The organism is Mycolicibacterium sarraceniae (assembly GCF_010731875.1).
Taxonomy (GTDB): domain Bacteria; phylum Actinomycetota; class Actinomycetes; order Mycobacteriales; family Mycobacteriaceae; genus Mycobacterium; species Mycobacterium sarraceniae.
This window is the reverse complement of the sequence record NZ_AP022595.1, coordinates 4,209,737-4,266,705: the sequence shown is the minus strand read 5'-3', so window position 1 is coordinate 4,266,705 and position 56,969 is coordinate 4,209,737. Positions and strand designations below refer to the sequence as shown.

The following is a 56,969-nucleotide window of genomic DNA, read 5'->3' as shown; positions in this document are numbered from 1 at the left end:
CCGAGGCGATCGGCCAGTTCGACTTGTTCGGCGGCGGTGACGACAGCGATACCAACGATTCGGCGTTCACCATCCGCGTTCCCGACGAGGAATGGGACGATAAGCACAAGCTCGCGCTCGAACGGGAGATGTTGGGGCTGTACGTTTCCGGGCACCCACTCAACGGGGTGGCGCACCTGCTTAACGCTCAGGTGGACACCCAGATCCCGAACATCCTCGCCGGCGATATCGCCAACGACACCCAGGTGCGGGTCGGCGGTATCCTCGCCGGCGTCAACCGGCGGGTCAACAAGAATGGAATGCCCTGGGCCTCAGCGCAGTTGGAAGATCTCACCGGTGGTATTGAGGTGATGTTCTTCCCGCAGACGTACACGATGTTCGGGGCTGAGATCGCCGACGACGCGGTGGTGCTTGTCGGCGGTAAGGTCCGCATCCAGGACGACCGGATCTCGCTGATCGCCAATGATCTTGTGGTGCCCGACTTTTCCAATGCGCAGGCGGACCGGCCGGTGGCGGTGAGCCTGCCCACCCGGCAGTGCACCATCGACAAGGTCACCGCGCTCAAGCAGGTGCTGGCCCGTCATCCCGGCACCTCGCAGGTGCACCTGCGGCTGATCAGTGGTGATCGCATCACCACGCTGGAACTCGATCAATCGCTGCGGGTGACCCCGTCCTCGGCGCTGATGGGGGATCTGAAGGCGCTGCTGGGCCCTGGCTGCCTAGGCGGCTAGGTCTACCCGCACGATCGCGCTTTCCGGCCAGACGTTCGGGTTGCGCAGTCGCGCGCCGCGGTGCTGCTCGACGACGACGCACCGGGACTGCCGGCGAGCCGGGCGCTGGCGCAGGCCAAGCTCGCCGAGATCGATACGCAGATGGCGACTTTGGCGCGGGCCCGCGGCCAACGCGGCGGCGGTGGCGGCCGACCTGGCGACCCTGAAACGAATTTTGGAGCGTTAGCGGCGCGGCCGGCGCAGGCCGAACACCAGCCAGATCACGGTGGAAGTACCGGCGGCCAGCAACACGGCCGGTGCGGGATCCATGGTGACCAGGGCGACCACGACGAACACGATCAGGCCGAGCGCCAGGGCCACGACCTTGTAGCGCGGCCACGGCACACCCGCGATCTGCACCAGATCCAAGCTTGTCATGGATCGACTATACCGCGATTTCGTGGACCCGAAACCATTTATTCGGGCTATGTGGTTCTCGGGTGTTCGGGTAGTGCTACCAGCGCGAACACCGCGCCGGCACCGTCTCAAGAACAGCGTCCAGCGCCGCTCAGCCAGCAGCCATGGCGGAAAGTGTTGGCTGACAACTGTGTAGCGCTGCTCGATAGTCAGGCTCAGGTAGTCGCTGGCGCTCTTGAGGATCGCGGGCTGAGCGTTCGTTGCTGCTGGACTCATGGAGCGTCTTTCGATGCCGCCGGCGCGAGGTGGCTTTCGGTCGGGGGTCGTGCCGTGGCGTCCCAAGCCCGCTGCAGCCTTGTGGCCGAATCCGTGTGGTCTTCGGTGCGGAGAAGGCCGCCTGGTGGGAGCGGGCAGTGCAGGCGTGGCCCGATTACGCCGAATACCAGCAGAAAACCGACCGCCAGATCCCAGTGTTCGTGCTCACCCCGATTCTCTGATTCAGGCCCTGCGGTGGCACCATTGAGTGGTGTCCGCCGACCTGAGCCAGCCCCGATTGTCAGCGCCGCTTTCAGCGGCCGACATCGATGAGGCTGCGCGGCGAATTTCCGGCATGGTCAGCCAGAGCCCGCTGCAGTACAGCGACCGGCTCTCGCAGGCCACCGGCACCGAGGTCTACCTCAAGCGCGAGGACCTGCAGAGTGTGCGGTCCTATAAGGTCCGCGGTGCCTACAACTTGTTGCGTCAACTCTCTGAGGCCGAACTGGCGGCCGGGGTGGTGTGTTCATCGGCCGGTAACCACGCCCAGGGGTTTGCGCTGGCCTGCCGCACGATGGGCGTGCACGGGCGGGTCTATGTGCCGGCCAAGACTCCCAAGCAGAAGCGTGATCGCATCCGCTACCACGGTGGCGAGTTCATCGAGCTGATCGTCGGCGGCAGCACCTACGACCTGGCCGCCGAGGCCGCGCTGGAGGACGTCGCGCGCACCGGCGCTACCCTGGTCCCGCCGTTCGACGACGCCCGCACTATGGCCGGGCAGGGCACCATCGCCGTGGAGATCCTCGAACAGCTCGACGGCGAGCCGGACCTGGTCGTTGTACCGGTCGGTGGCGGCGGGTGTATCGCCGGGATCACCACGTACCTGGTCGAGCGGACGACGAACACCGCGGTGCTCGGCGTCGAGCCCGCCGGTGCGGCTTCGATGATCGCGGCGCTGGCCGCCGGCGGACCGGTCACCCTGGAGCACGTCGACCAGTTTGTCGACGGGGCGGCCGTCAATCAGATCGGTGCGCGGCCCTATCAGGCGCTGGCCGCGGCCGGGAGCATGGTGTCGGTGACCACGGTCGACGAGGGTGCGGTCTGCACGGCGATGCTGGACCTCTATCAGAACGAGGGCATCATCGCCGAGCCTGCGGGCGCACTGTCGGTGGCGGGTCTGCTGGAAGCCGATGTCGCCCCCGGGTCGACGGTGGTGTGCCTGATCTCCGGTGGCAACAACGATGTGTCGCGCTATGGCGAGGTGCTCGAGCGGTCACTGGTGCATCTAGGCCTCAAGCACTACTTCCTGGTCGATTTTCCGCAGGAGCCCGGCGCGCTGCGCCGATTCCTCGACGAGATACTCGGGCCAGGAGATGACATCACGCTGTTCGAATACGTCAAGCGCAACAACCGGGAAACCGGTGCGGCGCTGGTCGGCGTCGAACTCGGTGCGGCCACCGGCCTGGACGGGCTGCGGGCGCGGATGGCCGCGTCCGGCATTCACGTCGAGCCGCTGGAGCCCGGCTCACCGGCCTACCGCTACCTGACCTAGTCCATCTCCGCGACCCCGTGCAGTCGCGCCGAACCGACCAACAGCCGTGCGCCGAAGAGCTCCACTGTGCTTTTCTGGATATCGGGCTCGACGGGTGTCGTGTACACGTAGTCGGCATCGGTGCCGTCAGGCCGGTTCGCCGCCGAGTCGCTCGGGTCGGCCCGGATGTCGACGGCGCCCGTCTCGGCCAGCCGGCTAGCCGTTGGCACCGGTCAGCGTGACCAGCACGGAATGGCCGGGAAGCACCGAACCGCTCGTGCCGCCCGAACCGACAGTGGGATTACCCCACTGCAGCAACACCTCGCCCGAAACCGGTACGTCCACCGTTTGCTCGCCGAGGTTGCATGCGATCGCAACTCGGCCGCGGCGCATCACGATCCAGCGCTCGTCCTCGTCGTAGTCGACCACCAGGTGGCCCAGCCACGGGTCGGCCATGTCCGGCTCGGTGTCGCGCAACGCGATCAGTCCGCGGTAGAACGCCAGCAGCCGGGCATGCTCCCCGTCGCCGAGCTCGTCCCAGTCCAGCTTGGACCGCAGGAACGTCTGCGGGTCCTGCGGATCGGGGACATCATCGGCATCCCAGCCGTGGTTGGCGAACTCGGCCTTGCGACCTTCGGCCGTCGCGATCGCCAGCTCGGGCTCGGGATGAGAGCTGAAGAACTGGAACGGATGTGAGGACCCCCACTCCTCGCCCATGAAAAGCATTGCGGTGTAAGGCGATCCGAGGGCCAGCGCGGCCTTGACGGCCAACTGTCCGAAGTCCAGATACTGTGACGGCCGATCCCCAAGTGCTCGATTGCCGACCTGATCGTGATCGGTGGTGTACGCCATCAGGCGGGTGGCCGGGATCAGCGATGTGTCCAATGGCCTGCCGTGTCGGCGATGCCGGAACGACGAGTACGTGCCTGCGTGGAAGTAGCCGTTCTGCAGGGTGCTGGCGAGCGTGGCCATCGAGCCGAAATCGGCGTAGTAGCCCTGTCGTTCGCCGGAGACGGCGGTGTGGATGGCGTGATGGATATCGTCGTCCCATTGGGCGGTCAAGCCGTATCCGCCGCGATCGCGCGGGGTGATCAGCCGGGGATCGTTGAGGTCGCTCTCGGCGATCAGCGACAGCGGACGGCCCAGAACCGCTGACAGCGCAGCGGTTTCGGTTGCGATCTCCTCCAGAATGTGGATCGCCGTGTTGTCGACGAGGGCGTGCACGGCATCGAGCCGCAGACCGTCGATGTGAAAGTCGCGCATCCAGCGCAGGGCACACTCGATGATGTAGCGGCGCACCTCGTCGGCGTCCGGTCCGGCCAGGTTGACGCCCTCGCCCCACGGGTTGCTCACCGCGGACAGGTAGGGCCCGAACTTGGGCAGGTAGTTGCCCGACGGGCCGAAGTGGTTGAACACCGCGTCGATCAGCACGCCGAGTCCGCGGCGATGACAAGCCCGCACCAGGCGCACCAAACCGTCGGGGCCACCGTAGGGTTCGTGCACCGCGTACCACAGCACCCCGTCGTAACCCCAGCCATGAGTCCCGTTGAAGGCATTGACCGGCATCAGCTCGACGAAATCGACACCCAGGCCCACCAGGTAGTCCAGCTTGTCGATGGCCGCGTCGAAGGTGCCCTCGGCGGTGAACGTGCCGGTGTGCAATTCGTAGATCACCGCGCCCTCGATCGAGCGGCCGCTCCACTGCTGATCCGAGCACTGCACCGCCGAGGCATCCCAGCGCTGGGACCGCTCGTGGACACCGTCGGGCTGACGAGCCGACCGCGGATCGGGCAGGACGGCCGGATCGTCGTCCAGGACAAAGCCGTACCGCGCATCGGGTGCGCAGTCGACATCGGCACGCCACCAGCCGTCATCGCCGGCAGTCATATCGTGCAGCTGCCCGTCGACGTCAAGGCGCACCAGTTTGGGCACCGGCGCCCATACCGCGAATTCAGGCATCTGACCTCTCCAGCAGGACCACGGGAAGTTCACCGAACAAAACACCGGCGGGCGTCAGCCCGCTGAAGCGCGCACCGGTCAGGCGATCGGTCCAAAGACCTTCCGGCAACGGCAGCATCGTGTCACCCCAGCCCGAGTGACGCAGCCGGACGGTCCAGCGGGTGACCGCGACCAGCACGTCGGAGCCGCGGCTGAAGGCCACCACATGGTGGGCGGCGCTACCGGTGGTGAGCACCGGCCGGTATGCACCGGACAAGAAATCCTGTGGTCGATCCCGCCGGGCCTGCAGTGCGGCCCGCACGACCCGAATCTTGGGATGGGACAGACGTTCCAGCTCGCCCCCGCGTGTGGAGTAGTCGATCGGCCTGCGGTTGTCGGGGTCGACGAGACTGTTTTCCCACAGTTCGGTGCCCTGGTAGATGTCGGGAATGCCCGGGACGGTCAATGCGAGGAGCTTTTGGCCCAGCGCGTCGCCGCGTGCATGGGGTTCGAGCTGGACCACCAGCCCGGTGAGTTCGGTAGCGACCGGGCCGTCCAGCACCGCATCTAGCCACGCGTGCACGGCATCCTCGAATTCGGTGTCCGGGTCGTTCCACGAGGTGTGCCAGGCGGCTTCGCGGATCGCCTTCTCGGCGTAGGCGTGCAACCGGGCCCGCAATTCCTCGGTGACCTGCCCGTCGGCCGGCCACACCCCGAAGATGTTCTGCAACAGGAACAGTGCGGTCAGCGGATCGGGAGCCGGTGTGGTGGTTTGCCAGCTCGCAACGAACTCGCCCCACAACGACGGCACCTGGGACAGCACGCCGATCCGAGCGCGTACATCCTCACCGCGTTTGGTGTCGTGGGTGGACAGTGTGGTCATCGATGTCGGCCACAGCGTGCCCCGGACCGCGGCGCTGCGATGGAATTCGGCGGTGCTGATACCGAAATGATCGGGTTCGCCGCCGACCTCGTTGAGCGACACCAGACGCGGATCTCGGTAGAAGTAGCAGTCCTCCACCGCTTTTGCCGTCATCGCCCCGCACAACTGTTGCAGGCGCGCAGCCGGTTCGGCCCGCACCAGTGCCGCCGACACCAGTTCCAGGGGCGCGGCCAGCGCCGGCTGCTCGACAACCGTCTGCGCGATCGCGGCCGACAACAGGGCGGATAGGTTCTGGTAATCCGACCGGTACACTCCGACGTTCGTCAGCAGGGCCACCACCGCGTCGGACAGCTGTGGATGGTCGGCTCCGACGGCGGCCACGATCGAGCGCTGCAGCCGGGCCAGCTCACTGGCCAACGTGATCGTTGCCGCGCCGATCTTCAACTGGCGCAACAGCTCCGGTGAATCCTCGTCGTCGAACCCGTTGGCCTCGACGAGCTCGGTCAGGGCCTGGGCGCCGGTCGGGTCGACGAAGACACCGCCCACCTCACGCAGGACGTCGTATCCGGTGGTGCCGTCGACCGGCAGCGACGGGTCCAACGGCTCGCCTACGCTGAGGATCTTCTCGATCACGATCCAGGCCTGCGGCCCGACCAGCTCACGAAGCCGGTGCAGGTATCCGGTCGGATCGGTCAGGCCATCTGGGTGGTCGATGCGCAGTCCGTCTACCAGTCCGTCGCGGAACCAGCGGGCGATTTCGCTGTGCGAGGTCTCGAACACCGCCTGGTCCTCCTGGCGCAGGCCGGCCAATGACGTGATGGAGAAGAACCTGCGGTACCCGCACACTCCGTTGCGCCAGCCGATCAACTCGTAGTGCTGGCGAGCGTGGACCTCCGCCCCGGTGCCGTCGCCGGTGCCAGGCGCGATCGGGAAAGCGAGGTCACCGAGCCGCAGCGTCTCGCCGTCCGTCGTCAGGTCCGCGACGTCCTCGTCAGATCCCAAGACCGGCAGAAGAATCCGGCCATCAGGATCCGCTGACCAGTCGATGTCGAAGAACGTGGCATACGGCGACTGGCGACCGTTGCGCAACACATCCCACCACCAGGGATTGCGCTCGGGCTGGTCCACCCCGACATGGTTGGGGACGATATCGACGATCAATCCCAGTCCGCGCGCCTTGGCCGCGGCCGCCAGCCGGGCCAGACCGTCGGGGCCCCCCAACTCGTCGGACACCGTGGTGGGGTCGGTGACGTCGTAACCGTGTGCCGACCCCGGTGCGGCGGTCAGGATGGGGGACAGGTAGAGGTGGCTGACGCCGAGTCCGTGGAGATAGTCGAGGAGCTTCTCGGCGTCGGCGAAGGTGAACGGATCACCAGCCGAGGGACCGCGTAGCTGTAGGCGATAGGTGGACAGCACCGGGTATGCCATAGCTGCCTGTTCCCGCTAGCCGGTCTTTTGAAGCACCAGAACCGATCGGCCTGGCACGGCGATCGTTTCGCCTGCCTTCACCACTGCGTCGGTGGCGCCGGTGGCATCCGAGGTGTCCAGAACGGCCGTCCACGCGTGCGCATAATCGCTGTCCGGGGTGACGAAGTCGATCGGCTTGCTGTGGGCGTTGAAACACAGCAGGAATGAGTCGTCGACGACGCGTTCACCGCGTGAGTTGGGTTCGGGAATGGCTTCACCGTTGAGGAAGACCCCGACGAACTTGAAGCCCGAGCCCCAGTCGTCATGGGTCATCTCCTGACCGGCTGGGGTCAGCCAGGCGATATCGCGGACCTGATCGCCGGTGCGGATCGGTTCGCCGTCGAAGAAGCGGCGGCGCCGAAAGACGGGGTGCGCCTTGCGAAGTGCAGTCACCTTTTTGGTGAACGTGAGCAGATCGGCGTTGGTCTCGCGCAGGCTCCAGTCCATCCAGGACAGCGGTGAATCCTGGCAGTAGGCGTTGTTGTTGCCCTGCTGGGTGCGGCCGATCTCGTCGCCGTGCGCGATCATCGGCGTGCCCTGCGACAGCAGCAGGGTGGCCAGGACGTTGCGCATCTGCTTTCCGCGCAGCGCGATGATCTCTGGATCGTCGGTCGGACCTTCCACCCCGCAGTTCCAGGACCGGTTGTGGCTTTCGCCGTCGCGGTTGTCCTCGCCGTTGGCCGCGTTGTGTTTCTCGTTGTAGGACACCAGGTCGTTTAGTGTGAAGCCGTCATGGCAGGTGACGAAATTGATACTGGCACCGGGCCGGCGGCCGGTGGCTTCGTAGAGATCCGATGACCCGGTCAGGCGCGACGCGAACTCTCCGAGGGTGGCCGGCTCGCCGCGCCAGTAATCCCGCACCGTGTCGCGGTACTTGCCGTTCCACTCGGTCCACAAGCTGGGGAAGTTGCCGACCTGATAGCCGCCCTCGCCGACGTCCCACGGCTCGGCGATCAACTTCACCTGGCTGATCACCGGATCCTGCTGGACGATGTCGAAGAAGGCGCTCAAACGGTCGACTTCGTAGAATTCGCGGGCCAGGGTCGAGGCCAGGTCGAACCGGAACCCGTCGACGTGCATCTCGAGAACCCAGTACCGCAATGAGTCCATGATCAGTTGCAGGGTGTGGGGATGGCGCGGGTTGAGGCTGTTGCCGGTACCGGTGAAGTCCCGGTAGAGCCGCAGGTCGTTGTCCATCAGCCGGTAATAGGCGGCGTTGTCGATACCGCGGAGGTTGATCGTGGGCCCCAGGTGATTGCCTTCGGCGGTGTGGTTGTAGACGACGTCGAGGATCACCTCGATATTGGCGTCGTGGAAGGAGCGCACCATTGTCTTGAATTCGGCCACCGCGCCGCCCGCGTTCCGGTTGGCCGCGTACTGGTAATGCGGAGCAAGGAAGCCGAAAGTGTTGTAGCCCCAGTAGTTCCGCAGCCCCAGATCGAGCAGCCGGTGATCGTGCATGAACTGGTGCACCGGCATCAGTTCGATGGCGGTGACGTTGAGGGCCTTGAGGTGATCGATCACTGCCGGGTGGCCGAGTCCGGCGTAGGTGCCGCGCAGTTCCTCAGGGATCCCGGGGTGGTTTTGGGTCATGCCCTTGACGTGGGCCTCGTAGATGATCGTCTCGCTGTATGGCGTGCGGGGGGCGTGATCGGAGCCCCACTGGAAGAACGGGTTGATCACCACACTGGTCATCGTGTGACCCAGCGAGTCGATCATCGGTGGGATTCCACCCGAGGCCAGGTCCTCGGCGGCCAGATCGTAGGAGTACAGCGCCTGGCTGAAGTCGAAGTCGCCGTGGAAGGACTTGCCGTAGGGGTCGAGCAGCAGCTTGCTGGGGTCACACCGGTGGCCGGCGGCGGGGTCCCAGGGGCCGTGCACGCGGAAGCCGTAGCGCTGCCCGGGGGTGACGGTCGGCAGATAGGCATGCCAGACGAAACCGTCGACTTCGTCGAGCTCAATCCGGGTTTCGGTGCCGTCTTTGGCGATTAGGCAGAGTTCGACGGAGGCCGCCACCTCGGAGAACAACGAGAAATTCGTACCCGCGCCGTCATAGGTGGCGCCGAGCGGGTAGGCGGTACCTGGCCACACCGTGGTCAGTGTGGGTTCGCTCGACGACATGTCTCGACCTTATCGACGTGGTGGACGGGATGCGCGGGATGTCACCACCACGCGGTCGCCGCGCCCAGCTGTCGGCCCAGTTCCGGGATCAACGTGCGCATGTACGTCGCGGAGATGTGATGAGAATCGTGGTAGATCAGCACATTTCCCTCGACCGCGCGACACACGTCCGCACGGCACACCGCGTCACTGAGGTCGAGGACCCGCATCAGCGGGAAGATCGGCAGGAAATCCAGGGTCTGGTTGCGGTCGGAAAGCACCTCGGAGCGGCCGATCCCGCACGACACCGCATCGCCGCCCTTGGCCAGACAATCCGTCGGGAAGAAGGGCGCGCCGTTGCGCACCAACCACGGTGTGTCGCGCATCGCGAGGATCGGAATGTTGTTGTCCGACAGGGTTTGCCAGACTCCGATATAGGTCGACGGCATGACATCGCCTGGCTTGATATTCCACGGCCGGGTTGAGGTGGTGAACACGAAGCTGGGGCGGTCGGCGATCAGCTTGGCCATCACCTTCTCGTTCCACTCGTGACAGTTCGGGTAGGGCCGGTTGTCGCCCATCACCAGCGGCGATTCTTCGGTGGTCAGCGGACAACCCATCTTCAGATAGGTGACGACTTTGAAATGGTGCAGCTTGGCCAGCGCATCCAGGGCGGTGATCCAGTGCTCGGCGTGCGACCCGCCGGCCAGCGCGATTGTCTTGGCAGCCAGCTTGTCGCCGTAGGTGCAGTTGATGACGTCGGTGTTGTCGAAATCACTGATACAGCCGTCGTTGGTCGACTCGGGCAGATCGTTGGATGCCTCCAGCACCGTGGGCCGCATCGGCAGCTTCGGTACCCGGGCGTGCTGAGTCAGGGCCCGGGCCCCCGGATAGCTGTCGGTCGACAGCGTGACGAGTTCCTTACCGTTGGCGCGCTGCACGGTGACGTGCTCGCGCCAGGTGAAGGACGTCGCTGTCAGGGCCACCCCCAACAGGGCCACCGCGGTTCCCAGCGCGATCGTGGGCCTGCGCAGTCGGGTCCGCCACGCGATGGTGACCGGTTGCGTTGTCACCGACGCTGCCGACCGGCGGCCCGAACGCAGCGGTTCCTCGACGAAGCGCATCGTCAGATAGGCCAGCCCACCCGAGATCGCCAGGATCGCCGCGCCGTCGACGAAACCGGCCCGGCTGGCGTCGCTGTAGGCCAGCCAGAAGATCAGCAGTGGCCAATGCCAGAGGTACAGCGAGTAGGCCATCGCGCCGAGGGTTATGAGCGGCCGTGTGGACAACAGCCGGCTCGGCAGCGGGAGCCGGTGCTGGGTCGACGGACTGGCCTGCCGGTTCGCGGCCGCGAGGATCATCAGCGCGGTCGCGCCGACCGGCACCAGCGCCCACGGGCCGGGGAACTCCCGCACCCCGTCGATGAAGGTGCCGCACGTGACGATCGTGACCAGTCCGGCCGTGGCCAGCACGGTGCGCAGCCACATCGGCCAGCGAACGTATGGCACCACCGCGCCGACGAGGGTGCCCAGCAGTAGCTCCCACGCGCGAGCGAAGCTGTTGTAGTAGGCGGCCGTCTGATTGGACACGTGTAGCACAGCGGCAAAGCTGAAAGATGCCACCGCGAGCACGGCGAGCAAAGCCACTAGCGTCACGCGCAGCCGCGCACCGAGACGCCGCCGCGCAAGACAGGCAAAGCCAAAGATAAGGGCAAGCATCGCGAGGTAGAACTGTCCCTGAACAGACATTGACCAGGCGTGCTGCAGCGGACTGACCGCTTCACCGGCGCGGAGATAGTCCGACGCGGTCGCCGACAGCTCCCAGTTCTGGAAGTAGCCCAGGCTCGCCAAGCTTTGATCAGCAAACGTTTCCCAGCGCGTCTGCGGTTGCACCAGGATCGTCAATACGGCGCCCGCGGCAAGCACGACGACGAGTGCGGGCAGCAGTCGCCGAACCAGCCGCAGGATCTCTGGCCAGGGCGACAGGGACGCCTGCGGGTGCAGTGCGGTGCGCAATAGTGAACCGCCGAAGAAGAAGCCGGACAGCACCAGGAAGACATCGACGCCGCCAGAGACCCGCCCGAACCACACGTGGAATACCGCCACGAGGGCGATCGCGATGCCACGAAGCCCGTCGAGATCGTGACGGTAGAACCCCGATTTCCGCTCCGATACTGCGGATGCGGGCGTGGGGGTGACGGTCAGCATGATCGGACATCAATCTACCCAACCCGGGTATGTCTCTCATCTCCAGCGAACCGCTAGACCGCCAGCGTGTCGCCGTCGAGCAAACGGCGGCGGAAGCCGGCCACAGCCTGCACTAGGCTCACACAGCGTGTCTGCGTTGACCCCTGAGCAGATCAGCGTGATCGACGCCGCGCATATCTGGCATCCATACAGCACGATCGGCGCCGAGGCGATCCCCCCGGTGGTAGCTGTCGGCGCCGACGGCGCGTGGCTGACGCTGGTGCGCGACGGCACCGAGATCCGGGTTCTCGATGCGATGGCGTCCTGGTGGACGGCGGTGCACGGACATGGGCATCCTGTGCTCGACGCCGCGGTCACCCGTCAGCTGTCGGTGATGAACCACGTGATGTTCGGCGGACTCACCCATGAGCCGGCGGCGCGGCTGGCGCAGCTTCTCGTCGACATCACCCCGCGGGCTCTGGATACCGTGTTCTTCTCCGACTCCGGCTCGGTGGCGGTCGAAGTCGCGGTCAAGATGGCGCTGCAGTACTGGCGCAGTGCGGGCCGGTTCGGCAAGCGCCGGCTGATGACCTGGCGTGGTGGGTATCACGGCGACACGTTCACCCCGATGAGCATCTGCGACCCCGACGGCGGCATGCATTCGCTGTGGACCGACGTGTTGTTCCCGCAACTGTTCGCCCCGTCGGTGCCGACTGCCTACGACCCCGACTACATCGCGGCGTTCGAGGCGCAGCTGCTCGCGCACGCCGACGAGGTCGCCGCGGTGATCGTCGAACCCGTCGTCCAGGGCGCCGGTGGCATGCGCTTCCACGACCCCCGCTATCTGAGCGATCTGCGCGCGATGTGCGACCGGGCCGGTGTGCTGCTGATCTTCGACGAGATCGCCACCGGATTCGGCCGCACCGGCGAGCTGTTCGCCGCCGATCATGCCGGGGTCAGTCCGGACATCATGTGCCTCGGAAAGGCGTTGACCGGTGGATACGTCACTCTCGCGGCGACACTGTGCACGCTGGAGATCGCCCGCACGATCAGTGCCAGCGAGGCTGGGGCCCTGATGCACGGCCCGACGTTCATGGCCAATGCGCTGGCGTGCGCGGTGTCGGTGGCCTCGGTGGAGCTGCTGCTCGCCCAGGACTGGCGCGCCCGGGTCGCCGAGATAGCGGCCGGGCTGGCCGACGGGCTGGGGCCGGCCCAGAACCTGCCCGGTGTCGCTGACGTGCGGGTACTCGGCGCGATCGGGGTGATCGAGACGCGGGAGCCGGTCGATCTGGCGGTCGCGACCCCGGTCGCCCTCGACAACGGCGTCTGGCTGCGGCCGTTCCGGAACCTGATCTACGCGATGCCGCCGTTCATCTGCACGCCTGACGAGATAGCCCAGGTCGCCTCGGCGATGGTGGCCGTCGCCCGTGCACTAACCTGAACGGTGTTCAAGACTGTTCCTGAGGAGGTGCGATGACCCGGGTGGGCCTTTCACCGCTGGCCTGGCTCGACACCGTCGAGCAGCAGCGCCGGCTGGCCGGCTTGCGCCGTTCGCTGCGCACGCGTCCCGCGGTCGCCACCGAACTGGACCTGGCGTCCAACGACTATCTGGGTCTGTCCCAGCACCCCGCGGTCATCGAGGGCGGCGTGGCCGCGCTGCGCACCTGGGGAGCGGGGTCCACTGGCTCCCGGCTGGTCACCGGCAACACCGAGCTGCACGAAGAATTCGAAACCGCTTTGGCCGAATTCGTCGGTGCGCAAGCAGCTTTGGTGTTCTCTTCGGGTTATACCGCCAACATCGGCGCAGGAGTGGCGCTGTCTGGTCCGGGCTCCCTGGTGGTGTCCGATGCGCTCTCGCACGCCTCACTGGTCGACGCCTGCCGGCTGTCCCGCGCTCGTGTGGTCGTCGCCGCGCACTGTGACCTCGACGCGGTGGAGTCCGCGCTGGCCGATCGCGACGAGGAACGCGCGCTCGTCATCACCGAGTCGGTGTTCAGCACCGACGGCGCGCTGGCGCCGCTACGTCAACTGCATGAGGTGTGCCGCAGGCATCAGGCCATTCTGCTGGTCGACGAGGCGCACGGGCTCGGAGTGCGTGGTGCCGGCGGCCGCGGCCTCGTCCACGAGGCCGGGCTGGCCGGTGCGCCCGATGTGGTCATCACCACCACCATGTCGAAGTCACTCGGCAGTCAGGGTGGGGTGGTGCTCGGCCAGGCCGCGGTACGCGATCATCTCATCGACGCCGCCCGCACGATGATCTTCGATACCGGACTGGCGCCTGCACCCGTCGGCGCCGCACTGGCCGCGCTGGGGGTGCTGGCCGCCGAGCCGTGGCGGGCTGGTGCCGTCATCGAGCGGGCCCGGCAGCTCGCCGAGATGTGCGATGTCCCCGAAACGCCGGAATCGGCCGTGGTTTCGGTCATCCTCGGTGATCCAGAGAGCGCGGTCGCCGCGGCGGCTGCCTGCCTGGACGCCGGCGTTCGGGTCGGCTGCTTCCGCCCGCCGACGGTGCCGGCGGGCACCTCGCGGCTGCGCCTGACCGCACGGGCATCGCTGACCGACGATGAGATGGACACTGCCCGCGAGGTGTTGTCCGCAGTCCTGGGTGCTCACCCGCGATGAGCATCCTGGTCATCACCGGAACCGGAACCGGTGTCGGTAAAACCGTTGTCACGGCGGCGCTCGCCTGCCATGCGCGGGTGGCCGAACATGATGTCGCGGTGTGCAAACCGGTGCAGACCGGCACCGCCGACGGCGACGACGACCTGGCCGAGGTCGCTCGGCTCTCCGGGGTTACCGAACTCGTGGGCGTCGCGCGCTATCCCGAACCGCTGGCACCTGCCGCCGCTGCCGAACGCGCCGGACGGCCGCTGCCTGCCGCCGCGGAACTGCTGGCCTCGATCCGCGGCGTCGACCGGCCCGGCCGGCTGACGCTGGTCGAGGGGGCGGGAGGCCTGCTGGTCGAGCTGGCGGCCGCAGGAGTGACGCTGCGCGATCTGGCGGTGGAATTGGCCGCGCCGATCCTGGTTGTGGTCGAGCCTGGTCTTGGCACCCTCAACCACACCTCGTTGACATTGGAAGGTGTTGCCGCTAAGGGTCTTTCGTGTGTGGGCCTGGTGATCGGCGCGTGGCCGGCGCAGCCGGGCGCGGCGGAGAAATCCAATCGTGACGCGCTGGCCCGGCTCGCGCCGGTTCGGGCTGTTCTACCCTCCGGGGTGGCCGCCGTCTCGCCAAAGGATTTCGCGACGTTCAGCGCCCGCGCGTTCGAACCGGACTGGGTCGCCGGACTGATCTGAAATGGCGCACTCGATCGAACTTCTTCTCGACGAGCGCGCCGACACTGCCATCCGGCAGGTGTGGCAGGCGCTCGCCGATGCCGGCTTGCCAAGCCAAGTGAAGGTCGCCTCCCACACCAACCGCCCGCACATCACGCTGGTGGCCGCCGAGCGGATAGATCCGGGCATCGACGAGGAACTGGAGTGGCTGGTCGCGGAGCTTCCCTGGCCCGCCGTGCTTGGCGCACCGCTGGTCTTCGGCGGTGGGCGGCTGACGTTGGCCAGGCTCGTGATCCCGTCGGACAAACTGCTCGACACCCACGAGCTGGTCTACGACGAGTGTCGCCCGTACGCGAGGAACCTGTTCGCGCACTGCGCCCCCGGTCGGTGGACTCCCCATGTCACGCTCGGCAGGCGGCTCACTCCGGCGCACGTCGCCGAGGCACTGACTGTCGGCGGGATCACTGCCGATCTTGCGGCCGGCATCGTGGGGCTTCGGCGCTGGGACGGCGACGCCAAACGTGATTTCCTGATCGGTTGATGATCACACCGGCGAGGTCCGCCGCGCCGCAATCCCGTCGATGAGTAGCTGTACACCGAAGCCGAATCGGCGGCTGGGGTCGGCGCCGAGCACCGACTGTTCGTCGGGCAGGTCTACGCCCGCCGCATCCCACTGCAATCGCGACTGCTCGTCGGCGGTGAAGCCCAGCACGTAATAGAGGACAGTGCGAGCGGCGACCGCGGCGTGCCCTGAGTCGACGCCCGCTGCGGTAGCCGCGTCGGTCAGCCAGGCGAGGATCTGCGCCATCACCTCCGACTGGCCGGCGGCGAAACTCGCCGACACCAACTCGGCGCCGTCGGTGTGTGACAGCAGCGCATCGCGCAACTGAGCGCAGATCGCTGCGATGCGGTCGCGCCAGTCCGCGGAGACTTCATCGACATTCCCCAGGATCCGGTCGGCCACCGCGCCGAGTAGCTGTTGCTTGTTCGCGAAGTGCCAGTACAGCGCGCCGGGGGAGACGTTGAGCTCCTTGGCCAGCCGGCGCATCGACAGGTCGGCGATGCCGTAGTTGTCGAGCAGTGTTGTCGCCGCGTCGACCACGTCGGGTTTGTGGAGCTGCACACCCGGTACGCTACCCTGAACACTGTTCAAGTTCGCTGAACGTAGGAGGACATCCGGGTGACGCAGGCAGCGGTGGACGTATTGGCACTGGCACGCGAGCAGGTGCTCGAGCGCGGCGAGGGTCTGTCCCGCGACCAGGTGCTCGAAGTCCTGCAACTGTCCGACGACCACCTCGAGGAGCTGCTGGCCCTGGCTCATGAGGTCCGCATGAAGTGGTGCGGTCCCGAGGTCGAGGTGGAAGGCATCATCAGCCTGAAAACCGGTGGCTGCCCTGAGGATTGCCACTTCTGCTCGCAGTCGGGTCTGTTCGCTTCGCCGGTGCGCAGCGCCTGGCTCGACATTCCCAGCCTGGTCGAGGCGGCCAAGCAGACCGCCAAGTCTGGCGCCACCGAGTTCTGCATCGTGGCTGCCGTACGCGGGCCCGACGAGCGCTTGCTGGCACAGGTCGCCGCCGGTATCGAGGCCATCCGCAACGAGGTCGACATCCAGATCGCCTGCTCACTGGGGATGCTGACGCAGGAGCAGGTGGATCGCCTCAAGGAGATGGGCGTCCACCGCTACAACCACAACCTGGAGACCGCCCAGTCCTATTTCCCGAACGTCGTGACGACGCACTCCTGGGAAGAGCGCTGGGGCACGCTGGAGATGGTCCGCGAAGCCGGCATGGAGGTCTGCTGCGGCGGCATCCTCGGCATGGGGGAGACACTCGAGCAGCGCGCCGAGTTCGCCGCGAACCTAGCCGAACTCGACCCGCACGAGGTTCCGCTGAACTTCCTCAACCCGCGGCCGGGCACACCTTTCGGCGATCTGGAGGTGTTACCGGCGTCCGAGGCGCTCAAGGCCGTCGCCGCGTTCCGGCTCGCCCTGCCGCGCACGATGCTGCGGTTCGCCGGCGGTCGGGAGATCACCCTCGGTGACCTGGGCGCCAAGCAGGGCATCCTTGGCGGTGTCAACGCCGTGATCGTCGGCAATTACCTGACCACGCTGGGCCGGCCGGCGGAAGCGGATCTCGAGCTGCTCGAAGATCTGCAGATGCCGATCAAGGCTCTGAACGCCAGCCTGTAGCCGACCATCTGTACAAAGGGCAAGGTGATGGTCGAACAGCTGCCCGCACCGGTCGGTGCCGGGATCTACAACGTCTACACCGGCGGACCCGTCGGCAGTGTGGTGCCCACGGCGGCCCAGCTCGGGCTGGAGCCGCCGCGGTTCTGCGCTGAATGCGGGCGCCGGATGGTGGTCCAGGTCCGCCCGGACGGCTGGTGGGCCAAGTGTGCGCGGCACGGCCGGGTCGATTCCCATGATCTTGAGGCGCAGCGATGACGCGCGGCCGCGCGACCGGTGTTGTCGTGCTCGGGCTGACGCTGGCGGGCGCGGTGATCGGCGGCCTGTGGTCATGGCTGGCGCCCTCGGCCCACGGCGTGATCGCGCTGACCCGTTCCGGAGAGCGGGTGCAGACCTATCTCGGTGGTGAATCCGACCACCTCTTCGTGTCGGCGGCGCTGCTGATCGGACTGATGACGTCGGTGGCGATCGTGGCTGCCGTGCTGGTGTGGCAGTGGCGCGCCCACCGCGGACCGCTGATGGCGACGGCACTGTGGGTGGGGCTCGTAGCCGCGACGGGTGCCGCCGCAGCGGTCGGTGCGGTTCTGGTGCACTGGCGTTACGGCGGGGTGCCGTTCGACACCGCGCCGGTGACGCCGGAGCATCGGATCTTCTACTACGCCGAGGCGCCGCCGGTCTTCTTCGCGCGCGGCCCGTGGCAGGTCGCGACGACGCTGCTGTTCCCCGCGGCGGTCGCCGCACTCACCTATGCCCTGATGGCGGTGGCCACCCCACGTGACGACCTCGGGGTCGCACCGCCCGTGGAACGCAGCCCATTGGGCGCAGGCGCGCCAAACTAGAGCGGGCGGAACGGAACCCGGCCGCCGCAGACCACCCGCGCGACGATTCCGCCCAGGCGCAACATGCCCGCGTAGGTCATCGGGTTGAGCAGCGTCGGCCACTTGGTGCGCACGATGTGCTCGTCGATCGGGCGGCCGTCGAACCGGTCGATCAGCCAGCGCAGCGCCATCGGTGCCGACATCGGGTGCAGCAGCATGTGCTCGCTGAACATGTCCCGGTGGTAGGTGACCTGCGCGCCGCCGGAGGAGTAGGTGTGCGCCAGATCGTCGATGTCCTCGACGGCGATCACGGAATCGTGCACCGCCTGCACGATCAGCACCGGCAGATCCGGCACGGCCTTGCCGAGCTTGATGTCGTTGAAGACGTATTGCACCTCGGGCATCGCGAGCACGTCTTCCAGCGGCGGGCGCACCAGGTCGTCCATATCGGTGCGGAAGAGTCGGATGACGGCCTCGGCCGTCGTCATCTGCTCCAGCCGGCGCAGCAGCGCCTTCCCGTCCTCGGTCGCGTTCTCCTCGATGACCCGGTTCAAATCGGGGTAGGTCTTGGCCAGCGCGGACACCACCAGCGCGGGGAGCGCGGCCAGGTAGGAGCCGTTGAGCCGGCGGAAGGTGTGGCCCAGGTCGCCCACCGGTGAGCCCAGCACCGCACCCACGATGTTGAGCTCGGGGGCGTACTCGGCGTGCACTTCGGCCGCCCACGCGCTGGCCAGTCCGCCGCCGGAATAGCCCCACAATCCGACCTGGGTGTTCTCGGGGAGGCCGAATCGTTCGAAGCCGAGGACAGCCCGCAGACCATCCAGGACGGCGTAGCCGGGTTCGTAGGGGGCGCCCCAGATGCCGCCCGGGCCCTCGTGGTCGGGGACGGACACCATCCAGCCCTCGGCCAGCGCGGCCGCAATCAGCAGGTATTCCAGCTGGGCGATGGAGCCCAGGGACTTGGCCCGCCGGCGCAGCGCGTAGGACGGGAAGCAGCGCGAGGCCACCGCGTCGATGGCGCACTGATAGGAGACGACGTTGCGGACCTGAGCGGGGGGGTGGCCGGTCGGGATCAGCACCGTGGTGACGGTGGCCTGCGGCAGCCCGTTGTGGTCGGTGGTGCGGTACAGCAGCTGGGTGGCTTTGACGCGCTGCGGGATCAGCCCGAGAAAGCCCAGTTCGACGGTGCGGGAGCGCAGCACGGTCCCGGGGTCAGCGTGCTCGAACCCGGCGGGCGGCTCGTAGAAGGGATCGTCGACGGGCAGCAGCGGATGCGCACCGCGCTCGAGCTCCTCGTGCGGGGCGCGGCCAATCCATTCGGGGCTCGGGGCCCCGGAGCTGACCGGATGCATCCCGTCCTTCTTACCTTAAGAAGGGTCTAAGAATCCAGTGCGACTCATCCGGGCGGTCGTAGCGCAGCAAATTCGTCGGTCACCCGAATCTGTGAATCGGTGAAGCGATACAGGGCCGCCGGACGGCCGCCGGAGCGGCCCGAATGGGCGGTCGTCCCGGTCGGCGTGATGACGCCGCGGCGGGCCAGCACCCGTTGCAGGTTGGTGGCGTCGACCTGATAGCCCAGTGCCGCACCGTAGATGTCCCGCAGCGTCGAGAGCGCAAATTCCGTTGGCGCCAAGGCGAATCCGATATTGGTGTAGGACAGCTTGGCGGCCAGCCGGGTGCGGGCGTAATCCACCATCGGGGCATGGTCGAACGCCATCTCCGGCAGTGCGTTCACCGGATGCCAGCGGGTGTCGGGTGGCAGCACCGGGGTGGCGGGTGAGGGAATCAGCCCGAGGAATGTCGACGCGATCATGCGCACGCCGGGCACCCGGCCCGGATCGGAGAAGACGGCCAGCTGTTCCAAGTGGGCGATCTCACGTACGTCGACCTTCTCGGCGAGCTGCCGGCGCGCCGAACTCGTCAGGTCCTCGTCGGCGCGCAGCCGGCCGCCGGGCAGCGACCATTTGCCGCGCTCGGGCTCCAGTGCGCGTTGCCATAACAGCACGTTAAGCGACGGTTTACGGGAACTGACATCGCCAACCTGGAATACAACGGCGAGCACTTCGTGTTCGGTGCTAGTATGAGGCACGTTTTCGATTATAAGTCGAAAACCTCGAAAGCAAGACAGGAGGCGGAAATGACCGTCCTGGATCGAGCCGACGCCGTCGATAACGACCTAGCCGTCGATAACGACCTAGTCGCCCGCATCACCAACGGCCCCGCCGGCTACGCCGGCGTGAACGGTGACGAGGAATGGGCTGCCGAGGTGCGCCGGCTGGCTACCTTGCGCAACGCGACCATCCTCGCGCACAACTACCAGCTGCCTGCCATTCAGGATCTTGCCGACCATGTCGGCGACTCGCTGGCGCTGTCGCGGATCGCGGCCGAAGCCGCCGAAGAGACCATCGTGTTCTGTGGTGTGCACTTCATGGCCGAGACCGCCAAGATTCTGTCCCCGGAGAAGACGGTGCTGATTCCCGATCAGCGCGCCGGTTGCTCGCTGGCCGACTCGATCACCGCCGAAGATCTGCGGGGGTGGAAAGACGAGCACCCCGGTGCGGTCGTGGTGTCCTACGTGAACACCACCGCAGCGGTGAAGGCGCTCACCGATATCTGCTGCACCTCGTCCAACGCTGTCGAGGTGGTGGCCTCCATCCCTGCGGACCGTGAGGTGATCTTCTGCCCGGATCAGTTCTTGGGTGCCCACGTCCGTCGGATGACCGGCCGTACGAACCTGCACATCTGGGCCGGTGAATGCCATGTGCACGCGGGCATCAACGGCGACGAGCTGGCCGAGCAGGCCCGCACTCACCCCGATGCCGAGCTGTTCGTGCACCCCGAATGCGGTTGCGCCACATCGGCACTGTACCTCGCCGGCGAGGGTGCCTTCCCCGAAGACCGGGTCAAGATCCTGTCCACCGGCGGCATGCTCGACGCTGCCAAGACCTCGCACGCCAAGCAGGTGCTGGTCGCCACCGAGGTCGGCATGCTGCACCAGTTACGCCGTGCCGCACCGGGTATCGACTTCCAGGCCGTCAACGACCGGGCGTCGTGCAAGTACATGAAGATGATCACCCCCGCCGCGCTGTTGCGCTGCCTGGTCGAGGGCGCCGACGAGGTCGACGTGGATCCCGATACCGCCCGGCTGGCCCGTGCCAGCGTGCGACGGATGATCGAAATCGGTCAGCCCGGCGGCGGAGAATGACCAGCTCCTTCGCCTGCGGCGCCGGTGCCACAGGCGTGGATTGGCAGCAGCGCGCTGACGTCGTGGTGATCGGCACCGGGGTGGCGGGGTTGGCCGCCGCGCTGGCCGCGCACCGAAAGGGCAGCCGCACAATCATATTGAGTAAGGCACCGGATACCGCGACGTTCTACGCGCAGGGCGGTATCGCGGTGGTGCTGCCGCACACCGACGACTCGGTGGATGCCCATGTGCGTGACACCCTGACCGCCGGTGCCGGCCTGTGTGATCCAGACGCCGTGCGCTCGATAGTCGCCGACGGCTATCGCGCGGTGGCCGACCTGGTCGACGACGGGGCCCGATTCGACGAGAGTGCCCCCGGGCAGTGGGCCCTGACCCGGGAGGGCGGCCACTCCCGTCGGCGCATCATCCACGCCGGCGGTGACGCCACCGGTGCCGAGGTGCAGCGCGCGCTCGATCACGCGGCCGCCACCCTGGACATCCGCCGCAATCATGTTGCGCTGCAGATCCTGCACGACGATGCGAGCGTCACCGGAGTGCTGGTGCGCAACGCCGACGGGCTGGGGATCGTGCACGCCCCGTCGGTCATCCTCGCCACCGGTGGCCTTGGCCATCTGTACCGGGCGACCACGAATCCGGAAGGCTCCACCGGTGACGGTATCGCGCTGGCGCTGTGGGCCGGGGTCGGGGTCACCGATCTCGAATTCGTCCAGTTCCACCCGACGATGCTGTTCGACCGTGACGGGTCCGGGCGTCGCCCGCTGATCACCGAAGCACTCCGCGGCGAAGGTGCGGTGCTGCGTGATGCCCGCGGCGAGGCAATGACCACGCATCATCCGCTGGGCGACCTCGCTCCGCGCGATGTGGTGGCTGCGGCCATCGAGGCGCGACTGCGCGAAACCGGTGACGAGTGCGTATTCCTCGACGCGCGCGCGATTGACCAGTTCGCGCAACGCTTCCCGACCGTGACGGCTGCCTGCCGCGAGGCCGGCATCGATCCCACCCGCGAGCCGATCCCCGTCGTTCCCGGTGCGCACTACAGCTGCGGTGGTGTGGCCACCGATGTTCACGGACGCACCGATCTTCCTGGGCTGTTCGCGGCAGGTGAGGTGGCCAGGACCGGGATGCACGGCGCCAACCGGCTGGCCTCCAACAGCCTGCTGGAAGGCCTGGTCGTCGGTGCCCGCGCCGGCCGGACCGCCGTCGAGCATTCCCGTAACGCGGGCGCGCCGATGGCGAAAGTCGAAGAGCGCCAGCACACTGCACTCGACCGGCACACGCTCCAGGCCGCGATGACCGAACACGCCTCGGTGGTCCGCGACGGCGCCGGCCTACGCCACCTCGCCGAGACACTGAACGAGGCGACGCCGCGCCCGATGACCACCCGCGCCGCCGCCGAGGACGTCGCACTGACGGTGACCGCTCGCGCGGTGGCCGCAGCGGCCTTGGCGCGCACAGAATGTCGTGGTTGCCACCATCGCGGCGATCATCCCGACACCGATCCGGCTCAGGCTTTCAGCCGCACTCTGCACGGCGACCACGCGGAGGCGTGCCTGCGATGACACTCACCGACGACGAGCTGGCCGAAGCTCGCATCACGATTCGACGCGGCCTCGACGAGGACCTGCGCTACGGACCCGATGTCACCACGTTGGCCACGGTCCCTGAAGACGCCACCACGGTGGCCGCCCTGGTCTCGCGGCAGCCCGGGGTAGCCGCCGGCATCGACGTCGCGCTGCTGGTTCTCGACGAGGTGCTCGGTGGGAACGGCTACCGCGTCATCGACCGCGTCGCCGACGGCACCCGGCTGGATGCCGGCACGGCGCTGCTGCGGGTAGAAGGCCCGACCCGGGGATTGCTGACTGCCGAACGCACCCTGCTCAACCTGGTCTGCCACCTGTCCGGCATCGCCACCGCGACCGCGGCCTGGGTGGACGCGGTCGAGGGTGCCAAGGCCGAGATCCGCGACACCCGCAAGACGCTGCCGGGGCTGCGGGCACTGCAGAAGTACGCCGTGCGGGTCGGCGGCGGCGTCAATCACCGGATGGGCCTCGGCGATGCCGCGCTGATCAAGGACAACCATGTCGCGGCCGCCGGTTCGGTGGTCGCCGCGCTGCGGGCCGTCCGCGCGGCCGCCCCGGACCTGCCGTGCGAGGTCGAGGTCGACACCCTCGAACAGCTCGATGAGGTGCTCGCCGAGGATGTGCAGCTGATCCTGCTGGACAACTTCCCGGTCTGGCAGACCCAAATCGCCGTGCAGCGCCGCGATGCCAACGCACCAGGGGTTCTCTTGGAGTCCTCGGGAGGCCTGGGGCTGGATAGCGCCGCCGAATACGCTGGCACCGGAGTGGACTATCTGGCCGTCGGCGCGTTGACCCACTCGGTGCGGGTTCTCGACGTCGGCCTGGATCTGTAGCAGCGGGCAGCGCCGGGTCGTCGGTGCCGGCGGTCACCACGCGCGGGTTCACCAGATGCAGGGTGTGGCGTCCGTGGCGGATATTGGCCTCGCCCGCGGCCAGAATGTTCTTGACCCAGTTGGTCTTTCCGTGCCCGAGCATGACGGCCAGGGTGTCGCCCTTGCGGAAGGCCGACACGCCCACGTTAGGCGGCCGCGCCCCGGCGCACCAGCGACAGCACCACCGCGGCGGTGGCGAACAGGCCTGAGAACGTCCGGTTCATCGCGGTCTGCTGGCGTGGGGTGCGCAGCCAGCCCAGCAGCCGGGCCGCCAGCCCCGTGTAGCAGCCCATCACCACCAGATCGACGACCACCATTGTCGTGCCGATCGCCAGGTATTGGGGGAGCAGCGGGGCGGTCGGCACCACGAACTGCGGCAGCACCGCGAGCAGGAACACCAGGCCCTTGGGGTTGGTGACGTTGACCAGAATTCCGCGGACGAGCAGGGTGCCTCGCCCACCGCCGGTGTCCACCCTGACCTGTTGATCCAGGTCAAAGGGCTTGCTGCGCCACTGCCGGACGGCCAGATAGACCAGGTAGACGACGCCGATCCACTTGATGACGGTGAAGGCGACGACGGATTGCGCCACCGCCGCGCCGAGCCCAACGGCGACCGCCACCAGCTGCAGCATCAGGCCGATCTGCAGCCCGGTGATGCTCCAGTAACCGCGGCGCAGACCGTACGCCAGGCCGGTCGCCATGGACTGGATGGCACCAGCGCCGGGGGACACACTGATCGCGATCGCGGCACCGACGAAGGCCAGCCACAGCTCCCATTGCATAACCGCAGTATCCGGGCTGCGGTGCCCCGAGCTCAACGGATTTTTATTCGGGTGCATCGATACGGGACAATTGAACCGATGACCAGCTTCGCCATGAACCGGATCGATCTGCGTGGCCGCACGCTGACCGCCGCCCAGCTGCGCGCGGCGCTCCCGCGCGGCGGTGTGGACGTTGACGCCGTGGTGCCCACGGTTCGCCCGATCGTCGACGATATCGCCGAGCGCGGTGCGGTGGCCGCGCTGGAGTACGGCGAGCAGTTCGACGGGGTGCGCCCCGCGACGGTGCGCGTTCCCGCCTCCGCGCTGGCGGCGGCGCTCGCCGAGCTCGATCCCGACGTGCGCGCCGCCCTCGAGGTGGCCATCGAGCGCACCCGGATCGTGCATGCCGACCAACGTCGCACCGACACCACCACGACCCTGGCACCCGGTGCCTCGGTCACCGAGCGCTGGGTTCCGGTGGAGCGGGTGGGCCTGTATGTGCCGGGCGGCAACGCGGTCTACCCGTCGAGCGTGGTGATGAACGTGGTGCCCGCGCAGACCGCCGGCGTCGATTCCCTGGTGGTGGCCAGCCCGCCGCAGGCGGCGTTCGGCGGACTTCCGCACCCGACGATCCTGGCGGCGGCGGCACTGCTCGGTGTCGACGAGGTGTGGGCCGTCGGGGGTGCGCAGGCGGTGGCGCTGCTGGCCTACGGCGGCACCGACACCGACGGCGCCGAGCTCGTGCCGGTCGACATGGTCACCGGGCCCGGAAATATCTACGTCACTGCAGCCAAGCGAATCTGCCGCTCGCAGATCGGTATTGATGCCGAGGCCGGTCCCACCGAGATCGCGATCCTGGCCGACCACACCGCCGACCCGGTCCACGTCGCGGCCGACCTGATCAGCCAGGCCGAGCACGATGTGATGGCCGCCAGCGTGCTGGTCACCGACAGCACCGCGCTGGCGCAGGCCACCGACGCCGAATTGGCCGTGCAGCTGGAAACGACCAAACATCGCGAGCGGGTCACCGAGGCGCTGCGTGGGCGGCAGTCCGGCGTCGTGCTGGTCGACGATATCGACACCGGGGTACGTGTCGTGAATTCCTATGCTGCTGAACATTTGGAGATCCAGACCATCGATGCCGGTGAGGTGGCCGGTCGCATCCGCGCGGCCGGGGCGATCTTCGTCGGCCCGTGGTCGCCGGTCAGCCTGGGCGACTACTGCGCCGGGTCCAACCATGTGCTGCCCACCGCCGGGTGTGCGCGGCATTCGAGCGGACTGTCGGTGCAGACCTTCCTGCGCGGTATCCACGTCGTCGACTACACCGAGGCGGCGCTGAAGGATGTTTCCGGCCATGTGATCACGCTGGCCACGGCCGAGGACCTGCCTGCGCACGGCGAAGCGGTCCGGCGGAGGTTCGAGCGATGACCGTCCCCGGAGCCCAGGTGACGCTGGCGGATCTGCCGCTGCGCGACGACCTGCGCGGCAAGTCTCCCTACGGCGCACCACAACTCGACGTGCCGGTCCGGCTGAACACCAACGAGAACCCGCACCCGCCGAGCGCGGAGCTGGTCGCGGACGTGACGCGTTCGGTGCAGGCGGCAGCCGCCGAACTGCACCGCTATCCCGACCGGGACGCCGTCGCATTGCGCGCCGACCTGGCCGCCTACCTGCGGGCTCAGACCGGTGTCGAGGTGCAGACCGAAAACCTCTGGGCGGCAAACGGATCCAATGAAATCCTGCAGCAGCTGCTGCAGGCGTTCGGCGGCCCGGGCCGCAGCGCGATCGGGTTTGTGCCGTCGTACTCGATGCACCCCATCATCTCGAACGGCACCCAGACCGAGTGGATCGAGTCGGTGCGGGCAGCGGACTTCAGCCTCGACGCCGACACCGCGGCGACCGTGATTGCCGCCCGCGATCCTGACGTGGTGTTCGTCGCGAGCCCCAACAACCCTTCCGGGCAGAGCATTTCGCTAGCCGATCTGCGCCGTCTTTTGGATGCCATGGGTCATAGCATCCTCATCGTCGACGAGGCCTACGGCGAGTTCTCCAGCCAGCCCAGTGCGATCGCGCTGATCGACGAGTACCCGAGCCGGCTCATCGTCAGCCGTACCATGAGCAAGGCGTTCGCGTTCGCCGGTGGCCGGTTGGGTTATCTGATTGCCGCCCCGGCGATCATCGACGCCGTGCTGCTGGTCCGGCTGCCGTATCACCTATCGGTGGTCACCCAGGCCGCGGCGCGGGCCGCGCTGCGGCACGCCGATGACACCCTGGGCAGCGTCGCGACACTGATCGCCGAACGGGAGCGGGTCAGTGCCGCGCTGGCCGATCTGGGATATCGCGTCATTCCCAGTGACGCGAACTTCGTGCTGTTCGGCGAGTTCACCGACGCTCCGGCGGCCTGGCAGCGCTACCTCGACGACGGTGTCCTGATCCGCGATGTCGGAATCGGTGGATACCTGCGCACCACAATCGGATTGGCCGACGAGAATGACGCTTTCCTGGCCGCCAGCGCACGGCTGGCCAGCGCCCAACTTGCCCAACGAGGAGCGACATGAGCCGCATCGCCAAGGTCGAACGCAAAACCCGCGAGTCTGACATCGTCGTCGAGCTGAACCTGGATGGCACCGGGGATGTCAGCGTGCACACCGGGATCCCGTTCTTCGACCACATGCTGACCTCGCTGGGGACCCACGCCAGCTTCGACCTGGCCGTCACCGCCACGGGCGATGTCGATATCGAGGGCCACCACACCATCGAGGACACCGCGATCGTGCTGGGGACCGCACTGGGGCAGGCCCTCGGAGACAAGAAGGGCATCCGCCGTTTCGGCGACTCCTTCATCCCGATGGATGAGACGCTGGCCCATGCTGCCGTCGATGTGTCCGGGCGGCCGTATTTCGTGCACACCGGCGAACCGGAATACATGGTCGATTTCACAATCTCCGGCTCTAGCGTGCCCTACCACACGGTGGTCAACCGGCACGTGTTCGAGTCGCTGGCGTTCAACGCCCGCATCTCGCTGCACGTGCGGACCCTCTACGGCCGCGACCCGCACCACATCACCGAGGCGCAGTACAAGGCGGTGGCTCGGGCGCTGCGGCAAGCCGTTGAGCCGGATCCGCGGGTGTCGGGCGTGCCGTCCACCAAAGGTTCACTGTGACAGCTAGATCCGTCGTGGTCCTGGACTACGGCTCGGGCAACCTGCGCTCGGCGCAGCGGGCGCTGGAACGTGTCGGCGCCGACGTGGAGGTGACCGCTGACGCGCAGCGCGCACTGAACGCCGACGGTCTGGTGGTTCCGGGCGTCGGCGCCTACGAGGCCTGTATGACCGGGCTGCGCGGGATCAGCGGCGAGCACATCATCGCCGAGCGGGTGGCCGCGGGCCGGCCGGTGCTCGGCGTGTGCGTGGGAATGCAGATACTGTTCTCGCGCGGTGTGGAATTCGGAGTCGAGTCGACGGGCTGCGGCCAGTGGCCGGGATCGGTGACCCGTCTAGATGCGCCGGTGATTCCGCACATGGGCTGGAATGTCGTCGACGCGGCTCCGGGCAGCTTGCTGTTCAAGGGTTTTGACGCCGACACCCGGTTTTACTTCGTGCACTCCTACGCCGCCCAGAAGTGGGAGGGCGCACCTGACGCGCTGCTGAGCTGGGCCGACCACCATGTGCGGTTCTTGGCCACCGTCGAGGACGGTCCGTTGTCGGCGACACAATTTCATCCGGAGAAGAGTGGTGACGCTGGTGCGGCGCTGCTCGCGAATTGGGTTGAGGGGCTTTAAGAGTGGCACTGATTTTGTTGCCTGCTGTCGACGTGGTCGAGGGCAAGGCGGTGCGCCTGGTGCAGGGCAAGGCCGGCAGCGAGACCGAATACGGCTCGGCGCTGGACGCCGCGCTGACCTGGCAACGTGACGGTGCCGAATGGATCCACCTGGTGGACCTCGACGCCGCGTTCGGCCGTGGCTCCAACCGTGAATTGCTCGCCCAGGTGGTCGGTTCGCTCGACGTGAACGTCGAGCTCTCCGGGGGAATCCGCGACGACGCGTCGCTCAAGGCTGCCCTGGCCACCGGGTGCGCCCGGGTCAACATCGGCACCGCGGCGCTGGAGAACCCGCTGTGGTGTGCCGCGGCGATCGCGGAGTACGGCGACAAGGTGGCTGTCGGCCTCGACGTGCAGATCGTCGAGGGGGAGCACCGCCTGCGCGGCCGGGGCTGGGAGACCGATGGCGGCGATCTGTGGCATGTGCTGGAACGCCTTGACAGCGAGGGCTGCTCGCGCTTCGTCGTCACCGACGTCACTAAGGACGGCACCCTGACCGGACCCAATCTAGACCTGCTCGAGGGTGTTGCCGAGTGCACCAACGCTCCGGTGATCGCTTCCGGCGGGGTCTCGAGCCTGGATGATCTGCGCGCGATCGCGACACTGACCGACAGTGGAGTAGAGGGCGCAATCGTCGGAAAAGCGCTCTATGCAGGCCGATTCACGTTGCCGGAGGCGCTGGCCGCGGTGAGCCAGTAACCTGGATGGCTGCACAGTCGGTAGACCTTGAGGCCCTGGTGGCCCAGGCATCGGTGATCCTGGACGAGGCGTCCGAGCCGTTCATCGCCGGGCATCGAGCCGCGTCGGCCGTGCAGAAGAAGGGCACTGACTTCGCCACCGAGGTCGACCTGGCCATCGAGCGGCAGGTAGTCCAGGCGCTGGAGTCGGTCACCGGGATCGGGGTGCACGGGGAGGAATTCGGCGGCGCCCCGATCGATTCTCCCCTGGTATGGGTGCTCGACCCGATCGACGGCACGTTCAACTACGCCGCCGGCTCACCGATGGCGGCGATCCTTCTGGGGCTGCTGCGCGATGGCGAACCGGTTGCGGGGCTGACTTGGCTACCGTTCACCGATCAGCGCTACAGCGCGATACAGGGTGGACCGGTCTTCTACAACGGCGTCGCCCAGCCCTCGATCGAGCACAGTGAGATCGGGCAGTGCGTGATCGGCATCGGCACCTTCAACGTTGACTGGCGCGGACGTTTCCCGGGCCGCTATCGACTGGCAGTGCTGGAGAACCTCAGCCGGGTCTGCTCGAAGCTGCGGATGCACGGTGCCACCGGCGTCGACTTCGCCTACGTCGCAGGCGGAGTCATGGGCGCGGCGATCAGTTTCGGCGACCACATCTGGGATCACGCCGCCGGCGCAGCGCTGGTCCGCGCCGCGGGTGGAGTCGTCACCGACCTGTCCGGTCAGCCGTGGACCCCGTCGTCGCGTTCGGCGCTGGCCGCCGCGCCCGGCGTGCACCTTCACGTCATGGAGATCCTGGAGAAGATCGGGAAACCGGAGGATTACCTGTAATGGATGTCGCCGTACGTGTGATTCCCTGCCTGGACGTCGATGCCGGGCGGGTGGTCAAGGGCGTCAACTTCGAAAACCTTCGTGACGCGGGCGATCCCGTCGAGCTGGCCGCCGCCTATGACGCCGAGGGTGCCGACGAGCTGACGTTCCTGGACGTCACCGCGTCCTCGTCGGGGAGATCGACGATGCTCGATGTGGTGCGCCGCACCGCCGAACAGGTGTTCATCCCGCTCACCGTGGGCGGTGGCGTGCGCTCGGTGGCCGACGTCGATATCCTGCTACGGGCCGGCGCGGACAAGGTGTCGGTGAACACCGCCGCAATCGCACGTCCGGAACTGCTGGCCGAGTTGTCCCGCCAGTTCGGCTCGCAGTGCATCGTGTTGTCGGTGGACGCTCGCACGGTGCCTGCCGGTTCGGTGCCAACCCCGTCGGGCTGGGAGGTCACCACCCACGGCGGGCGGCAGGGGACCGGTATCGATGCTGTCGAATGGGCAACGCGCGGAGCCGAACTCGGAGTCGGCGAGATCCTGCTGAACTCAATGGACGCCGACGGCACCAAGGCCGGCTTTGACCTCAAGATGTTGCGTGCGGTGCGCAAGGCTGTCGCGGTACCGGTGATCGCCAGTGGCGGTGCCGGTGCGGTGGGCGATTTCGCACCTGCGGTGGAGGCCGGCGCCGATGCGGTGTTGGCGGCGAGTGTCTTTCACTTCCGCGAGCTGACCATCGGACAGGTCAAGGCGGCGATGGCCGCGGAAGGAATCGTGGTGAGATGAGCCTCGATCCGGATATCGCCAACCGGCTCAAGCGCGATGCCACCGGGTTGTTCGCGGCGATCGCGCAGGAGCGTGGCACCGGCGACGTGTTGATGGTGGCCTGGATGGACGATGAGGCCTTGGCCCGCACGCTGGAGACGCGGGAAGCCACCTATTACTCTCGCTCCCGCGGCCAATACTGGGTCAAGGGTGCGACGTCCGGGCACACCCAGTACGTGCGTTCGGTGCGGCTGGACTGCGACGGCGACGCGGTGTTGCTGGAGGTTGATCAAGTCGGGGGAGCGTGCCACACCGGCGATCACAGCTGCTTCGATGCGGATGTGCTGCTCGGTCCCGAGAGCTAGACGTCGATCGCGTTGGCCTTCGCGCGTGCCGTCCAGCGGCTTTCGTCGTAGCCGACTGCGATCGGGTGTGCGAACGCCGTCGTGACGTTGTCCGTTGAAATCGTCTCGCGGGCAGGGCCGCTGGCCACGGTGCGGCCATCGGCGATCAGCAAGGCGTGTGTCGTGGTCGTCGGCAACTCTTCGAGGTGATGGGTCACCAGGATCGAGGCGACATCGGGATGCGTGCGGTCGAGGGTGTCGATGGTCTCCAGCAATTGCTCGCGCGCCGCGACATCCAGCCCGGTCGTCGGCTCATCGAGCAGCAGCAGATCGGGCTCTGAGACCAGTGCCCGCGCAATGAGAGCGCGGCCCCGCTCGCCCTGGGACAGTGTCGGCCACACATCGTCGGTCTTGCGTGTCATGCCTACCGCGGCGATCATCGCCGCAGCCCGTTCACTCTCGGCCGGGCTTGGCGTCCAGCGCGTCGGGAGGTCGATGGTGGCGGTGATGCCGGTCAGCACCACCTCGCGCACGGTCAGCGAATACTGCAGCCGATGGCGGGGATTCACGTGTCCGATCGACCGGCGCAGTGCGGCCAGATCCGTGTGGCCCATCTGGCTGCCGAGGATCGACACCGCACCGGTGGTCGGAAACGTCACCGCCGCGCAGAACCCGAGCAGGGTGCTCTTCCCGGCACCGTTAGGCCCCAACAGCGCCCAATGTTCACCCGCCTGAACCGTCAGCGAGATGCCGTTGATGATCTGCTTGCCGTTGCGCCGGAATGTCACATCACGTAGCTCGAGAACCGGTGTCACGAGAAGGCCTCCTTCAACGAGGTCAGATGTGAGCGACTGGCGGCAGCGGCCGCGACGGGATTGCGGTCGGCGATCGCGTCCGCGAGTTCCCGGTGTGGAGCATGGTCGGCTTCTTCCGACGGCACCGGGTGAATCTTGAGCATGTCGATCATCGCCAGCCGCAGTCGCGGCAGGAATGCGTCGAACAACTGCGTCAGCACGTCGTTGTGCGCGGCTGCGACGACCGCTCGGTGAAACGCGGCGTCGGCGTCAACATGGTCGGGGACCGCCAAACCCGTGACGCCGCGGGCAGCCAGTGCGCGGCGGATCGTGCGGAGATCGGCAGGGGTGCGCCGGGTCGCCGCGAGCGCGGCGGCCTCGGCTTCGATCGCGATCCGCGCTTCGATCACGGCCGCGATGGTCGTGCGCCGCAGGATGGTGTCCCAGTCCTCGACGGCTTCGGTAGCCGTCACGAACACCCCGGCGCCCTGGCGGCTGTCGAGTACGCCCTTGCCGGCCAGTTCGCGGACCGCCTCGCGCAGCGTCGAGCGGCCGACGCCCAACTGTGCGGCCAAGGTGGTCTCACCCGGAAGCCGGTGTCCGAGCGGCCATTCGCCGCCCCGGATGCGCGTCATCAACAGCTGGGCCGTCTGCGCTGCGAGCGGGTGGCGCTGCACTTGGGTAATACGGGAAATCACCACGAACCTCTCTACTTGTCTGAGGAGTAGTGCACAGCCTTATCACTATGACAGGTGCGCTCGTGCTTACTCGCCGCGGCCACCTTCGGGGAAGGGGGGGCTTCGCTTATGTGCTGCTGATCGAGTATGGAATTGATCTGCCCCGGGAGATGCAGATCGACGTCGCGCGACGGGTCCAAGCGCTCGCCGACGAACGTGGCGTCGAGGTCAAGCCTGTCGAGCTGTACGACCTTTTCGTCGCCGCCGACAGCGAGAGCGCGCTCAACGCGATCTGAGTACCTCGAGTGCCTTGTCGGCGTGGGCGTCCATGTTGACCTCGCTGGAAATGACCTCCAGCACGGTGCGGTCGGTGTCGATCACGAACGTCGTGCGCTTGACTGGGATGAGCTTGCCCAGCAGTCCGCGCTTGACGCCGAAGGCCGTGGCGATCGCACCGTCGGCGTCGGATAGCAGCGGGTAGTCGAAATTCTGCGAGTCAGCGAACCGGGCCTGCTTCTCGACCGCGTCGGTGCTGATGCCCACCCGGCTGGCACCCAAGGCGGCGAACTCCGAGCCAAGATCCCGGAAGTGACAGGCTTCCTTAGTGCAGCCGGGTGTCATCGCGGCGGGATAGAAGAACAGCACGATAGGCCCATCGGCCAGCAGGCTCGTCAGCGAGCGCACGGTGCCGGTCTGATCCGGCAGTTCGAAGTCTGCGACCCGGTCTCCACGTCTCATGGGAGCAGGCTACGCCCGTCAAACCGGGCCAGCGGGTCTGGGAGGATGTACCCGTGCAATCCAACCTCGCCGGAGCCGCTGGGCCGGCGACATCCGCGACCGCCACCACCACACGCGAGGAGTTCCGTGCGCTGGCCGCCGCGCATCGCGTGGTGCCGGTGACCCGCAAGGTGCTCGCGGACAGTGAGACACCGTTGTCGGCGTACCGGAAACTGGCGGCCAACCGGCCCGGAACCTTCCTTCTCGAATCCGCCGAGAACGGCCGGTCGTGGTCGCGCTGGTCGTTCATCGGGGCGGGGGCGCCCTCGGCGCTGACGGTCCGCGACGGAGAAGCGGTCTGGCTGGGCACCACCCCGCAGGACGCCCCGGCCGGCGGCGACCCACTGGCGGCGCTGCGCCAGACGATGGCACTGCTGTCGACAGGTCCGCTCGCGGGTATGCCGCCGCTGTCGGGCGGCATGGTCGGGTTCTTCGCCTACGACTTCGTCCGGCGCCTCGAACGGCTGCCCGCATTGGCGGTCGACGACCTCGGCCTGCCTGACATGCTGCTGCTGCTGGCCACCGATCTGGCCGCCGTCGACCACCACGAGGGCACGATCACGCTGATCGCCAACGCGGTGAACTGGAACGGCACCGACCAACGGGTCGACTGGGCCTACGACGACGCCGTCGCCCGCCTCGACGTGATGACCGATGCTCTGGGTCAGCCGCTGTTATCGAGCGTGGCGACGTTTTCCCGGCCGCAGCCCCAGCACCGCTCGCAGCGCACTCCCGAGGAGTACAGCGCGATCGTCGAGCGGCTGGTGAAGGAAATCGAGGCCGGTGAAGCCTTCCAGGTGGTGCCGTCCCAACGATTCGAACTGACAACCCAAGCCGATCCCATTGATGTCTACCGGATGTTGCGGGTCACCAACCCCAGCCCGTACATGTACCTGCTGCATATCCCGGATGAGACTGGGGGAACGGCATTTTCGATCGTCGGTTCCAGCCCGGAGGCGTTGGTGACGGTCAACGACGGTTGGGCCACCACGCATCCGATCGCGGGCACGCGGTGGCGCGGTCAGACCGAAGAGGAAGACCAGCTGTTGGAAAAGGAGCTGCTCTCCGATGAGAAGGAACGCGCCGAGCACCTGATGCTGGTGGATCTCGGCCGTAACGACCTGGGGCGCGTGTGTGTGCCGGGTACCGTGCGGGTGGAGGACTACAGCCACATCGAGCGCTACAGCCACGTGATGCACCTGGTATCCACGGTCAACGGTTTGCTTGCGGAGGGCCGGACCGCTCTGGACGCGGTCACGGCATGCTTCCCGGCCGGCACGCTGACAGGTGCGCCGAAGGTACGTGCGATGGAACTCATCGAAGAGGTCGAGAAGACCCGTCGCGGCCTCTACGGCGGCGTCGTCGGGTATCTGGACTTCGCCGGTAACGCCGACTTCGCCATCGCGATCCGCACCGCCTTGATGAGCAAGGGCACCGCCTACGTGCAGGCCGGTGGCGGGGTGGTGGCCGACTCCAACGGCCCGTACGAATACACCGAGGCATCCAACAAGGCCAAGGCGGTGCTCAGCGCAATCGCGGCCGCGGAAACGCTGGGTGCCCCGTGATCCGCATCGGTCAGCTGTTGCTGGTGGTGGCCGCCCTGCTGCTGTGGGGTGGGTCGCGGCTGGTCTGGGTCTCGGTGACGTCCTCCGACGGCCTCGGGCAGCCCAAGACCATCACGCTGACCGGTGCCGACTGGTCCAACGCGCTGTTGCCGCTGGCTGTGCTGCTGCTGGCGGCGGCGGTGGCCGGTTTGGCGGTGCGGGGCTGGGGCCTTCGCGCGGTCGCGCTGCTGATCGCGATCGTCACACTGCTGCTGGGCTACCTCGGGGTCAGCCTGATCGTCACCCCTGATGTCGGCCCGCGCGCAGCCGATCTGGCCCAGCTTCCGGTCGCATCGCTGGTGGCCAGCAGCAGGCAGTACGTGGGTGCCGGGCTGACCGTCGCCGCCGCCGTGTGCGCGCTTGTCGCCGCCGTGCTGCTGATGCGCTCGGCCGGTTCAGGGCGGGGCGCCCTGGCCAAATACGCCGCACCTGCTGCCCGCCGCAGCGCCGTCCGCAGCGCGGACGCCGACCCGGCACTGTCGGAGCGGGGCATGTGGGACGCCCTCGACGAGGGCGTCGATCCCACGGAGCGACGCCCCGAGACCGAGGGTCGGTGACGAATGCGCGGCGAACTACGACTACCCTTCCAAGGACAGAAGCGAGATCGTCAGAGTGCTAGAAGGGATTAGCTTCGCATGAGTTCGGCAACCGTGCTCGACTCCATCATCGAGGGAGTTCGCGAAGACGTTGCCGCCCGTGAGGCGATCGTTCCGCTGGCAGAGGTCAAGGCGGCCGCGCTGGCGGCGCCGGCGCCGTTGAACGTGCTGGCCGCCCTGCGCGCGCCGGGTATCGCCGTCATCGCCGAAGTCAAGCGCGCCAGCCCTTCCCGAGGCGAACTGGCCAGTATCGCCGATCCCGCCGAGCTGGCCCGCGCCTATGAGAGCGGCGGAGCCCGGGTGATCAGCGTGCTGACCGAACAGCGTCGCTTCAACGGCTCCCTGGCCGACCTCGACGCGGTACGTGCCGCCGTCCGAATCCCGTTGTTGCGCAAGGACTTTATTGTTCGGCCCTACCAAATTCACGAGGCCAGGGCCCATGGCGCGGATATGCTGCTGCTGATCGTGGCTGCGCTGGAGCAGCCGGCCCTGGAGTCGCTGCTCGAGCGCACCGAGTCACTGGGGATGACCGCGCTGGTGGAGGTCCACACCGAGGAAGAGGCCGACCGGGCCCTGCAGGCCGGCGCCAAGGTAATCGGTGTGAACGCCCGCAACCTCAAGACGTTGGAGGTCGACCGGGACTGCTTCGCGCGGATCGCGCCGGGGTTGCCGTCCGACACGATCCGGGTCGCCGAATCGGGGATTCGCGGCACCGGGGACCTGCTGGCCTACGCCGGCGCCGGGGCGGACGCCGTCCTGGTGGGTGAGGGATTGGTGACGAGTGGGGACCCGCGGAGCGCCGTCGCCGACCTGGTGACCGCCGGAGCCCATCCCTCCTGCCCGAAACCCGCTCGCTGAGTCGTGGCCGATACCTCCACCCCGAACGTGCCGCGCATGAGCGCGGCTGTCGCTGAACCGACGGCGCACGATCCCGATGCCCGCGGGCACTTCGGTGTCTATGGCGGTCGGTACGTGCCCGAGGCGCTGATGGCCGTGATCGAAGAGGTGACGGCCGCCTACGAAAAGGCCCGCACCGACCAAGAATTCCTCGACCGGCTGGACAACCTGCAGACCCACTACGCGGGACGCCCGTCGCCGCTCTACGAGGCGGTCCGCCTCAGCGAGCATCTCGGCGGGGCGCGGGTGTTCCTCAAGCGCGAAGACCTCAACCACACCGGATCGCACAAGATCAACAACGTGCTGGGGCAAGTGTTGCTGGCCAAGCAGATGGGCAAGACCCGCGTGATCGCCGAGACCGGGGCAGGCCAGCACGGTGTGGCGACTGCGACGGCCTGTGCGCTGCTCGGTTTGGAATGTGTGATCTACATGGGCGCTGTGGACACCGCGCGCCAGGCGCTCAATGTGGCCCGGATGCGTTTACTGGGTGCTGAGGTCGTCTCGGTGGAGTCCGGGTCCAAGACGCTGAAGGACGCGATCAACGACGCGTTCCGTGACTGGGTCACCAACGCTGACCGCACCTACTACTGCTTCGGCACCGCGGCCGGGCCCCATCCGTTTCCGACCATGGTGCGCGATTTCCAGCGGATCATCGGGCTCGAGGCGCGTGCCCAGATCTTGGCTCAGGCCGGACGGCTGCCCGATGCGGTGGCCGCGTGCGTGGGTGGCGGGTCCAACGCGATCGGCATCTTCCATCGGTTCATCGATGACCCAGCCGTGCGTTTGGTCGGCTTCGAGGCGGCGGGCGACGGCGTTGAAACCGGGAGGCACGCAGCAACTTTCACGGGTGGGTCGCCTGGGGCGTTTCAGGGCTCGTATTCGTATCTGCTGCAGGACGAGGACGGCCAGGCGGTCGAGTCGCATTCGATTTCGGCCGGCCTGGACTACCCGGGTGTCGGCCCTGAGCATGCGTTTCTCAAGGACCTCGGTCGCGCCGAGTATCAGCCGATCACCGACACCGAGGCTATGGACGCGTTCGGTCTGCTGTGCCGGCTGGAGGGCATCATCCCGGCCATCGAATCGGCACACGCGGTGGCGGGGGCGGTGAAACTGGCGGCCGAGCTGGGGCCGGGATCGATCATCCTGGTGAACCTGTCTGGCCGCGGCGATAAGGACGTGGAGACTGCGGCCAAGTGGTTCGGGCTGTTCGACCAGTCCGGCCCGGGAGTCTCATGACCGCTCAGCACAGTCAGTCGGGTCGGCTGGGGTCGATTTTTGCGGAGTGCCACGACGAGGGCCGCGCTGCGCTGATCGGCTACCTGCCGACCGGCTATCCCTCCGTCGACCTGTCGATCGAAGCGATGGTGGCGATGGTCGAATCCGGTTGCGACATCATCGAAGTCGGTGTTCCGTACTCCGATCCCGGGATGGACGGTCCGGTGATCGCCACCGCGACGGAGGCCGCGCTACAGGGCGGTGTTCGGGTTCGTGACACCCTGCGCGCGGTCGAGGCAATCAGTGCCGCGGGCGGCAATGCCGTCGTCATGACGTACTGGAATCTGGTGCTGCACTACGGGATTGAGGCGTGGTCCCGCGATCTCGCCGCGGCAGGGGGACTGGGCATGGTCACCCCGGACCTCATACCCGACGAGGCCGATGAGTGGATGGCGGCCGCCGAAGCGCACGACTTGGACCGAATCTTCCTGGTGGCGCCGTCGTCGACCGCGGAGCGACTGGCCAAGACCGTGGCGGCTTCGCGGGGGTTCGTCTACGCGGCCTCGACCATGGGTGTGACCGGTGCGCGGGACGTGGTGTCCAGCGCGGCACCGGAATTGGTGGGGCGGGTCAAGGAGATTTCGGAAATCCCGGTGGGAGTGGGACTGGGTGTGCGCTCGCGTGAGCAGGCCGCTGAGATTGCAGCGTTCGCAGAGGGTGTGATCGTGGGTTCGGCGCTAGTGTCGGCCCTGACGGACGGGTTGGCGGCGGTGCGGACGCTGACCGAAGAGCTGGCTGTGGGTGTGCGACAGAAGGTGCCTGCCTCGTGACGACAACCGTCTTGGCTTACTTCCCTAGTCCGGCACAGGGTGTCTGGCACTTGGGCCCGGTCCCGATTCGGGCCTACGCGCTGTGCATCATTGCGGGCATCATCGCCGCGTTGGTGATCGGCGATCGCCGATGGGCGGCACGCGGAGGCGAGCGCGGCGTCATCTACGACATCGCATTGTGGGCGGTGCCGTTCGGCCTGATCGGTGGCCGGCTCTATCACCTGATGACCGACTGGCGAACGTATTTTGCCGAGGGCGGCGCGGGTATAGGCGCGGCGGTGCGAATCTGGGACGGCGGCCTCGGTATCTGGGGCGCGGTTGCCCTTGGTGGTGTGGGCGCGTGGATTGCCTGCCGGCGCAGGGGGATTCCGCTGCCGGCGTTCGGTGACGCGATTGCGCCAGGCATCATCTTGGCGCAGGCGATCGGCCGGCTCGGTAACTACTTCAACCAGGAGCTGTACGGCCGCGAGACGACGCTGCCGTGGGGGCTGGAGATCTTCTATCGGCGCGACTCGTCCGGCATGGTCGACGTGCACTCCCTCGACGGGGTGTCGACGGGGCAGGTCGCCGTGGTGGTGCAGCCGACGTTCCTGTATGAGCTGTTGTGGAACCTGGCGGTGTTCTTCGTCTTGATCTACCTGGACCGGCGGTTCAAGCTCGGGCACGGCCGCCTGTTCGCCACGTATGTCGCGGCGTACTGCATCGGCCGGTTCTGGGTGGAGCTGTTGCGCGACGACACCGCCACGCATATCGCGGGTATTCGGGTGAACTCGTTTACGTCGGTGTTCGTGTTCATCGGTGCGATCGTCTACATCCTCCTTGCGCCCAAGGGCCGCGAGGATCCCGCGACGCTCGGTGGCAGGCAGCACGAGGGTTCTGGTCTCGAGGAGGAACTTGGATCGCCAGCCGAGAAGGTGGCCGAGGATCTGGTCGCAATTGCGACGGGCGGCGGCATTGCCGCAGCGGCGGCCGTGGCCGCCGAGCATGACTCCGAAGATGCCGCAGCCGTTGGCGACGTCGACGAGCCCGAGCCCGAGGCTGAACCCGAGCCCGCACCGCCGGCACAGCGCCGCGAGTTCCGCGCCGTCGTCCGCCGAGTCCTTTGGGGCGTCGAAGTTCATCGCGACTGAAACTGCAGAAACTAAAACTCGTCGTACCTCGATGGCATACTCGAACGCATGTTCGATCACTGGCCGGGTGAGTACACCGAGACACCGGAGACAGCCGAATCGGTGGGCTTGTTCGAGCGGTTGACGAGTATCTCACGGCTCGAGAATCGCGCGGCTGCGATTCGGTTGCGGCTGATCGCCGACATCTTCGAGGATCGCCGCGCCGCATTGGGTGAGCGTGAGGATTGGGCGGTCGATACCTGGCGCGCCGTCGGAGCTGAAGTGGCTGCGGCGCTGCGGGTGAGCCTGGGTATGGCCAACAGTTACATGAACTATGCGCTGGCGATGCTGCGCTTGCCCGCGGCCGCCGCGGTGTTCGAGGCCGGCGATATCGACTTCCTGACGTTCAAGACGATCGTGTACCGCACGCATCTGATCACTGACGCCGAGACGATGGCCGGGGTTGATGCTGAACTGGCTGCCGTGGTCGCTCGCTGGCCGTCGATGACCCCCAAGAAGCTGGCCACCGAGATCGACGGCGTGGTGGTTCAGCGTGATCCCGATGCGGTGCGGCGGATTCAGGAGCGCGGCAAGCAGTGCGACGTCACGTTCTGGGAGAACTCCGAGGGCTATGTGGAGATTACGGCGGTGCTGACGGTCGTTGACGGCGCGGCTGTGGAAAAGCGGATCAACACGATGGCGAAGTCGGTGTGCGACACCGATCCCCGCACAATGGGTCAACGGCGCTCGGCGGCGCTGGGCGCATTGGGCACCGGCGAGGAGCGGTTGGCCTGCCAGTGCGGTGAATCCGATTGCGTCGCAGCCACAAAGCCGACAGGCTCGGTCGTAATCCACGTCGTAGCTGACCAAGCGACACTCAACGGCACCAGTAACAAGCCGGCTTATGTCCTCGACACTGGGACGGTGATCTCGGCGGAGCTACTCGCTGAGCTGAAAGCGAAGGCGCGCCAGCGTCCGGTCGTCATTCCCGTCGATGACGCGTCGGAGTACGGCTATCACCCGTCGCGGGCGCTGGCCGATTTTGTCCGGTCCCGCGACCTCACATGCCGGGCTCCTGGCTGCGCTAAGCCGGCCAGGGTCTGCGATATCGACCACACAGTCCCGTGGCCCTATGGCGCGACGCACGCGTCCAACCTGAAACTTCTGTGCCGCGATCACCATATTTTGAAAACGTTCTGGGGCTGGAAGGACCAACAGCTGCAGGACGGCACGGTGATGTGGACGATTCCCGACGACGGTACCTACGTCACGACTCCCGGGAGCATCTTGCTGTTTCCCGCGTTGATGACACCGACGGGTCCGGCGGCGACGCCGCCGCCGCTGGACCACCGCTGCGGCGACCGGTCGGCGATGATGCCCAGGCGGCGGACCACCCGAAGGCAGAACCGCGCTCATGCGATCGCTGGTGAGCGGGCGCGCAACCGCGCCGACCGCACACCGCCGGCGCGCGCTGCGGCTGGTCCCGCTCCGCCCGCCTCGAACGACGACCCGCCACCCTTCTAGGTTTGGTCCCGCTCTGGCATGCTGTCTGGCATGACCGAGCCGCAGTTCGGAGGCACTGAGGGCGTACCGCCGCCACCCGGCCAATATCCGCCCCCGTCGAGTTACCCGATGCCGCCGCAGTATCCGGCAGCCGGGGGGTACGTCGATCCCTCGGCGCCATTCGGCCGCCATCCGATCACCGGTGAACCGCTCTCGGATAAGTCGAAGGTCGTCGCCGGTCTGCTGCAGCTGCTGGGACTCTTCGGTCTGGTCGGTATCGGCCGTCTCTACCTGGGCTACACCGGGCTGGGCATCGCCCAGCTGCTCGTCGGACTCGTCACATGCGGGATCGGCGCCGTTGTCTGGGGCATCGTCGACTCGGTCCTGATCCTCACCGATAAGGTGCGCGACCCGCAGAGCCGCCCCTTGCGCGATGGAACGTAGCACCGCCCTCTCGCTCGGTACGGGTGCCCTCGCGGTCGGCGCCCTGGCCTACGTCGGGGTGCTCGACCCACATCGGCCCGGTGCCCTGTTCCCGCCCTGCCCTTTCCATCTGCTCACCGGCTGGAATTGCCCCTTGTGCGGCGGTCTGCGCATGACCCACGACCTGCTGCACGGTGACGTGGGCGCTGCCGTCGTCGACAACGTCTTCGCATTGGTGGGTCTGCCGCTGCTGGCAATCTGGGTGATCTGGCGGATCAGGCGGGGAGAACGCGCCTTGTCGCCGCCGACGGTAGCGGTGATCGCGGTCCTGACCCTCACGTGGACGGTGGTCCGCAACTGGCCGGGCTTCCCGCTGGTGCCCACCTTAATCAGTCAGTAGTGATCCGCCTGCGCTGATACACTGGGCCTTCGAATCACCGGGCCGACGCAGTCCCAGCAACACACGTCAGACTGCGGCAAGGCGACAATCTCAGCGCATCGCGCACACCAGCTTTCCCGCCGCATGACCGAACGCGGAGGAGCCTGGAATGCTGTTCTCAGCACTTCCCGAAGCGCAGGGTCTTTACGACCCCCGGAACGAGTCCGACTCGTGCGGCGTCGCGATGGTGGCCGACATTCAGGGCCGCCGGTCGCACCAGATCGTCGCTGACGGTCTGACCGCACTGGAACACCTCGAGCACCGCGGTGCCGCCGGGGCCGAGCCGAACAGTGGTGACGGCGCGGGGATCCTGCTGCAGCTTCCGGTCGAATTGCTGCGGGCGGTCGCCGAATTCGACCTTCCCGCACCGACAGCTAACGGCTGCAACACTTTTGCCGCCGGGATCTGTTTCCTGCCACAGGACCCCGTCGAACGGCTCGCCGCCGTCGACCGGGTGCACGCCATCGCCGATGAGGAAGGTCTGGAGGTCCTTGGCTGGCGCACGGTTCCGGTGGACCCAGTGGGTGCCGAAGTCGGTGCGACAGCGCTTGGGTGTATGCCGCACATGTCGATGCTGTTCGTTGCCGGCCCGCAGCGACACGGCGCGCGCCCCGGCGGGATCGACCTCGATCGCCTGGTCTACCCGGTGCGCAAGCGCGCCGAACAAGGGGCCAGTCTGTACTTCCCGTCGCTGTCCAGCCGGACGCTGGCCTACAAGGGCATGCTCACCACGATGCAGCTGCCGCGGTACTTCGCAGACCTGCGTGATGAACGCTGCATGAGCGCAATCGCGATCGTCCACAGCCGCTTCTCCACCAACACCTTTCCGTCCTGGCCGCTGGCGCACCCGTTCCGCTTCGTGGCCCACAACGGAGAGATCAACACCGTGCGGGGTAACCGCAACCGCATGCACGCCCGGGAAGCCATGCTTGCCAGCGCCAAGATCCCCGGCGACCTGAGCCGGCTGTCGCCCATCTGCACCCCCGATGCGTCCGACTCGGCATCCTTCGACCAGGTGCTCGAGCTGCTGCACCTCGGCGGCCGCAGCCTGCCGCACGCCGTCATGATGATGATCCCGGAGGCTTGGGAGAACAACACGACTCTCGACCCGGCCCGTCGGGCGTTCTGCCAGTATCACGCCTCGCTCATGGAGCCGTGGGACGGCCCGGCCTGCGTGACATTCACCGACGGTACGGTTGTCGGAGCGGTATTGGACCGCAACGGATTACGGCCGGGTCGCTGGTGGCGCACGATCGACGACCGGGTCATCCTCGCCAGCGAGAGCGGCGTGCTGGACATCCCACCGGGCGAGGTCGTCGCCAAGGGCCGGTTGGAGCCGGGCAAGATGTTCTTGATCGACACCGCCGCCGGGCGCATCGTGTCCGACGACGAGATCAAGGATCAGCTGGCAGCCGAGCACCCGTACGGGGAATGGCTGCACGCCGGGCTGCTGGACCTCACCACCTTGCCGGCACGCACCCGCGTTTCGCCCAACCACGAATCGGTGGTCCGACGCCAAATCGCCTTCGGCTACACCGAAGAAGACCTGCGGATCATGCTCACACCGATGGCGGCGTCCGGCCAGGAGCCCCTCGGTTCGATGGGTACCGATACCCCGGTGGCCGTGCTCTCCCAGCGCCCCAGGCTGCTCTACGACTACTTCATCGAACTGTTCGCCCAGGTGACCAATCCGCCACTCGACGCCATCCGAGAGGAGATCGTCACATCGATGGCCCGGGTCATGGGCCCCGAGCAGAACCTGTTGGAGCCCACCGCCGCCTCCTGCCGCCAAATCCTGCTGCACTGGCCGGTTCTGGACAACGACGAGCTGAATCGCATCGTCCACATCAACGACGACGGTGAGCAGTCCGGCCTGAAAACTGCTGTCCTGCGCTCGCTCTACGAGGTCGAACGCGGCGGGGAAGGGCTCGCCGAGGCCATCGAGGAGCTTCGGCACCGGGCCAGTGAGGCGATCGCCAAAGGTGCCCGCACACTGGTGATCTCGGATCGCGACTCCGATCACACCCGGGCGCCGATCCCGTCGCTGCTGGCCGTCGCCGCCGTGCACCATCACCTGGTGCGCACCAAGCAGCGCACCATGGTCGCACTGGTGGTGGAAAGCGGTGATGCCCGCGAGGTCCACCACATCGCCCTGTTGATCGGCTACGGCGCGGCCGCGGTCAACCCCTACCTGGCCTTCGAATCGATCGAAGACCTCATCCGCGAGGGTGAGCTCACCGGAATCGACGCCGGCACGGCAGTGCGCAACTACCTCAAGGCGCTCGGCAAGGGCGTCATGAAGGTGATGAGCAAGATGGGAATCTCCACCGTCGGGTCCTACACGGCCGCACAGGCTTTCGAGGCAATCGGTCTGTCCAAGGACGTGGTCGACGAGTATCTGACGGGAACGGTCAGCCAGCTCGGCGGCGTCGGGCTGGACGTGCTCGCCGAGGAGGTCAAGCTGCGGCACCGCCGCGCCTACCCGGAGAACCCCACCGAGCGGGTGCACCGCCGGCTGGAGGTCGGCGGCGAATACCAGTTCCGCCGCGAGGGCGAGCTTCATCTGTTCACCCCGGAAACTGTGTTCCTGCTGCAGCATTCGACGAGGACCGGGCAGGGCGAAGTGTTCGCCAAGTATTCCGAAGAGGTCAACCGGCTATCCCGCGAGGGCGGCACTCTGCGCGGCCTGTTCGGTTTCAAGACGGGCCTGCGCCCGCCGATCCCACTGCACGAGGTGGAGTCCGTCGACGCCATCTGTGCTCGGTTCAACACCGGCGCCATGAGCTACGGCTCGATCTCGCAGGAAGCCCACGAGACCATGGCGATCGCCATGAACAACCTCGGCGGGCGCTCCAACAGCGGTGAGGGCGGCGAAGACGAAGACCGGCTGTACGACCCGCGCCGGCGCAGTGCGGTCAAACAGGTGGCCTCCGGCCGCTTCGGTGTCACCAGTGACTACCTGGTCAACGCAACCGACATCCAGATCAAGATGGCCCAGGGCGCCAAGCCCGGCGAGGGCGGGCAGCTGCCCGGATTCAAGGTGTATCCCAACATCGCCAAGACCCGGCACTCCACGCCGGGTGTCGGCCTGATCTCGCCGCCGCCGCACCACGATATCTACTCCATCGAAGATCTGGCCCAGCTGATCCACGACCTCAAGAACGCCAACGCGCAGGCCAGGATTCACGTCAAGCTGGTCAGCTCGGTCGGGGTCGGCACCGTCGCGGCCGGAGTGTCCAAGGCGCACGCCGACGTCGTGCTGATCTCCGGATACGACGGTGGTACCGGCGCGGCGCCGTTGACCAGCCTCAAACACGCCGGAGCGCCCTGGGAGATCGGTCTGGCCGACACCCAGCAGACGTTAGTACTCAACGGTCTTCGCGACCGCATCACCGTGCAGTGCGACGGCGGGTTGCGCACTGCACGTGACGTCATGGTCGCCGCCCTGCTCGGTGCCGAGGAGTTCGGCTTCTCCACCGCCCCCTTGATCGTGGCAGGGTGCATCATGATGCGGGTCTGTCACCTCGATACCTGCCCGGTCGGTGTCGCCACCCAGAACCCGGAATTGCGAGCACGATTCAACGGCAAGCCGGAGTTCGTCGAGAACTTCTTCCGGTTCATTGCTGAAGATGTCCGAACAATGCTGGCCGAGCTGGGGTTCCGCAGTATCGATGAAGCCGTCGGCCATGCCGAGGTGCTCGACACCGATGACGGTGTGGCGCATTGGAAGACCAAAGGCTTGGACCTGAGCCCGATCTTCGCCGTCCCCACCGACGCCCACGGTGGCCCGATATCCCAGCGGCGCAGGCTGCGCGATCAGGAGCACGGTCTCGAGCATGCACTCGACCAGACACTGATCGCCCTGGCCGAGGGAGCTCTCGAAGATGCCCACGCGGTGCGACTGGAACTGCCGGTGCGCAACGTGAACCGGACCGTGGGCACACTGCTGGGCTCGGAGGTCACCCGCCGTTACGGTGCGCAGGGTCTTCCCGAGGACACCATTCACATCACGCTGACCGGGTCGGCCGGCCAATCCCTTGGGGCTTTCCTGCCCCCGGGTATCACCCTGGATCTCATCGGTGATGCCAACGACTATGTCGGCAAGGGTCTTTCGGGCGGTCGGGTGATCGTGCGCCCGCCCGACGACGTGTTGTTCCTGCCGGAGGACAACGTGATCGCCGGCAACACCCTGTTGTACGGAGCCACGTCGGGGGAGGTGTTCCTGCGTGGCCGGGTGGGGGAGCGATTCGCCGCCCGTAACTCCGGTGCGCTGGCGGTGACCGAAGGCGTCGGTGATCACGCCTGCGAGTACATGACCGGCGGCCACATCGTGATACTGGGCCGCACCGGGCGAAATATGGCTGCGGGCATGTCCGGCGGTATCGCCTATGTGCTGGGCCTGAATCCGGCCAAGGTCAACACCGCGATGGTGGAGCTGCAGGCCCTGGACCCCGACGATCTGGAATGGTTGCATGACGTCGTGGCCCGCCACGTTCACCACACCGGCAGCACGCTGGCCAAATCGGTCCTCTCGGACTGGCCAAGGCGCAGCGCTCAATTCACCAAGATCATGCCCACCGACTATCAGAAGGTGCTTGAGGCCACCCGGATGGCCAAGGCCGAAGGGCGCGACGTGGACACTGCGATCATGGAGGCAACCCGTGGCTGATCCCACCGGATTCCTGAAGGTTCCGAAGGTCGAGGCCGCCAAGCGGACCGTCGATGAGCGGGTCGGCGACTGGCGTGAGGTCTACGAGCGGCAAGATCCCAAGGAACTTTCAGGGGAGGTGGCTCAACAGGCCCGCCGCTGCATGGACTGTGGAATCCCGTTCTGCCACTCCGGAACTGCTGGCTGCCCGCTGGGCAATTTGATCCCGGAATGGAACGACCTGGTGCGCCGCGGACGCTGGGATGCTGCCAGCGAACGTCTTCACGCCACCAACAACTTTCCTGAATTCACCGGCCGGTTGTGCCCGGCGCCGTGCGAGACGGCCTGCGTGCTGTCCATCGCCGAGGAACGGACCGGTGGCAGTGTGACGATCAAGCGGATCGAGAACACGATCGTCGACCAGGCCTGGCGCCTCGGCATTGTCGAGGCGCAGCCGGCCGCGATCGGCACCGGTAAGAGTGTCGCGGTGGTCGGTTCGGGGCCGGCGGGTTTGGCTGCGGCGCAACAGCTGACCCGCGCCGGGCATCATGTCACCGTCTACGAACGCGACGACCGGCTCGGTGGCCTGCTGCGCTACGGAATCCCCGAATACAAACTGGAGAAAGCCACCCTCAACCAGCGGCTGGCCCAGATGCGCGCCGAGGGAACCCGTTTCGTCACCGAATGCGAGGTCGGTGTCGACCTCTCGGTGGAGGAACTGCGCAACCGGTTCGACGCCATCGTACTGGCGGTCGGGGCCTTGCGCGGCCGCGACAATGAGGTTGAAGGGCGGCACCTCAACGGTGTTCACCTGGCGATGGAACACCTCGTCCCAGCCAACCGGGAGTGCGAGGGCGACGGACCCTCTGCCATCTCCGCCCAGGGCAAGCATGTGGTGATCATCGGTGGCGGCGACACCGGCGCCGACTGTCTGGGTACCGCGCACCGCCAGGGTGCGACGTCGGTGACCCAGCTCGACTACAACCCGCAACCGCCCGAGGCCCGTGACGACACGCTGTCACCGTGGCCCACCTGGCCGTTGGTATTGCGGAGCTCACCCGCGCACGCCGAGGGTGGCACCGTCCACTATCAGGTGGCCGTGCAGCGTTTCGTCGGTGACGACGCGGGCAACCTGCGCGCCATGCAGATCGCCGAAGTGAAGGTCGAACGGGTCGACGGCCGGCGGGTCATCACACCGGTCGGCGAAGCACTGGAAATCCCGTGCGATCTGGCCTTGCTGGCCATCGGCTTCGAAGGGGTCGAACATCTGGCGCTACTCGACGATCTCGGGATCACGCTCAGCCCGCGTGGCGCCATCAGCTGCGGCTCGGACTGGCAGACCGACGCACCGGGTGTGTTCGTGTGCGGTGACGCCCACCGTGGCGCTTCGCTGGTCGTGTGGGCGATCGCCGAGGGCCGTGCCGCCGCCCATGCGGTGGACGCGTATCTCATGGGTGAGTCCGACCTCCCGGCGCCGGTACGGCCCCACCAATTGCCGTTGGCTGTCGGCTGAGTGAATAGCCTGTCACCGCGATCTGTATCGGTCGAGAAGTCCTCCAACCGCGACTATGCTGAGTCGTCGTGAGTAGACGCGGCAAAATCGTCTGTACCCTTGGCCCCGCCACCAGCACCGACGAGTCCGTCAGGGCTCTCGTCGACGCCGGCATGGATGTCGCGCGGCTCAACTTCAGCCACGGCGACTATGCGGACCACGAGTCCGCCTACAAACGGGTTCGGGCGGCGTCCGACGTCACCGGCCGCGCCGTCGGCATCCTCGCCGACCTGCAGGGCCCCAAGATCCGGCTGGGCCGCTTCGCGAACGGCCCGACCTACTGGGCCAACGGCGAGACGGTGCGGATCACCGTCGAGGACTACGAGGGTGACCACGACCGGGTGTCGACCACCTACAAGCAGCTGGCCCGGGACGCCGCGCCCGGTGACCGGCTGCTCATCGATGACGGAAAGGTCGGGCTGGTCGTCGAACACATCGACGGTAACGACGTGGTGTGCACGGTCACCGAGGGGGGCCCGGTCAGCAACAACAAGGGCCTCTCACTCCCGGGCATGAACGTGTCTGTGCCTGCGCTGTCGACTAAGGACATCGAGGACCTCGAGTTCGCGCTGCGCCTGGGTGTCGACCTGGTGGCGTTGTCCTTCGTCCGCTCACCGGCCGATGTCGAACTGGTGCATGAGGTCATGGACCGGGTCGGTCGCCGGGTTCCGGTGATCGCCAAGCTGGAGAAGCCCGAAGCGGTCGACAACCTCGAAGCGATCGTGCTGGCGTTCGACGCCATCATGGTGGCCCGCGGTGACCTAGGGGTCGAGCTGCCGCTCGAAGAAGTACCGCTGGTCCAGAAGCGCGCCATCCAGATGGCCCGCGAGAACGCCAAGCCAGTGATCGTGGCCACCCAGATGCTCGAGTCGATGATCGAGAACTCCCGGCCCACCCGGGCCGAGGCTTCCGACGTCGCCAACGCTGTCATGGACGGAGCCGATGCGGTGATGCTGTCGGGGGAGACCTCGGTTGGCAAGTACCCGTTGGAGGCCGTGCGGACGATGGCGCGGATCATCGGCGCGGTCGAGGAGAACTCCACGGCGGCTCCGCCGCTGACGCACACACCTCGTACCAAGCGCGGCGTCATCTCGTACGCCGCCCGCGATATCGGGGAGCGGCTGGACGCCAAGGCGCTGGTCGCCTTCACCCAGTCCGGGGACACGGTGAAAAGGCTTGCGCGCCTGCACACTCCGCTCCCACTGCTGGCGTTCACCGCGCTGCCCGAGGTGCGCAGCCAGCTTGCGCTGACCTGGGGGACCGAGACGTTCATCGTCGGGCACATGGAATCGACCGACGACATGATCCGTGAGGTCGACCGCTCGATGCTCGAACTGGGTCGCTACAGGCGGGGCGACCTGGTGATCATCGTCGCTGGTGCCCCTCCGGGCACAGTAGGCTCGACCAATCTGATCCATGTGCACCGGATTGGGGAGGACGACCACTAAGGAGATCGACTGTTGGCCACGTCAGACCTAGACGACCTGCTGGCCATTCTCGATCTCTCGGACGTCGGTGCCGATGTGTTCGCCGGCGCCCACCCCCGCAAGAATCCGCCCCGCACGTTCGGCGGGCAGCTGATGGCCCAGTCCTTTGTCGCGGCCACCCGAACTGTGGCACACACGATCGCGCCCAGCGCGCTGTCGGTGCACTTCATCGCCGGCGGCGACCCGGCCGTCGACATCGAATATCACGTCGTGCGGCTGCGTGACGAGCGGCGCTTCGCCAACCGGCGCATCGACGCCATGCAGAACGGCACACTCCTGGCCACCGCGCTGGTGTCGTACACGTCCGCGGGCGCCGGGCTGGAACACAGCATCCCGATGCCCAATCTGCCCGCACCGGAGACGCTGCCCACGATCGATCAGCTTCTCGTCGGCTACGAAAAGGTGGTGCCCGGATTCGTCGAGGCGCTCCGCCCGATCGAGTGGCGCTACACCAACGAGCCGTCGTGGATCATGCGGGAAAAGGGTGGCACGCTCACGGCCAATCAGGTGTGGCTCAAGGCCGACGGGGTGATGCCCGACGACCCGACGTTGAACACCGCCGCGATGATCTATTCCTCCGACACCACGGTCTTGGATTCGATCATCACCACCCATGGCCTGTCCTGGGGTTGGGACCGCATCTTCGCGGTGACCGTCAACCATTCGGTGTGGTTCCACCGGCAGGTCGATTTCTCCGACTGGGTGTTGTATTCGACGGATTCGCCCGTGGCCGCCGAGTCGCGGGGCCTGGGCGCCGGCCACTTCTTCAGCCCTGCCGGGGACGTCGTGGCCACCGTTGTCCAGGAAGGAATCGTCAAGCACTTCCCAGGAAATGCCTGATAGAGCGCGTATCGTTTTCTTGATGACCGAACCGCCTCTCCAGGAGGCGCTGCGACTTCGCGCCAGGGAACGGGTTGTCGTGCATGTCGACAGCCCGACCGCCCGCTGGGTGGGCGCGCTGGCATTCCTGATCGCGGCCAGCTGGCTCGCCGTCGGCAAGTCTCCCTGGTCACTGACCATCCTGGCCGCGGTCGCGCTGATCGCCCGCGGCATCTTCCTGGGCCGGCCGGTGACCGCGGCGCACGCGATTGCTGCTGCCGCCACCGTTTTCGCCGGGTTCGCCGCCCACCTGCTGGCCTTCGACGTAACGGGCGACGTTTTGATCGCGTCCTCCGGGCTGGTGCTGATGTGGCCGACGACGGCGCGGCCCGAGCCCGGCCAGCTGCCGCGAGTCTGGGCGCTGGTGAAAGCGACCAGCGGCGACCCGGTGGCACCCTTCGCCATGCAGATGCTGAAGAGCCATTTCTTCAGCACCGACGGCACTGCGGCCATCGCGTATCGAACCCGGCTCGGTTACGCCGTGGTCAGCGGCGACCCGATCGGTGACGAAGACGGCTTCCCCGACCTGATCGCCGAATTCGCCGGAATGTGCCATACCCGCGGCTGGCGGGTGGTTGTTCTCGGCTGCAGCGAGCGCAGGCTCGGACTCTGGCCGGACCTCCGGCCGGTGCCCATCGGGCGCGACGTGGTGATCGATGTGCCGGCGTTCGACATGGTGGGCCGCCGGTTCCGCAACCTGCGCCAGGCGGTGCAGCGCACCCACAACGCCGGCATCACCACCGAGATCGTTGCGGAACAGGAGCTGGCCGACGGTCTGCTGGCCGAACTGACCGATGTGCTGCTGTCGTCGGCGAAGGGTTCGCGCACGGAGCGCGGCTTCTCGATGATCCTGGATGGCGCGCTCACCGGCCACTATCCCGGCATCCTGCTGATCGTGGCGCGCGACAACGCGGGCCGGGTACAGGGATTCCACCGCTACGCACTGGCCGGCGACGGTGGCGACGTCACCCTCGACGTCCCATGGCACCGCCGCGGGGCACCCAACGGGATCGACGAGCGACTATCTGTCGATATGATCGCCGCGATGAAAGAACTTGGTGTCCAACGCCTTTCGCTGGCATTTGCAGCGTTCCCCGAGATTTTCACCGATCCGGAACGTGGTGCGCTGCGCGGCCTCTGCTATGCGGCGATCCACCTCGGCGACTCACTGATCGCACTGGAGTCGCTGTATCGGTATCTGCGCAAATTTCACGCGCTCGGCGATCGCCGGTATGTATTGCTGCCGTTGAGCCAAGTGCTGCCGCTGCTGATGGTGTTGTTATCGCTGGAATTCCTGCCGCGGCGGCGGCACCTGCCGACAGTTACGGGGTCGGCGTCAGAGTGACGCTGAACTTGTTCTCCACCGATTGTTTGAAGTCATCGGCGCACTGTTGGACGGCGGACTGATCCTGTCCGGCCTTCTGCAGGCAGTCGATGTAGTCGGTGGCGCCGACTTCCTTGAACACGCCGACCCACACGGCGATGAAAGCCAGGCCGATGATGATCGACAGGAAACCGAGGATCACGCCGGCGAGCGCGACGCCACCGTTATTGGCTTCACCGCGCTTGGCGCGACTGCGGCCGGCGAAACCGATGATCACCGCGACGATGCCCAATACGATGCCGCCGACCACCGAGAAGGATGCCAGCAGCGCCACGATCGCGATGATCAGCGCGGTGATGCCCAGGCCGTTGCGCGGGGCGGCCGGTGGGGGTGCATAACCCGTATACGGCTGCGGCGGGGCGGGCGGATAGCCGCCGGGATACGGGCCCGCGGCGTACGGATTGGGATAGCCCTGAGGGGGCGGCGGCGGGGCGGGTTGCTGAGGTGCCTGGTCGGGGGGCTCAGTCATGCGCGCCACGTTACCCGTAGTGGCCGATCGATAGTCGCCGGCAGGCGATGTCGTTGCCAAGTTGATGGGTGGCGACCACCACAGTCCGTGCCGGTGACAGCAGCCCGGGCCGGTCGTCGAGCAGGGCGCGCATTATCCGCTGCCCGTCGGCAGCGTCGAGATGCTCGGTCGGCTCGTCGAGCAGCACCACCGGTGCGGGACATAACATCACCCGCGCCAGCAGGAGCCGCCGGCGTTGTCCCGCCGACACCGCGGCCGCGCCACCGATCAATACGGTGCTCAGCCCGTCGGGCAAACTGTCCAGCCAGTCGTTCAAACCGACAGCGGCCAGCGCATGCGTGAGCTCCTCATCGCTGCAGTCACCGCGCGCCACCAGCAGATTGTCCCGGACGGTGGTGCTGAACAGATGGGCGTCTTCGGCGAAATAGCATATGGCGCTGCGTAATTCGGATTCGCTCAGTTCGCTGGTGGCGACGCCGCCGACGGTGACCCGACCGTCGGCCGGTGGGATCAGGCCGGCCAAGGTCATCAGCAGAGCGGTCTTGCCGGCACCGCTGCGGCCAGTGATCGCCAGGCGCGCACCGGTTTGCAACGTCACGGTGACGGGTGGGCCTGCCGCCGCGCCGGGATAGCCGGCGCGAACGGCGCTGGCACGCAACTCCGGTGTTGTGTCGGGGTTCGTGAGCGAGACGGTGTGCGTGGCAGACCCGGCCGGTACGAGTTCGGTCAGTCGTTGTGCGGCGATCCGTGCGCGGGTGAGTGCCACCGCGGCGCCGGGAAGGTTAAGGGTGGCTTCGAATGCGGAGAGCGGCAACAACATCAGCACGGCAAGAGTTGTGGGCGCGGTGTGGCCGGCAATGCCGATGCCGACGATCACGGCGCCGATGACGCTGGCGCCGCTAGCCAACGTCGGAACCGCGGCAGCCGCGGCGGCCGGTGCCGCTGCGCGGTCGATCGCCACACCCCAATCGCGTTGGCGCTGTTCGGCGTGCGCGATCAAGCCGGGCAGCCGCCCGGCCACCCGCAACTCGTCCGCATGTTCCAGTGCGGTGACGGCGGCGACATCGCGACCGGACTGACGTTTGCGGGCAACCGCTTCCTGCGCGTGCACCGCCCGGGTGGCCAGTGCGGGCGCGAGCGCACCCGCGATCAGCAGACACAGCACGAGGACGATGGCTGCGGTGAGGGAGATCATCGCGATGACGGCGGTAGCGGCGGCACCAAGGATGGCGGCGACCCCGATCGGCACCAGCGCGCGCACCAGAACGTCGGCCAGGGTGTCGACATCGGTGCCGACCCGGGTCAGTAGATCACCACTGTGCAGGCGTGCGGTGATACCGGCGGGGCCGTGGGCCAGCCTGCGGTAGATCTCACTGCGGCAGCCGGCCGCTGCCCGCAACGCGGTGTCGTGGGACGCGAGCCGTTCGCAGTAGCCGAGAACGCCGCGCGAGATGCCTAACGCGCGCACCGCGACGACGGCCACCGAGAGATCCAGCACCGGTGGCATCTGCCACGCGCGGGTGATCAGCCAGGCCGACACGCCCGCCAGCGCCAGCGCACTACCCAGCGCGAGCGATCCGAGGACGATCGCGACCGCGAGCCGCCGCTTGTCAAACGCCAGCATGATCGGCCTCCACCGTGATCACGTGATCGGCGATTCCCACCGCACTGTCGCGGTGGGCGACCAGCACGACGGTCGCACCTTCGGCGGCCCGCCGGCTGATTGCCCGCAGCACAGTTCGTTCGGTCGCCTCGTCGAGGTGCGAGGTGGGTTCGTCGAGCAACAGCACTGGCGCCGGGGAGCCAAGCGTGCGGGCCAGGCCCAGGCGTTGGCGCTGGCCGAGTGACAACCCGGTGCCGTCGCGGCCCAGCATGGTATCGATGCCGTCCGGCAGGCTGTCGATGACTTCGGTGAAACCCGCTGTGTGGCAGGCGCTCTCGAGATCATCGAGCTGGCCGAATAGGGCCAGGTTCTCGGCGATGGTACCGGGGATGATCACCGGGCGTTGGGCCAGCCAGGCCAGCTGCCGCCACCACGTCGGACGATCCAGGTCGCCAATGTCGACACCGTCGATGGTGACGTGCCCGTGGGTGGGGGTGATCAGGCCGGCGATCGCGAGCAGCGTCGTGGTCTTGCCTGCGCCGTTGGCGCCGGTGAGCACGGTGACCTCGCCGGGCCGCAGCCGGCCCGATAGCCGGTGCGGCGATATGCCGTCGCGCCCGGCCACGCATAGGCCGTCGAGCGCGATCACGGCGCCGTCGGCGTCGACGGTGCGGGTACCGGCCGGGGGCTCCGGGTGTTGCTCGATGAGCGCGAACGCCTTATCGGCGGCGGCCTTTCCGTTCTGTGCGGCATGGAACTCGACCCCGACCCGGCGTAGCGGCCAGAAGACGTCGGGTGCCAGCAGTAGCACGGTAAGCCCGGCGACCAGGCTCATCTCGCCGAAGACCAGGCGTAGCCCCACGCTGACCGCAACCAGCGCCACGCCGAGTGTGGCAATGAGCTCGAGCACCAACGCGGACAGGAACGCGATGCGCAGGGTGGCCATCGCCGATCGGCGATGGGCCGCAGCAAGTTTGGCGATGCGGTCGGCCGGACCGTCGGCGCGGCCGAGGGCCCGCAGCGTGGGGATACCGGCGATCAGGTCCGTCAGCCGTGCCTGAAGTGTGGTCATCGCGTCCAACGCGGCAGCCGACCGGTCCGTAGTGGCCAGGCCGATGAGAATCATGAACACCGGGATCAATGGCAAGGCGACGAGCACGATCACCGCCGACTGGAAGTCGTTGAGCGCGATGACGGCAACGGTCGCAGGGGTGAGGATCGCGGCCAGGAAGAGTGCGGGGAGGTAGGCGGTGAAAAACGGCCGAAGACCGTCGAGCCCGCTGGTGATCACGGTCGCGGCGTCGTCGCGCCGGGTGTTGCGTACGCCGGGCGGCAGGGCGGTGACGGCGCGCAGCACCTGCCCGCCGAGGTCGGCGATCACGGCGCTGGCCCCGCGCTGACCCAGCCGGCCCTGCACCCATTGCACCAGGGCCCGGATGAGCCACAGCCCGGCCAGGGTCACCAGCTCGGTCTGCCAGTGGCCGATGCTGCGGGTGGCCGGGTCGGTGATGACACCGGCCACCACATGGCCGAGTACCACGGCGCCCGCAATGGCACACCCGGAGATCAGCGTGCCGCAGACGACCGTCGCGACCAGATAGCGGCGTACCGCTCCCGAGACCTGCCACAGCCGCTTCAGGGCACGCGCCTCAGGGGCAGACCGATCGACTTGGGGATCGACTCGGCGAAGATCCGCTTACGGAAGATCCAGTAGGTCCAGCCCTGGTACAGCAGCACGATCGGGGTGAATATCAGTGCGGCCCATGTCATCACCTTCAGGGTGTAGGGGCTAGACGAACTGTTGAAGATCGTCAGGTTGTACGCCGGATCGAGAGTCGAGGGCACGAGATTCGGGTACAGCGACCCGAACAGCAGGGTCACCACCGCGGCGACGACGATCGTCGTGGCCAGGAATGCCCAGCCTTCGCGAACACCCCAGGCTGCCGCGACGGCCGCCAGCTGGGCCACCACCGCCAGCGCCAACACCGCCCAGGTCCATGGCTTTCCGTGCGCCAGCTGGGTCCACAGACCGAACGCGGCGACCACCACGGTAGCGGGAGCACTGAGCTTGCGGGCCAACCCGACCGCATCGGTGCGCACGGTGCCGCCGGATTTCAGCGCCAGGAACACCGCGCCGTGAAACAGGAACAGAGCGCAGGTGGCCAGCCCACCAAGCAGCGTGTACGGGTTGAGCACATCGGTGACCGACAGCCCGACGACGTTCTTGTCCGGCCCGATCGGTAGGCCGTTGACCAGAATCGCGAACGCCACGCCCCAGAGGATCGCCGGCAGCCATGACCCGACCGCGATCCCGATATCGCACCACCGGCGCCACTTTGGATCGTCGATTTTGCCGCGCCATTCGATGGCCACGATGCGGGCGATCATTGACAGCAGGATCACCAACAGCGGCAGATAGAGCGTCGAGAACACAGTGGCGTACCAGTGCGGAAATGCGGCAAACATCGCACCGCCCGCGGTGATCAGCCAGACTTCGTTACCGTCCCAGACCGGTCCGATGGTGTTGAGCACGGCCCTGCGATGAGACTCCGTATCGCCCTTGCCGAGCCGTCCCAGCCACGCCATCACCATGCCGACGCCGAAGTCGAACCCCTCGAGGATGAAGAAGCCGAGGAACAGCACCGCGACGATGATGAACCAAAGGTGTTGCAGCCCCATGGTGTGACTCCCTTCCTCAGTAGGCGAACGAGAGTGGGGCGACGTCGTCGTCCCCGGGTGGGGTGGGCGGCGTCGGTTCGGAGTCGTGCTCGAGCGGGCCGGTCGTGATGTAGCGGCGCAACAGGAAGAACCAGATCACCGCGAGCACCGCGTAGAGCAGTGTGAACGAGATCAAAGACACCCAGACCAGGCCTGGCCCATGCAGCGATACACCTTGGCGCACGGTCAGCCGAACCAGTTGGTCGCCATCGGGATTGGGGGCGACCACCCAGGGCTGGCGACCCATCTCGGTGAATACCCAGCCAGAGATCGTGGCCAGGAACGGCGTCGGAATCGTCACCAGTGCCAAGCGCGAGTACCACCTTGAGCCGGGTACCCGGCCGCCGCGGGTGAGCCACAGCGTGGTCAGCGCGAACAGCAGCGGGATGGCCATCAGGCCGATCATGGCGCGGAACGACCAATACGTGACGAACAGATTGGGGACGTACCACTCGGGGCCGAACTTCTGTTCATATTGCTGCTGAAGGTCTTTGGTGCCTTCCAGCGTGACACCGCTGAACTTGCCCTCGGCCAGGAACGGCAACACGTAGGGCACCTCGATGACCCGGGTGATGCTGTCACAGTTGTTGTGCGTACCGACGGTCAGGATCGAGAACCCGGGATCGGTTTCGGTGTGGCACAGCGATTCCGCGGCCGCCATTTTCATCGGCTGCTGATGGAACATCAGTTTGCCCTGCGTATCGCCGGTGAAAAACAGGCCCACACTGGCCAAAAGCGCCACCAG

At 67.1% G+C, this 56,969-nt stretch carries 53 protein-coding genes and 3 pseudogenes (2 of these 56 running past the window's edge); 37 read left to right on the top strand and 19 right to left on the bottom strand.

Translation table 11 applies throughout. The features are described from left to right. Both dnaE and G6N13_RS25475 read left to right on the top strand, forming a co-directional pair. Positions 1-731, top strand: the 3' portion of a protein-coding gene (dnaE, locus tag G6N13_RS21370) for a DNA polymerase III subunit alpha (RefSeq protein WP_163700203.1). The gene continues 2,806 nt to the left of window position 1, outside the view; 731 of the gene's 3,537 nt are visible here — the last part of the coding sequence; its start codon lies off the left edge, out of view; its stop codon occupies positions 729-731. 60 nt (positions 732-791) lie between these two features. After that, positions 792-896: pseudogene (locus G6N13_RS25475) on the top strand (MerR family transcriptional regulator); the annotation flags it as partial. A gap of 57 nt (positions 897-953) precedes the next feature. On the opposite strand, the gene G6N13_RS21360 reads toward G6N13_RS25475, so the two are convergent. Continuing rightward, positions 954-1,148, bottom strand: coding sequence for a hypothetical protein (locus tag G6N13_RS21360; RefSeq protein ID WP_163700200.1), 195 nt, complete (start codon positions 1,146-1,148; stop codon positions 954-956). A gap of 347 nt (positions 1,149-1,495) precedes the next feature. Here G6N13_RS21360 and G6N13_RS21355 point away from each other — a divergent pair. Next, positions 1,496-1,624 (top strand): annotated as a pseudogene (locus G6N13_RS21355) (nitroreductase/quinone reductase family protein); the annotation flags it as partial. 29 nt (positions 1,625-1,653) lie between these two features. Next, entirely contained in the window at positions 1,654-2,934 is a 1,281-nt protein-coding gene (ilvA, locus tag G6N13_RS21350; RefSeq protein WP_163700198.1) for a threonine ammonia-lyase IlvA, read from the top strand. Here ilvA and G6N13_RS21345 read toward each other — a convergent pair. Genes G6N13_RS21345 through G6N13_RS21325 form a run of 5 tightly spaced genes read right to left on the bottom strand, consistent with a single transcriptional unit; the run spans position 2,931 to position 11,508 of the window. Then, positions 2,931-3,143: a hypothetical protein gene (locus tag G6N13_RS21345; protein WP_163700195.1), complete on the bottom strand. Its 213-nt coding sequence runs from the start codon at positions 3,141-3,143 to the stop codon at positions 2,931-2,933. The two genes, ilvA and G6N13_RS21345, sit on opposite strands and share 4 nt — an antisense overlap. Then, the gene (treZ, locus tag G6N13_RS21340; RefSeq protein ID WP_163700191.1) at positions 3,130-4,872 is read right to left on the bottom strand and encodes a malto-oligosyltrehalose trehalohydrolase; all 1,743 of its coding nucleotides are present in this window, start codon (positions 4,870-4,872) and stop codon (positions 3,130-3,132) included. The genes G6N13_RS21345 and treZ overlap by 14 nt, the downstream gene beginning before the upstream one ends. Continuing rightward, positions 4,865-7,162: a malto-oligosyltrehalose synthase gene (gene treY / locus G6N13_RS21335; protein ID WP_163700188.1), complete on the bottom strand. Its 2,298-nt coding sequence runs from the start codon at positions 7,160-7,162 to the stop codon at positions 4,865-4,867. The genes treZ and treY overlap by 8 nt, the downstream gene beginning before the upstream one ends. Before the next feature lie 15 nt (positions 7,163-7,177). Beyond that, positions 7,178-9,322 (bottom strand): glycogen debranching protein GlgX, encoded by a 2,145-nt coding sequence (glgX, locus tag G6N13_RS21330; protein ID WP_163700185.1) that lies wholly within the window; start codon positions 9,320-9,322, stop codon positions 7,178-7,180. Between the two features lie 41 nt (positions 9,323-9,363). Then, positions 9,364-11,508, bottom strand: coding sequence for an acetyltransferase SucT (locus G6N13_RS21325; protein WP_163700182.1), 2,145 nt, complete (start codon positions 11,506-11,508; stop codon positions 9,364-9,366). A 127-nt stretch (positions 11,509-11,635) separates the two neighbouring features. Between G6N13_RS21325 and G6N13_RS21320 the strand changes: the two genes are divergently transcribed. Genes G6N13_RS21320 through G6N13_RS21305 form a run of 4 tightly spaced genes read left to right on the top strand, consistent with a single transcriptional unit; the run spans position 11,636 to position 15,303 of the window. Beyond that, entirely contained in the window at positions 11,636-12,928 is a 1,293-nt protein-coding gene (locus G6N13_RS21320; RefSeq protein ID WP_163700179.1) for an adenosylmethionine--8-amino-7-oxononanoate transaminase, read from the top strand. Positions 12,929-12,960: 32 nt separating this feature from the next. Continuing rightward, on the top strand, positions 12,961-14,109 hold the full coding sequence (locus tag G6N13_RS21315) for an 8-amino-7-oxononanoate synthase (protein WP_163700176.1): 1,149 nt from the start codon (positions 12,961-12,963) through the stop codon (positions 14,107-14,109). After that, on the top strand, positions 14,106-14,783 hold the full coding sequence (gene bioD, locus G6N13_RS21310) for a dethiobiotin synthase (RefSeq protein ID WP_163700174.1): 678 nt from the start codon (positions 14,106-14,108) through the stop codon (positions 14,781-14,783). Before G6N13_RS21315 ends, bioD begins: the two co-directional genes overlap by 4 nt. A 1-nt stretch (position 14,784) precedes the next feature. Then, positions 14,785-15,303, top strand: a complete 519-nt coding sequence (locus G6N13_RS21305) for a 2'-5' RNA ligase family protein (protein WP_163700171.1) — start codon at positions 14,785-14,787, stop codon at positions 15,301-15,303. Positions 15,304-15,306: 3 nt separating this feature from the next. Here G6N13_RS21305 and G6N13_RS21300 read toward each other — a convergent pair whose 3' ends face one another. Beyond that, positions 15,307-15,885 carry a TetR family transcriptional regulator gene (locus tag G6N13_RS21300; protein WP_163700169.1) on the bottom strand — a complete coding sequence of 193 codons (579 nt, stop codon included), beginning with the start codon at positions 15,883-15,885 and terminating at the stop codon, positions 15,307-15,309. 72 nt (positions 15,886-15,957) lie between these two features. Between G6N13_RS21300 and bioB the strand changes: the two genes are divergently transcribed. The 3 genes from bioB to G6N13_RS21285 are packed head-to-tail and all read left to right on the top strand — an operon-like array spanning position 15,958 to position 17,786. After that, positions 15,958-16,950: a biotin synthase BioB gene (gene bioB, locus G6N13_RS21295; RefSeq protein WP_179965173.1), complete on the top strand. Its 993-nt coding sequence runs from the start codon at positions 15,958-15,960 to the stop codon at positions 16,948-16,950. A 27-nt stretch (positions 16,951-16,977) separates the two neighbouring features. Next, on the top strand, positions 16,978-17,205 hold the full coding sequence (gene bsaP, locus G6N13_RS21290; protein ID WP_163700163.1) for a biotin synthase auxiliary protein BsaP: 228 nt from the start codon (positions 16,978-16,980) through the stop codon (positions 17,203-17,205). After that, entirely contained in the window at positions 17,202-17,786 is a 585-nt protein-coding gene (locus tag G6N13_RS21285; protein WP_163700161.1) for a DUF2567 domain-containing protein, read from the top strand. The genes bsaP and G6N13_RS21285 overlap by 4 nt, the downstream gene beginning before the upstream one ends. Here the strand turns inward: G6N13_RS21285 and G6N13_RS21280 are convergent. Both G6N13_RS21280 and G6N13_RS21275 read right to left on the bottom strand, forming a co-directional pair. Next, positions 17,783-19,117: a lipase family protein gene (locus G6N13_RS21280; RefSeq protein WP_163700159.1), complete on the bottom strand. Its 1,335-nt coding sequence runs from the start codon at positions 19,115-19,117 to the stop codon at positions 17,783-17,785. The two genes, G6N13_RS21285 and G6N13_RS21280, sit on opposite strands and share 4 nt — an antisense overlap. 44 nt (positions 19,118-19,161) lie before the next feature. Then, entirely contained in the window at positions 19,162-19,854 is a 693-nt protein-coding gene (locus tag G6N13_RS21275) for an NUDIX hydrolase (protein WP_163700157.1), read from the bottom strand. A gap of 48 nt (positions 19,855-19,902) precedes the next feature. Between G6N13_RS21275 and nadA the strand changes: the two genes are divergently transcribed. From nadA to nadC, 3 genes are read left to right on the top strand one after another with little or no spacing between them, the layout of a single operon-like run. Next, positions 19,903-20,970: a quinolinate synthase NadA gene (nadA, locus tag G6N13_RS21270; RefSeq protein WP_163700155.1), complete on the top strand. Its 1,068-nt coding sequence runs from the start codon at positions 19,903-19,905 to the stop codon at positions 20,968-20,970. After that, positions 20,967-22,529 carry an L-aspartate oxidase gene (locus tag G6N13_RS21265; RefSeq protein WP_163700154.1) on the top strand — a complete coding sequence of 521 codons (1,563 nt, stop codon included), beginning with the start codon at positions 20,967-20,969 and terminating at the stop codon, positions 22,527-22,529. The genes nadA and G6N13_RS21265 overlap by 4 nt, the downstream gene beginning before the upstream one ends. Beyond that, complete coding sequence (gene nadC / locus G6N13_RS21260) at positions 22,526-23,383, top strand: carboxylating nicotinate-nucleotide diphosphorylase (RefSeq protein WP_163700152.1); 858 nt, start codon at positions 22,526-22,528, stop codon at positions 23,381-23,383. Before G6N13_RS21265 ends, nadC begins: the two co-directional genes overlap by 4 nt. 4 nt (positions 23,384-23,387) lie before the next feature. On the opposite strand, the pseudogene G6N13_RS25470 reads toward nadC, so the two are convergent. Continuing rightward, positions 23,388-23,561 (bottom strand): annotated as a pseudogene (locus G6N13_RS25470) (nitroreductase family deazaflavin-dependent oxidoreductase); the annotation flags it as partial. A gap of 7 nt (positions 23,562-23,568) precedes the next feature. Continuing rightward, positions 23,569-24,204, bottom strand: a complete 636-nt coding sequence (gene rhtB / locus G6N13_RS21255; RefSeq protein ID WP_163700151.1) for a homoserine/homoserine lactone efflux protein — start codon at positions 24,202-24,204, stop codon at positions 23,569-23,571. A 78-nt stretch (positions 24,205-24,282) separates the two neighbouring features. On the opposite strand from rhtB, the gene hisD reads away from it, so the two are divergent. Genes hisD through hisI form a run of 8 tightly spaced genes read left to right on the top strand, consistent with a single transcriptional unit; the run spans position 24,283 to position 30,641 of the window. Next, entirely contained in the window at positions 24,283-25,611 is a 1,329-nt protein-coding gene (gene hisD / locus G6N13_RS21250) for a histidinol dehydrogenase (RefSeq protein ID WP_163700149.1), read from the top strand. Next, positions 25,608-26,741: a histidinol-phosphate transaminase gene (locus tag G6N13_RS21245; protein ID WP_163700147.1), complete on the top strand. Its 1,134-nt coding sequence runs from the start codon at positions 25,608-25,610 to the stop codon at positions 26,739-26,741. The genes hisD and G6N13_RS21245 overlap by 4 nt, the downstream gene beginning before the upstream one ends. Next, positions 26,738-27,346 (top strand): imidazoleglycerol-phosphate dehydratase HisB, encoded by a 609-nt coding sequence (hisB, locus tag G6N13_RS21240; protein WP_163700144.1) that lies wholly within the window; start codon positions 26,738-26,740, stop codon positions 27,344-27,346. Before G6N13_RS21245 ends, hisB begins: the two co-directional genes overlap by 4 nt. Further along, positions 27,343-27,963: an imidazole glycerol phosphate synthase subunit HisH gene (hisH, locus tag G6N13_RS21235; protein ID WP_163700143.1), complete on the top strand. Its 621-nt coding sequence runs from the start codon at positions 27,343-27,345 to the stop codon at positions 27,961-27,963. Before hisB ends, hisH begins: the two co-directional genes overlap by 4 nt. Positions 27,964-27,965: 2 nt before the next feature. After that, the gene (gene priA, locus G6N13_RS21230; RefSeq protein ID WP_163700140.1) at positions 27,966-28,700 is read left to right on the top strand and encodes a bifunctional 1-(5-phosphoribosyl)-5-((5-phosphoribosylamino)methylideneamino)imidazole-4-carboxamide isomerase/phosphoribosylanthranilate isomerase PriA; all 735 of its coding nucleotides are present in this window, start codon (positions 27,966-27,968) and stop codon (positions 28,698-28,700) included. Positions 28,701-28,705: 5 nt separating this feature from the next. Next, positions 28,706-29,524: an inositol monophosphatase family protein gene (locus G6N13_RS21225; RefSeq protein WP_163700138.1), complete on the top strand. Its 819-nt coding sequence runs from the start codon at positions 28,706-28,708 to the stop codon at positions 29,522-29,524. Next, positions 29,524-30,297 carry an imidazole glycerol phosphate synthase subunit HisF gene (gene hisF, locus G6N13_RS21220; RefSeq protein ID WP_163700136.1) on the top strand — a complete coding sequence of 258 codons (774 nt, stop codon included), beginning with the start codon at positions 29,524-29,526 and terminating at the stop codon, positions 30,295-30,297. The genes G6N13_RS21225 and hisF overlap by 1 nt, the downstream gene beginning before the upstream one ends. Then, positions 30,294-30,641, top strand: a complete 348-nt coding sequence (gene hisI, locus G6N13_RS21215; RefSeq protein ID WP_163700133.1) for a phosphoribosyl-AMP cyclohydrolase — start codon at positions 30,294-30,296, stop codon at positions 30,639-30,641. The genes hisF and hisI overlap by 4 nt, the downstream gene beginning before the upstream one ends. On the opposite strand, the gene G6N13_RS21210 is transcribed toward hisI, so the two are convergent. Continuing rightward, positions 30,638-31,435 carry an ABC transporter ATP-binding protein gene (locus G6N13_RS21210; protein ID WP_163700131.1) on the bottom strand — a complete coding sequence of 266 codons (798 nt, stop codon included), beginning with the start codon at positions 31,433-31,435 and terminating at the stop codon, positions 30,638-30,640. The genes hisI and G6N13_RS21210 overlap by 4 nt on opposite strands. Further along, the gene (locus G6N13_RS21205; protein WP_235678110.1) at positions 31,432-32,049 is read right to left on the bottom strand and encodes a FadR/GntR family transcriptional regulator; all 618 of its coding nucleotides are present in this window, start codon (positions 32,047-32,049) and stop codon (positions 31,432-31,434) included. The genes G6N13_RS21210 and G6N13_RS21205 overlap by 4 nt, the downstream gene beginning before the upstream one ends. Before the next feature lie 110 nt (positions 32,050-32,159). Here G6N13_RS21205 and G6N13_RS21200 point away from each other — a divergent pair, with 110 nt between their 5' ends. Further along, positions 32,160-32,387 (top strand): hypothetical protein, encoded by a 228-nt coding sequence (locus tag G6N13_RS21200; protein WP_163700129.1) that lies wholly within the window; start codon positions 32,160-32,162, stop codon positions 32,385-32,387. On the opposite strand, the gene G6N13_RS21195 is transcribed toward G6N13_RS21200, so the two are convergent. Further along, complete coding sequence (locus tag G6N13_RS21195; RefSeq protein WP_163700128.1) at positions 32,374-32,829, bottom strand: peroxiredoxin; 456 nt, start codon at positions 32,827-32,829, stop codon at positions 32,374-32,376. The genes G6N13_RS21200 and G6N13_RS21195 overlap by 14 nt on opposite strands. 53 nt (positions 32,830-32,882) lie before the next feature. On the opposite strand from G6N13_RS21195, the gene G6N13_RS21190 reads away from it, so the two are divergent. From G6N13_RS21190 to G6N13_RS21125, 14 genes are all read left to right on the top strand, one after another. Next, positions 32,883-34,433, top strand: coding sequence for an anthranilate synthase component I (locus G6N13_RS21190; RefSeq protein WP_163700126.1), 1,551 nt, complete (start codon positions 32,883-32,885; stop codon positions 34,431-34,433). Then, positions 34,430-35,029 (top strand): TIGR02234 family membrane protein, encoded by a 600-nt coding sequence (locus G6N13_RS21185; protein ID WP_163700124.1) that lies wholly within the window; start codon positions 34,430-34,432, stop codon positions 35,027-35,029. The genes G6N13_RS21190 and G6N13_RS21185 overlap by 4 nt, the downstream gene beginning before the upstream one ends. A 78-nt stretch (positions 35,030-35,107) precedes the next feature. After that, complete coding sequence (trpC, locus tag G6N13_RS21180; RefSeq protein WP_163700122.1) at positions 35,108-35,926, top strand: indole-3-glycerol phosphate synthase TrpC; 819 nt, start codon at positions 35,108-35,110, stop codon at positions 35,924-35,926. 36 nt (positions 35,927-35,962) lie between these two features. Then, on the top strand, positions 35,963-37,201 hold the full coding sequence (gene trpB, locus G6N13_RS21175; protein WP_407663777.1) for a tryptophan synthase subunit beta: 1,239 nt from the start codon (positions 35,963-35,965) through the stop codon (positions 37,199-37,201). Further along, on the top strand, positions 37,198-38,010 hold the full coding sequence (gene trpA, locus G6N13_RS21170; protein ID WP_163700118.1) for a tryptophan synthase subunit alpha: 813 nt from the start codon (positions 37,198-37,200) through the stop codon (positions 38,008-38,010). Before trpB ends, trpA begins: the two co-directional genes overlap by 4 nt. Next, complete coding sequence (gene lgt / locus G6N13_RS21165; RefSeq protein WP_163700116.1) at positions 38,007-39,140, top strand: prolipoprotein diacylglyceryl transferase; 1,134 nt, start codon at positions 38,007-38,009, stop codon at positions 39,138-39,140. The genes trpA and lgt overlap by 4 nt, the downstream gene beginning before the upstream one ends. Positions 39,141-39,188: 48 nt before the next feature. Continuing rightward, positions 39,189-40,643, top strand: coding sequence for an HNH endonuclease signature motif containing protein (locus tag G6N13_RS21160; protein WP_163700114.1), 1,455 nt, complete (start codon positions 39,189-39,191; stop codon positions 40,641-40,643). 30 nt (positions 40,644-40,673) lie between these two features. Then, positions 40,674-41,066 carry an NINE protein gene (locus G6N13_RS21155; protein WP_163700113.1) on the top strand — a complete coding sequence of 131 codons (393 nt, stop codon included), beginning with the start codon at positions 40,674-40,676 and terminating at the stop codon, positions 41,064-41,066. Continuing rightward, positions 41,056-41,445: a DUF2752 domain-containing protein gene (locus G6N13_RS21150; protein ID WP_163700111.1), complete on the top strand. Its 390-nt coding sequence runs from the start codon at positions 41,056-41,058 to the stop codon at positions 41,443-41,445. The genes G6N13_RS21155 and G6N13_RS21150 overlap by 11 nt, the downstream gene beginning before the upstream one ends. A gap of 148 nt (positions 41,446-41,593) precedes the next feature. Continuing rightward, entirely contained in the window at positions 41,594-46,153 is a 4,560-nt protein-coding gene (gene gltB, locus G6N13_RS21145) for a glutamate synthase large subunit (protein WP_163700109.1), read from the top strand. Beyond that, positions 46,146-47,645, top strand: coding sequence for a glutamate synthase subunit beta (locus tag G6N13_RS21140; protein ID WP_163700106.1), 1,500 nt, complete (start codon positions 46,146-46,148; stop codon positions 47,643-47,645). Before gltB ends, G6N13_RS21140 begins: the two co-directional genes overlap by 8 nt. Positions 47,646-47,713: 68 nt before the next feature. Continuing rightward, positions 47,714-49,132: a pyruvate kinase gene (pyk, locus tag G6N13_RS21135; protein WP_163700104.1), complete on the top strand. Its 1,419-nt coding sequence runs from the start codon at positions 47,714-47,716 to the stop codon at positions 49,130-49,132. A 12-nt stretch (positions 49,133-49,144) separates the two neighbouring features. Then, a complete protein-coding gene (locus tag G6N13_RS21130; protein ID WP_163700102.1) occupies positions 49,145-50,011 on the top strand; it encodes an acyl-CoA thioesterase in 867 nt (288 codons plus the stop codon). 22 nt (positions 50,012-50,033) lie between these two features. Further along, on the top strand, positions 50,034-51,395 hold the full coding sequence (locus G6N13_RS21125) for an MprF family protein (protein WP_163700100.1): 1,362 nt from the start codon (positions 50,034-50,036) through the stop codon (positions 51,393-51,395). Here the strand turns inward: G6N13_RS21125 and G6N13_RS21120 are convergent. The 5 genes in view from G6N13_RS21120 to G6N13_RS21100 are tightly spaced (at most 16 nt apart) and all read right to left on the bottom strand, a layout consistent with a single transcriptional unit that may run on beyond the window. Further along, complete coding sequence (locus G6N13_RS21120; protein WP_163700098.1) at positions 51,373-51,903, bottom strand: DUF4190 domain-containing protein; 531 nt, start codon at positions 51,901-51,903, stop codon at positions 51,373-51,375. The genes G6N13_RS21125 and G6N13_RS21120 overlap by 23 nt on opposite strands. Before the next feature lie 10 nt (positions 51,904-51,913). Then, positions 51,914-53,527 (bottom strand): thiol reductant ABC exporter subunit CydC, encoded by a 1,614-nt coding sequence (cydC, locus tag G6N13_RS21115; protein WP_163700096.1) that lies wholly within the window; start codon positions 53,525-53,527, stop codon positions 51,914-51,916. Continuing rightward, positions 53,514-55,136, bottom strand: a complete 1,623-nt coding sequence (gene cydD / locus G6N13_RS21110; protein ID WP_179965172.1) for a thiol reductant ABC exporter subunit CydD — start codon at positions 55,134-55,136, stop codon at positions 53,514-53,516. Before cydD ends, cydC begins: the two co-directional genes overlap by 14 nt. Before the next feature lie 5 nt (positions 55,137-55,141). Next, entirely contained in the window at positions 55,142-56,185 is a 1,044-nt protein-coding gene (gene cydB, locus G6N13_RS21105; protein WP_163700094.1) for a cytochrome d ubiquinol oxidase subunit II, read from the bottom strand. A 16-nt stretch (positions 56,186-56,201) separates the two neighbouring features. Beyond that, on the bottom strand, positions 56,202-56,969 hold the 3' portion of the coding sequence (locus G6N13_RS21100) for a cytochrome ubiquinol oxidase subunit I (protein ID WP_163700092.1). The gene runs 681 nt beyond the window's last position; 768 of the gene's 1,449 nt are visible here — the last part of the coding sequence; the start codon falls outside the window, past its right edge; its stop codon occupies positions 56,202-56,204.

Bases quoted from the DNA above. Each gene is read 5' to 3' on its own strand.
- hisF (WP_163700136.1), top strand. From the start codon at position 29,524: ATGGATGTCGCCGTACGTGTGATTCCCTGCCTGGACGTCGATGCCGGG.
- bsaP (WP_163700163.1), top strand. From the start codon at position 16,978: ATGGTCGAACAGCTGCCCGCACCGGTCGGTGCCGGGATCTACAACGTC.
- glgX (WP_163700185.1), bottom strand. From the start codon at position 9,322: ATGTCGTCGAGCGAACCCACACTGACCACGGTGTGGCCAGGTACCGCC.
- G6N13_RS21280 (WP_163700159.1), bottom strand. From the start codon at position 19,117: ATGCATCCGGTCAGCTCCGGGGCCCCGAGCCCCGAATGGATTGGCCGC.
- G6N13_RS21195 (WP_163700128.1), bottom strand. From the start codon at position 32,829: ATGAGACGTGGAGACCGGGTCGCAGACTTCGAACTGCCGGATCAGACC.
- trpA (WP_163700118.1), top strand. From the start codon at position 37,198: ATGACCGCTCAGCACAGTCAGTCGGGTCGGCTGGGGTCGATTTTTGCG.
- G6N13_RS21205 (WP_235678110.1), bottom strand. From the start codon at position 32,049: ATGACGCGCATCCGGGGCGGCGAATGGCCGCTCGGACACCGGCTTCCG.
- G6N13_RS21315 (WP_163700176.1), top strand. From the start codon at position 12,961: ATGACCCGGGTGGGCCTTTCACCGCTGGCCTGGCTCGACACCGTCGAG.
- nadA (WP_163700155.1), top strand. From the start codon at position 19,903: ATGACCGTCCTGGATCGAGCCGACGCCGTCGATAACGACCTAGCCGTC.
- G6N13_RS21360 (WP_163700200.1), bottom strand. From the start codon at position 1,148: ATGACAAGCTTGGATCTGGTGCAGATCGCGGGTGTGCCGTGGCCGCGC.
- G6N13_RS21200 (WP_163700129.1), top strand. From the start codon at position 32,160: ATGACAGGTGCGCTCGTGCTTACTCGCCGCGGCCACCTTCGGGGAAGG.
- hisB (WP_163700144.1), top strand. From the start codon at position 26,738: ATGAGCCGCATCGCCAAGGTCGAACGCAAAACCCGCGAGTCTGACATC.
- gltB (WP_163700109.1), top strand. From the start codon at position 41,594: ATGCTGTTCTCAGCACTTCCCGAAGCGCAGGGTCTTTACGACCCCCGG.
- G6N13_RS21125 (WP_163700100.1), top strand. From the start codon at position 50,034: ATGACCGAACCGCCTCTCCAGGAGGCGCTGCGACTTCGCGCCAGGGAA.
- G6N13_RS21305 (WP_163700171.1), top strand. From the start codon at position 14,785: ATGGCGCACTCGATCGAACTTCTTCTCGACGAGCGCGCCGACACTGCC.
- cydB (WP_163700094.1), bottom strand. From the start codon at position 56,185: ATGGGGCTGCAACACCTTTGGTTCATCATCGTCGCGGTGCTGTTCCTC.
- G6N13_RS21265 (WP_163700154.1), top strand. From the start codon at position 20,967: ATGACCAGCTCCTTCGCCTGCGGCGCCGGTGCCACAGGCGTGGATTGG.
- treZ (WP_163700191.1), bottom strand. From the start codon at position 4,872: ATGCCTGAATTCGCGGTATGGGCGCCGGTGCCCAAACTGGTGCGCCTT.
- G6N13_RS21285 (WP_163700161.1), top strand. From the start codon at position 17,202: ATGACGCGCGGCCGCGCGACCGGTGTTGTCGTGCTCGGGCTGACGCTG.
- hisD (WP_163700149.1), top strand. From the start codon at position 24,283: ATGACCAGCTTCGCCATGAACCGGATCGATCTGCGTGGCCGCACGCTG.
- G6N13_RS21325 (WP_163700182.1), bottom strand. From the start codon at position 11,508: ATGCTGACCGTCACCCCCACGCCCGCATCCGCAGTATCGGAGCGGAAA.
- G6N13_RS21120 (WP_163700098.1), bottom strand. From the start codon at position 51,903: ATGACTGAGCCCCCCGACCAGGCACCTCAGCAACCCGCCCCGCCGCCG.
- G6N13_RS21160 (WP_163700114.1), top strand. From the start codon at position 39,189: ATGTTCGATCACTGGCCGGGTGAGTACACCGAGACACCGGAGACAGCC.
- G6N13_RS21245 (WP_163700147.1), top strand. From the start codon at position 25,608: ATGACCGTCCCCGGAGCCCAGGTGACGCTGGCGGATCTGCCGCTGCGC.
- G6N13_RS21150 (WP_163700111.1), top strand. From the start codon at position 41,056: ATGGAACGTAGCACCGCCCTCTCGCTCGGTACGGGTGCCCTCGCGGTC.
- trpC (WP_163700122.1), top strand. From the start codon at position 35,108: ATGAGTTCGGCAACCGTGCTCGACTCCATCATCGAGGGAGTTCGCGAA.
- rhtB (WP_163700151.1), bottom strand. From the start codon at position 24,204: ATGCAATGGGAGCTGTGGCTGGCCTTCGTCGGTGCCGCGATCGCGATC.
- cydC (WP_163700096.1), bottom strand. From the start codon at position 53,527: ATGCTGGCGTTTGACAAGCGGCGGCTCGCGGTCGCGATCGTCCTCGGA.
- hisI (WP_163700133.1), top strand. From the start codon at position 30,294: ATGAGCCTCGATCCGGATATCGCCAACCGGCTCAAGCGCGATGCCACC.
- G6N13_RS21225 (WP_163700138.1), top strand. From the start codon at position 28,706: ATGGCTGCACAGTCGGTAGACCTTGAGGCCCTGGTGGCCCAGGCATCG.
- treY (WP_163700188.1), bottom strand. From the start codon at position 7,162: ATGGCATACCCGGTGCTGTCCACCTATCGCCTACAGCTACGCGGTCCC.
- nadC (WP_163700152.1), top strand. From the start codon at position 22,526: ATGACACTCACCGACGACGAGCTGGCCGAAGCTCGCATCACGATTCGA.
- bioD (WP_163700174.1), top strand. From the start codon at position 14,106: ATGAGCATCCTGGTCATCACCGGAACCGGAACCGGTGTCGGTAAAACC.
- G6N13_RS21155 (WP_163700113.1), top strand. From the start codon at position 40,674: ATGACCGAGCCGCAGTTCGGAGGCACTGAGGGCGTACCGCCGCCACCC.
- trpB (WP_407663777.1), top strand. From the start codon at position 35,963: ATGAGCGCGGCTGTCGCTGAACCGACGGCGCACGATCCCGATGCCCGC.